The 57,671-nt window shown below is 68.4% G+C and carries 50 protein-coding genes (1 of these 50 only partly in view); 22 read left to right on the top strand and 28 right to left on the bottom strand.

What is annotated here, in order from left to right:
- From AB0I19_RS23575 to mtnC, 4 genes are all read left to right on the top strand, one after another.
- Positions 1–2,268, top strand: partial view of an arylsulfatase gene (locus tag AB0I19_RS23575; protein WP_357151192.1) — the 3' portion only. It extends 87 nt beyond the left edge of the window; 2,268 of the gene's 2,355 nt are visible here — the last part of the coding sequence; its start codon lies beyond the left edge, outside the window; it ends in the stop codon at positions 2,266–2,268.
- A gap of 135 nt (positions 2,269–2,403) precedes the next feature.
- The gene (mtnA, locus tag AB0I19_RS23570; protein ID WP_357151190.1) at positions 2,404–4,251 is read left to right on the top strand and encodes an S-methyl-5-thioribose-1-phosphate isomerase; all 1,848 of its coding nucleotides are present in this window, start codon (positions 2,404–2,406) and stop codon (positions 4,249–4,251) included.
- Positions 4,248–4,817 carry a cupin gene (locus AB0I19_RS23565; protein WP_067491561.1) on the top strand — a complete coding sequence of 190 codons (570 nt, stop codon included), beginning with the start codon at positions 4,248–4,250 and terminating at the stop codon, positions 4,815–4,817. Before mtnA ends, AB0I19_RS23565 begins: the two co-directional genes overlap by 4 nt.
- Complete coding sequence (mtnC, locus tag AB0I19_RS23560) at positions 4,814–5,512, top strand: acireductone synthase (protein WP_357151188.1); 699 nt, start codon at positions 4,814–4,816, stop codon at positions 5,510–5,512. Before AB0I19_RS23565 ends, mtnC begins: the two co-directional genes overlap by 4 nt.
- A 60-nt stretch (positions 5,513–5,572) precedes the next feature.
- Here mtnC and AB0I19_RS23555 read toward each other — a convergent pair whose 3' ends face one another.
- Positions 5,573–7,117, bottom strand: coding sequence for an alanine/glycine:cation symporter family protein (locus AB0I19_RS23555; protein WP_357151186.1), 1,545 nt, complete (start codon positions 7,115–7,117; stop codon positions 5,573–5,575).
- A gap of 427 nt (positions 7,118–7,544) precedes the next feature.
- On the opposite strand from AB0I19_RS23555, the gene AB0I19_RS23550 reads away from it, so the two are divergent.
- The 6 genes from AB0I19_RS23550 (at position 7,545) to AB0I19_RS23525 (ending at position 16,367) form a co-directional block, all read left to right on the top strand.
- Positions 7,545–11,255, top strand: a complete 3,711-nt coding sequence (locus AB0I19_RS23550) for a nitrate reductase subunit alpha (RefSeq protein ID WP_357151184.1) — start codon at positions 7,545–7,547, stop codon at positions 11,253–11,255.
- Positions 11,256–11,265: 10 nt separating this feature from the next.
- On the top strand, positions 11,266–12,966 hold the full coding sequence (gene narH / locus AB0I19_RS23545; RefSeq protein ID WP_357151292.1) for a nitrate reductase subunit beta: 1,701 nt from the start codon (positions 11,266–11,268) through the stop codon (positions 12,964–12,966).
- Positions 12,963–13,643 (top strand): nitrate reductase molybdenum cofactor assembly chaperone, encoded by a 681-nt coding sequence (gene narJ / locus AB0I19_RS23540; protein ID WP_357151182.1) that lies wholly within the window; start codon positions 12,963–12,965, stop codon positions 13,641–13,643. Before narH ends, narJ begins: the two co-directional genes overlap by 4 nt.
- Positions 13,640–14,395, top strand: a complete 756-nt coding sequence (gene narI, locus AB0I19_RS23535; protein ID WP_225278935.1) for a respiratory nitrate reductase subunit gamma — start codon at positions 13,640–13,642, stop codon at positions 14,393–14,395. Before narJ ends, narI begins: the two co-directional genes overlap by 4 nt.
- Before the next feature lie 69 nt (positions 14,396–14,464).
- Entirely contained in the window at positions 14,465–15,625 is a 1,161-nt protein-coding gene (locus AB0I19_RS23530; RefSeq protein WP_357151180.1) for an NADH:flavin oxidoreductase, read from the top strand.
- Positions 15,626–15,755: 130 nt separating this feature from the next.
- Complete coding sequence (locus AB0I19_RS23525) at positions 15,756–16,367, top strand: maleylpyruvate isomerase family mycothiol-dependent enzyme (protein ID WP_357151290.1); 612 nt, start codon at positions 15,756–15,758, stop codon at positions 16,365–16,367.
- A 114-nt stretch (positions 16,368–16,481) separates the two neighbouring features.
- Here the strand turns inward: AB0I19_RS23525 and AB0I19_RS23520 are convergent, their stop codons facing one another.
- The 4 genes from AB0I19_RS23520 to AB0I19_RS23505 all read right to left on the bottom strand — a co-directional run bounded on the left by AB0I19_RS23520 (position 16,482) and on the right by AB0I19_RS23505 (position 21,227).
- On the bottom strand, positions 16,482–16,820 hold the full coding sequence (locus tag AB0I19_RS23520; RefSeq protein ID WP_357151178.1) for a hypothetical protein: 339 nt from the start codon (positions 16,818–16,820) through the stop codon (positions 16,482–16,484).
- A 221-nt stretch (positions 16,821–17,041) separates the two neighbouring features.
- On the bottom strand, positions 17,042–18,694 hold the full coding sequence (locus AB0I19_RS23515) for a class I adenylate-forming enzyme family protein (protein WP_357151176.1): 1,653 nt from the start codon (positions 18,692–18,694) through the stop codon (positions 17,042–17,044).
- Positions 18,691–19,860 carry a serine hydrolase domain-containing protein gene (locus tag AB0I19_RS23510; protein WP_357151174.1) on the bottom strand — a complete coding sequence of 390 codons (1,170 nt, stop codon included), beginning with the start codon at positions 19,858–19,860 and terminating at the stop codon, positions 18,691–18,693. Before AB0I19_RS23510 ends, AB0I19_RS23515 begins: the two co-directional genes overlap by 4 nt.
- Entirely contained in the window at positions 19,857–21,227 is a 1,371-nt protein-coding gene (locus AB0I19_RS23505; RefSeq protein WP_357151172.1) for an NAD(P)-binding domain-containing protein, read from the bottom strand. Before AB0I19_RS23505 ends, AB0I19_RS23510 begins: the two co-directional genes overlap by 4 nt.
- 107 nt (positions 21,228–21,334) lie before the next feature.
- On the opposite strand from AB0I19_RS23505, the gene AB0I19_RS23500 reads away from it, so the two are divergent.
- On the top strand, positions 21,335–21,952 hold the full coding sequence (locus tag AB0I19_RS23500; protein ID WP_357151170.1) for a helix-turn-helix domain-containing protein: 618 nt from the start codon (positions 21,335–21,337) through the stop codon (positions 21,950–21,952).
- Between the two features lie 4 nt (positions 21,953–21,956).
- Here AB0I19_RS23500 and AB0I19_RS23495 read toward each other — a convergent pair whose 3' ends face one another.
- The 3 genes from AB0I19_RS23495 to AB0I19_RS23485 all read right to left on the bottom strand — a co-directional run bounded on the left by AB0I19_RS23495 (position 21,957) and on the right by AB0I19_RS23485 (position 25,287).
- Entirely contained in the window at positions 21,957–24,515 is a 2,559-nt protein-coding gene (locus tag AB0I19_RS23495) for a LuxR C-terminal-related transcriptional regulator (RefSeq protein ID WP_357151168.1), read from the bottom strand.
- 155 nt (positions 24,516–24,670) lie between these two features.
- Complete coding sequence (locus AB0I19_RS23490) at positions 24,671–24,886, bottom strand: hypothetical protein (RefSeq protein ID WP_067491732.1); 216 nt, start codon at positions 24,884–24,886, stop codon at positions 24,671–24,673.
- 68 nt (positions 24,887–24,954) lie between these two features.
- Positions 24,955–25,287, bottom strand: a complete 333-nt coding sequence (locus tag AB0I19_RS23485) for a TfoX/Sxy family protein (RefSeq protein ID WP_357151166.1) — start codon at positions 25,285–25,287, stop codon at positions 24,955–24,957.
- Positions 25,288–25,433: 146 nt separating this feature from the next.
- Between AB0I19_RS23485 and AB0I19_RS23480 the strand changes: the two genes are divergently transcribed.
- Complete coding sequence (locus AB0I19_RS23480; protein WP_357151164.1) at positions 25,434–25,862, top strand: Ig-like domain-containing protein; 429 nt, start codon at positions 25,434–25,436, stop codon at positions 25,860–25,862.
- 56 nt (positions 25,863–25,918) lie between these two features.
- Here AB0I19_RS23480 and AB0I19_RS23475 read toward each other — a convergent pair whose 3' ends face one another.
- A complete protein-coding gene (locus AB0I19_RS23475) occupies positions 25,919–26,884 on the bottom strand; it encodes an alpha/beta hydrolase family protein (protein ID WP_357151162.1) in 966 nt (321 codons plus the stop codon).
- 78 nt (positions 26,885–26,962) lie between these two features.
- The gene (locus AB0I19_RS23470) at positions 26,963–27,895 is read right to left on the bottom strand and encodes an NAD-dependent epimerase/dehydratase family protein (RefSeq protein WP_357151160.1); all 933 of its coding nucleotides are present in this window, start codon (positions 27,893–27,895) and stop codon (positions 26,963–26,965) included.
- Positions 27,896–27,992: 97 nt separating this feature from the next.
- Here AB0I19_RS23470 and AB0I19_RS23465 point away from each other — a divergent pair, with 97 nt between their 5' ends.
- Complete coding sequence (locus AB0I19_RS23465) at positions 27,993–28,940, top strand: helix-turn-helix domain-containing protein (RefSeq protein WP_357151158.1); 948 nt, start codon at positions 27,993–27,995, stop codon at positions 28,938–28,940.
- A 55-nt stretch (positions 28,941–28,995) separates the two neighbouring features.
- Here the strand turns inward: AB0I19_RS23465 and AB0I19_RS23460 are convergent, their stop codons facing one another.
- From AB0I19_RS23460 to AB0I19_RS23450, 3 genes are all read right to left on the bottom strand, one after another.
- Positions 28,996–29,577, bottom strand: a complete 582-nt coding sequence (locus AB0I19_RS23460; RefSeq protein ID WP_181699570.1) for a TetR/AcrR family transcriptional regulator — start codon at positions 29,575–29,577, stop codon at positions 28,996–28,998.
- Positions 29,578–29,602: 25 nt separating this feature from the next.
- Complete coding sequence (locus AB0I19_RS23455) at positions 29,603–30,496, bottom strand: hypothetical protein (protein ID WP_357151156.1); 894 nt, start codon at positions 30,494–30,496, stop codon at positions 29,603–29,605.
- Between the two features lie 96 nt (positions 30,497–30,592).
- Entirely contained in the window at positions 30,593–31,318 is a 726-nt protein-coding gene (locus AB0I19_RS23450) for an SDR family oxidoreductase (protein WP_357151154.1), read from the bottom strand.
- A gap of 87 nt (positions 31,319–31,405) precedes the next feature.
- Here AB0I19_RS23450 and AB0I19_RS23445 point away from each other — a divergent pair, with 87 nt between their 5' ends.
- Complete coding sequence (locus AB0I19_RS23445; protein ID WP_357151152.1) at positions 31,406–32,293, top strand: LysR family transcriptional regulator; 888 nt, start codon at positions 31,406–31,408, stop codon at positions 32,291–32,293.
- Positions 32,294–32,393: 100 nt separating this feature from the next.
- Here AB0I19_RS23445 and AB0I19_RS23440 read toward each other — a convergent pair whose 3' ends face one another.
- The 6 genes from AB0I19_RS23440 to AB0I19_RS23415 all read right to left on the bottom strand — a co-directional run bounded on the left by AB0I19_RS23440 (position 32,394) and on the right by AB0I19_RS23415 (position 40,244).
- Positions 32,394–33,140 carry a sirohydrochlorin chelatase gene (locus AB0I19_RS23440; RefSeq protein ID WP_357151150.1) on the bottom strand — a complete coding sequence of 249 codons (747 nt, stop codon included), beginning with the start codon at positions 33,138–33,140 and terminating at the stop codon, positions 32,394–32,396.
- Positions 33,134–34,372, bottom strand: a complete 1,239-nt coding sequence (locus tag AB0I19_RS23435; RefSeq protein WP_357151148.1) for a uroporphyrinogen-III synthase — start codon at positions 34,370–34,372, stop codon at positions 33,134–33,136. The genes AB0I19_RS23440 and AB0I19_RS23435 overlap by 7 nt, the downstream gene beginning before the upstream one ends.
- The gene (gene nirD / locus AB0I19_RS23430) at positions 34,369–34,746 is read right to left on the bottom strand and encodes a nitrite reductase small subunit NirD (RefSeq protein WP_357151146.1); all 378 of its coding nucleotides are present in this window, start codon (positions 34,744–34,746) and stop codon (positions 34,369–34,371) included. Before nirD ends, AB0I19_RS23435 begins: the two co-directional genes overlap by 4 nt.
- Before the next feature lie 63 nt (positions 34,747–34,809).
- Positions 34,810–37,356: a nitrite reductase large subunit NirB gene (gene nirB, locus AB0I19_RS23425; protein ID WP_357151144.1), complete on the bottom strand. Its 2,547-nt coding sequence runs from the start codon at positions 37,354–37,356 to the stop codon at positions 34,810–34,812.
- A gap of 30 nt (positions 37,357–37,386) precedes the next feature.
- Entirely contained in the window at positions 37,387–38,826 is a 1,440-nt protein-coding gene (locus tag AB0I19_RS23420) for a nitrate/nitrite transporter (protein ID WP_357151142.1), read from the bottom strand.
- Between the two features lie 266 nt (positions 38,827–39,092).
- Positions 39,093–40,244, bottom strand: coding sequence for an MFS transporter (locus tag AB0I19_RS23415; protein WP_357151288.1), 1,152 nt, complete (start codon positions 40,242–40,244; stop codon positions 39,093–39,095).
- Between the two features lie 339 nt (positions 40,245–40,583).
- Here AB0I19_RS23415 and AB0I19_RS23410 point away from each other — a divergent pair, with 339 nt between their 5' ends.
- The 6 genes from AB0I19_RS23410 to AB0I19_RS23385 all read left to right on the top strand — a co-directional run bounded on the left by AB0I19_RS23410 (position 40,584) and on the right by AB0I19_RS23385 (position 47,806).
- Entirely contained in the window at positions 40,584–41,255 is a 672-nt protein-coding gene (locus tag AB0I19_RS23410; protein WP_357151140.1) for a FadR/GntR family transcriptional regulator, read from the top strand.
- 150 nt (positions 41,256–41,405) lie between these two features.
- A complete protein-coding gene (locus AB0I19_RS23405; RefSeq protein WP_357151138.1) occupies positions 41,406–42,887 on the top strand; it encodes an MFS transporter in 1,482 nt (493 codons plus the stop codon).
- A 146-nt stretch (positions 42,888–43,033) separates the two neighbouring features.
- The gene (locus tag AB0I19_RS23400) at positions 43,034–44,878 is read left to right on the top strand and encodes an SCO2524 family protein (protein ID WP_357151136.1); all 1,845 of its coding nucleotides are present in this window, start codon (positions 43,034–43,036) and stop codon (positions 44,876–44,878) included.
- Positions 44,875–45,813, top strand: a complete 939-nt coding sequence (locus AB0I19_RS23395; protein ID WP_357151134.1) for an SCO2523 family variant P-loop protein — start codon at positions 44,875–44,877, stop codon at positions 45,811–45,813. Before AB0I19_RS23400 ends, AB0I19_RS23395 begins: the two co-directional genes overlap by 4 nt.
- A complete protein-coding gene (locus AB0I19_RS23390; protein WP_357151132.1) occupies positions 45,810–46,808 on the top strand; it encodes an SCO2522 family protein in 999 nt (332 codons plus the stop codon). The genes AB0I19_RS23395 and AB0I19_RS23390 overlap by 4 nt, the downstream gene beginning before the upstream one ends.
- 2 nt (positions 46,809–46,810) lie before the next feature.
- On the top strand, positions 46,811–47,806 hold the full coding sequence (locus tag AB0I19_RS23385; RefSeq protein ID WP_357151129.1) for an SCO2521 family protein: 996 nt from the start codon (positions 46,811–46,813) through the stop codon (positions 47,804–47,806).
- Between the two features lies 1 nt (position 47,807).
- Here AB0I19_RS23385 and AB0I19_RS23380 read toward each other — a convergent pair whose 3' ends face one another.
- The 5 genes from AB0I19_RS23380 to AB0I19_RS23360 form a co-directional block, all read right to left on the bottom strand.
- Positions 47,808–48,629, bottom strand: coding sequence for a hypothetical protein (locus AB0I19_RS23380; protein WP_357151127.1), 822 nt, complete (start codon positions 48,627–48,629; stop codon positions 47,808–47,810).
- Positions 48,630–48,658: 29 nt separating this feature from the next.
- The gene (locus tag AB0I19_RS23375) at positions 48,659–49,177 is read right to left on the bottom strand and encodes an N-acetyltransferase (protein WP_357151125.1); all 519 of its coding nucleotides are present in this window, start codon (positions 49,175–49,177) and stop codon (positions 48,659–48,661) included.
- 100 nt (positions 49,178–49,277) lie between these two features.
- Positions 49,278–50,129 carry a TIGR02569 family protein gene (locus AB0I19_RS23370; RefSeq protein ID WP_357151286.1) on the bottom strand — a complete coding sequence of 284 codons (852 nt, stop codon included), beginning with the start codon at positions 50,127–50,129 and terminating at the stop codon, positions 49,278–49,280.
- Between the two features lie 108 nt (positions 50,130–50,237).
- A complete protein-coding gene (gene moeZ, locus AB0I19_RS23365) occupies positions 50,238–51,419 on the bottom strand; it encodes an adenylyltransferase/sulfurtransferase MoeZ (RefSeq protein WP_067637377.1) in 1,182 nt (393 codons plus the stop codon).
- A 199-nt stretch (positions 51,420–51,618) separates the two neighbouring features.
- Positions 51,619–52,602 carry a DUF3152 domain-containing protein gene (locus AB0I19_RS23360; RefSeq protein WP_357151284.1) on the bottom strand — a complete coding sequence of 328 codons (984 nt, stop codon included), beginning with the start codon at positions 52,600–52,602 and terminating at the stop codon, positions 51,619–51,621.
- A 300-nt stretch (positions 52,603–52,902) separates the two neighbouring features.
- Between AB0I19_RS23360 and AB0I19_RS23355 the strand changes: the two genes are divergently transcribed.
- Complete coding sequence (locus AB0I19_RS23355) at positions 52,903–53,571, top strand: TetR/AcrR family transcriptional regulator (RefSeq protein ID WP_067491484.1); 669 nt, start codon at positions 52,903–52,905, stop codon at positions 53,569–53,571.
- 62 nt (positions 53,572–53,633) lie between these two features.
- Here the strand turns inward: AB0I19_RS23355 and AB0I19_RS23350 are convergent, their stop codons facing one another.
- Positions 53,634–53,861 (bottom strand): DUF3107 domain-containing protein, encoded by a 228-nt coding sequence (locus AB0I19_RS23350; protein WP_067491482.1) that lies wholly within the window; start codon positions 53,859–53,861, stop codon positions 53,634–53,636.
- Positions 53,862–53,959: 98 nt separating this feature from the next.
- A complete protein-coding gene (locus tag AB0I19_RS23345; RefSeq protein ID WP_357151123.1) occupies positions 53,960–54,493 on the bottom strand; it encodes a YceI family protein in 534 nt (177 codons plus the stop codon).
- Between the two features lie 100 nt (positions 54,494–54,593).
- Here AB0I19_RS23345 and AB0I19_RS23340 point away from each other — a divergent pair, with 100 nt between their 5' ends.
- On the top strand, positions 54,594–55,451 hold the full coding sequence (locus AB0I19_RS23340; protein ID WP_357151121.1) for a helix-turn-helix transcriptional regulator: 858 nt from the start codon (positions 54,594–54,596) through the stop codon (positions 55,449–55,451).
- A 234-nt stretch (positions 55,452–55,685) separates the two neighbouring features.
- Here AB0I19_RS23340 and AB0I19_RS23335 read toward each other — a convergent pair whose 3' ends face one another.
- Positions 55,686–56,375: a ferritin-like fold-containing protein gene (locus AB0I19_RS23335; protein ID WP_067491477.1), complete on the bottom strand. Its 690-nt coding sequence runs from the start codon at positions 56,373–56,375 to the stop codon at positions 55,686–55,688.
- 28 nt (positions 56,376–56,403) lie between these two features.
- Positions 56,404–57,456: an alpha/beta fold hydrolase gene (locus tag AB0I19_RS23330; RefSeq protein ID WP_357151119.1), complete on the bottom strand. Its 1,053-nt coding sequence runs from the start codon at positions 57,454–57,456 to the stop codon at positions 56,404–56,406.
- Positions 57,457–57,671 lie beyond the last annotated feature (215 nt).

Below are 57,671 nucleotides of genomic sequence, written 5' to 3'. Positions count from 1 at the left end.
GCGCCGGCCACGGCGCCCGCCGGTGCGCCGAATATCGTCGTCGTCCTCGTGGACGATATGGGTTACAGCGATATCGGTCCGTACGGCTCCGAGATCGCCACGCCCACACTGGATCGGCTCGCCGCGACGGGTGTGCGCTTGTCGAATTACCACACAACTCCCCTGTGCTCACCGTCGCGCGCCGCGTTGCTCACCGGTATCAATCCGCACCGCGCGGGATTCGGTTTCGTCGCCAATGCCGACCCCGGCTATCCCGGGCTGCGCCTGGAACTGTCCGACGATGTGCTCACCCTGCCGGAGATTCTGCGGGACAACGGATATGCCACCTACGCGGTGGGCAAATGGCATCTGGTGCGTGATGCCACGATGAATCCGGCGGCGCACCGGAGTTCGTGGCCGACGCAGCGCGGATTCGACCGGTACTACGGATCGCTGGAAGGCCTCAATTCCTTCTACTACCCGAATCAGCTGGTTTCCGACAGTTCGGTGGTGGATGTCGAGGAGTATCCGCCGGGTTACTACCTCACCGACGACCTCACCGACAAGGCACTGTCCTACATCAAGGACCTGCGCGCGCACGACGCGACGAAACCGTTCTTCCTGTACTTCGCGCACGTCGCCATGCACGGACCGTTGCAGGCGAAGGCGCAGGACCAGGCCAAGTACCGCGGACGATACGACGAGGGCTGGGACGAATTGCGCCGGCAGCGCTTCGCCGAGCAGGTGGCGCAGGGCCTGTTCCCGCCGGGCACCCAGCAGAAGCCGCGCAATACCGAGCCGGGTTACGAGGCGGCGGAATGGGATTCGCTGTCCGCGGCCGAGCAACGGCGGTACGCCCGGTACATGGAGGTGTACGCGGGCATGGTCGACAGCATCGACCAAAGCCTGGGCCGCATCGTCGAGCTGCTCGAGGAACTGGGCGAGCTCGACAACACGGTCATCGTGTTCACCTCCGACAACGGCGGTACCGCCGAGGGCGGGCCGGAGGGCACCCGCTCCTATTTCGCCGAATTCGCCCACATCGACGACCCCGACTGGGTGGGCGACGTGCCGCACGACGAGGAACTGATCGGTACCGCCAAGCTCGGGGTGCACTATCCGCGTGGCTGGGGGCAGGCGTCCAATACGCCGTTCCGTTTCTACAAGGGGCAGACCTTCGCCGGTGGGGTGCGGGTGCCGCTGATCGTGTCGTGGCCGAAAGGCTTGCCGCGCAAGGACAACGACACCGGCATCCGGCACGAGTACGCCTATGTCACCGACCTGGCGCCGACCCTGCTGGAATTCGCCGGGCTCGACCGGCCTTCGGTCCGTAACGGTCTACCTGCCAAGGACTTCGACGGCATCTCCGCCGCCGCCCTGCTCCGCGACGCCTCCGCACCGACCCTGCACACCGAGCAGTATTCGGAGATGACCGGTCATCGCGGCTTCTATCGCGACGGATGGAAACTGCTCTCGCTCCACGCAGCGGGCTCCGACCTGGACGCACCCGACTGGCAGCTCTTCGACGTGCGCGCCGACCCCACCGAGCTGCACGATCTGTCCGCACAGTACCCCGACAAGGCCGCCGAACTCGCGGCTGCCTGGGACGAATCGGCCTGGGCCAATACGGTTTTCCCGCTTCTCACCCGTGCCGACTTGTTCCGTAGGCGCCCGGAGGAGGCACGCCTGGCCGACCCGGTACGCCTGCTCCCCGGCACCCCGACCCTCGAGCGCTACCGTTCGCAACGGCTGATCGCCTACCGCGACTTCACCATCACCGCCGAACTCGGCGCGGCCACCTCCCCCTCGCGAGCCGGTGACCGATCCGTGCCCACCGGTTACCGGGACGGCGACGAAGGCGTACTCGTCGCCCACGGCGACCCGCTCGGTGGTTACCTGCTCTACATCGAGCACGGTGAGGTGGTGCTAGGCGTGAACAGTTACGGCCGCTACGCCTCGGTGGGCACACCGCTGCCGGTCGGCACCCGCTCGGTCGCCGTCCGCGCCACCGTGCGTCCCCACCTGCGCTGGGACTTCGTCGTCGAAGCCGACGGCACGCCCCTGGCCGAACTCACCGACCAGGTCCAGCTCGTCGGCATGGCGCCGTGGACCGGCATCTCCGTCGGCGTCGACGCCCGCGGTCCGGTGTCCTGGGACCTGCGCGAACGCCGCGGCCCCTTCCGCTACACCGGCGCCCTCCGCGCGATCACCTACACACCGGGTCCGATCCAGGTTCCGCGGGCCACCATCGACGCGGTCGAACGCGAGGCCGAGTTCGTTGCCGAGTAGCGGCAGGACCGAGCCGCGCACGCGCTGCGGGGAGCCGGTCACGCGTCTGTCCAGGTCGGGATCGGGTCCCGGCGGGTCGACCTGGTCGGATATCGTCTACCGGCGGAAAGACAGTCTCGCAGTGAGGACACCCCGATGGACGACAGTTCCCTGACCTGGGACGACGGTGCGCTCGTCACCATCGACCAGCGCGGGCTGCCGCACGAGGTGCGTGAGCTGCGGTTGACGACCGTCGATCAGGTGATCGACGCCATCACTACGCTCGCCATCCGTGGTGCGCCCGCCATCGGGATCGCGGGGGCGTTCGGGGTGGTCATCGCGACCCGTGCTCACACGAAGGCCGTCGACGCCGCCACCCAGGCCGTCGCCGAACGTCCCGAAACCGCGACGCGGGCGGACGCTGCGCATCCCGCAGCCGCGACGCAGGCGGACGACGAACATGGCCGCGGGGCCGCTGAGCAGGTAGGACAGCGCAGCGCGGCCGTCTCGCGCGAAGCGGTGCGGGCCGGCCTTTCGGGCGGCGGAGTGGTCGACGTGGCGGCGGTGGAAGCCGAGGCGGATCGGATCGCGGCGGCGCGACCCACCGCCGTCAACCTGGCGTGGGCGGTCGCGCGGGTGCGGACACGGATTCCCGAAGGTGCCGACGCCGTACTGGCCGAAACCCTCGACATGCTCGCCGAGGACGGCCGGGTCAACCTGGCCGCCGCCACCCACGCCGCCGACCTGGTGCAACAGCTCTGCGGTGACCGGCCGCTTCGCCTGCTCACGCACTGCAACACCGGACGCCTGGCCACCAGCGCGGTGGGAACGGCCATCGGCGCGCTGCGGGTACTGCACGAGCGCGGCGCCGTCACCGATGTGATCGTGGACGAGACCCGGCCGCTGCTACAGGGTGCGCGGCTCACCGCGTGGGAGCTGGCCGAGGCGGGCATCCCCCACCGGCTCACCATCGACTCGGCCGCCGCGTGGGCGATGGCAACGGGCCAGGTCGACGCCGTGCTCGTCGGCGCCGACCGGATCACCGCCAACGGCGATGTCGCCAACAAGATCGGCACCTTCGGCCTTGCGCTGGCCGCGCGTCATCACGGCATCCCGTTCATCGTCGTCGCCCCGGAGTCCACCCGCGATACCGCGATGGCGACCGGCGCGCAGATCGTCGTCGAACAGCGGGCTGCCACGGAGGTCACCGGGTTCGGTGGGATCGAGGCCGCACCGGCGGGCACCGCCGTGTTCAACCCGGCCTTCGACGTGACTCCGGCCGACCTGGTCACCGCGGTGGTCACGGAGAACGGTGTGGTCTACCGCAACGCGGACACCTTCGACGGGAACGGCCGCGCCGCGAGCTCGGAGAGCGACATGGCCGGACGCGCGCTCGCCGCCGTCGCTCGTCAGCTCTACGAGCGCGGCTGGATGCCCGGTACGGCAGGCAACATCTCCGTGCGATCCGGGAGCGACGATGCGCTGATCACCGCCAGCGGATTGTCGAAAGGCGAACTGACCGAGCACGATGCGGTGCGCGTGCGCGTCGCCGACACCACCGCGTACCCGGGTCAGGCCCGAAAACCCTCCGCCGAGACCAGCATTCACACCGCCGTGTACCGCACACGCGACGCCGGTGCCGTCGTGCACGTGCACTCACCGTTCGCCACCGCCCTGGCGACCACCGCCCGGCCGGGTGACACCGTGCGGGTCAGCGGGTACGAACTCATCAAGGGTTTCGGGCTCGACGATCCGTCGACCGTGGATGTTCCGGTGTTCGCGAACTGGCCCGACGTCGCGCGCATCGGCGCCGACATCGAGTACTACCTGCGCGAAAATCCCGGTGCCGCACCGATTCTGTTCATCACCGGGCACGGCATCACCGCCTGGGGTGACACTCTTGCCCAGGCGCGTGATCGCGCCGAATGTCTGGAAGCACTGTGCGAGTTGATCGCCCGCACCGGACGTACCGACGCCACTCCTTTCGAGATCGGACCGAGATGACCCTGCTGCAAGTGATGGCGGCCGACAATGCCGCCGATGTCCGGGTGCGGACCACCGACACCGCCGAGATCGGTGCGGAGCTGTCGAAGCACGGCATCGCCTTCTCCCGCTGGGAGGTGCTCCCCGACGCCGCGACCACCGACTCCGACACCCTGCTCGCCCATTACGCGCCGCGGATCGCCGAACTGAACGCGTCGGGTCGCTACGAGCACATCGATATCGCCCGCATCCACCCCGACGACGACAACCCCGACTGGCCCGCCACGGCGGCGGGTGCGCGCACCAAGTTCCTCGACGAGCACCGGCACGCCGAGGACGAGGTGCGTTTCTTCGCCGCCGGTCGCGGCTGCTTCTACCTGCACATCGACGACGCGGTGCTGGCCACGGTGTGCGAGGCGGGCGACCTGCTTTCGGTGCCCGCGGGCACCCTGCACTGGTTCGATATGGGCCCTCGCCCCGATTTCGTCGCCATCCGCTTCTTCGAGGAGGCCGACGGCTGGATCGGTGATTTCACCGGCGACAAGATCAGCGCCGGTTTCCCCACCCTGGACGAGCTGCTCGCGTGATCCGCGCGATCGTCCTCGATATCGAGGGCACCACCAGCCCCACCGATTCGGTGCGCACCGACCTCTACGGCTACACCGAGAAGCATCTGCCCGCCTGGCTGGCCGAGAATGCCACCGGTGCAGCCGAATCCGTGATCGCCGCGACCCGCGAACTGTCCGGCGAGGCAACCGCCGATACCGCGCGGATCGCCGAAATCCTCACCGGCTGGCTGCATTCCGATGTGAAGGCCGAGCCGCTGAAAGCTGCCCAGGGCGCCATCTGCGCGGAGGGTTTCCGCGCAGGCGACTTGCACGGCCGCTTCTTCGACGACGTCGCCCCCGCCCTGCGCGCCTGGCACGCCGCGGGTCACACCCTCTACATCTATTCCTCGGGTTCCGAACGCAACCAACGAGATTGGTTCACCTACGCCGACGCCGGCGACCTCGCACCCCTCGTCACCGATCACTTCGACCTGGTGAACGCCGGCCCCAAACGCGAACCCGCCTCCTACGAAACGATCACCGCCCGCATCGCGGTCGCGCCGCGCGAAACCCTGTTCCTTTCCGATCACCCGGACGAACTCGATGCGGCCGTCACCGCCGGTTGGCGCGTCGTCGGCGTCCACCGCCCCGGCGAGCCGAATCCCCCACGCCCACCGCACAAGTGGGTCGGATCGTTCGCGGAGATCGACCCTGCCGCGCTGACCGAACAGTAGGCCGCGGCGAGCACAAGAAAAGACGCGCCGAGGTCCTGGTGTGGACCTCGGCGCGCCGAATCACTTGGCTACAGTGACCTTTTCGCGTTCAGCTTCCGGTTCGTAGGTCTCCCAGAAGGTGGCGTTGCGGATACCGAGTGCCTTCGGATCGAAGACCGGGTCCTTGCCTTCCTTCTTCTGCTTCTCGTAGTCACGCAGGGCCTTGTAGGCGGGCTGCTGGATGATGATGATGCCGATGATGTTGAGCCAGGCCATCAGGCCGACGCCGATGTCGCCGAGGGTCCAGGCGTCGGTGGCCGTCGACAGCGCGCCGACGGCGACCGACACCAGGATGAGGGCCTGCAGGACCAGCGTGGTGTTGGCGCCGACGGTGCCACGGATGACGGGGACCGGCTTGGCCGCGGCCTTGCCGACCAGGAAGCGCAGGTTGGTGTCGGCCATGTAGTAGTAGGCGATGATCGTGGTCAGGCAGAAGAACGCCAGCGAGATCGCGACGAAGGTCGAGCCGAAACCGCCCCACAGGGTGTCGACCGCGTGCTGGGCGTAGGCGGGGCCGACCGCGGCGTCCGACGGCAGCACTCCACCGTCGGCCAGGACCTTGCCGTCGGCGGACTCACCCTCGAAGACCCGGTAGGCGCCGGTCGACAGGATCAGCAGGCCGGTGGCGGTGCAGACGAACAGGGTGTCGATGTACACGGCGAACGCCTGCACCAGGCCCTGCTTGGCGGGGTGGGACACCTCGGCGGCGGCCGCCGAGTGCGGGCCGGTGCCCTGACCTGCCTCGTTGGAGTACACACCGCGCTTGACGCCCCACATCACGGCCGCGCCGATGATCGCGCCGAACGCCGCGTCGGCGCCGAGGGCGCTGCGCACCACCAGGGACAGGATCTCCGGGATCTGGCCGGCGTTGGCGAACACGATGACCATGGAGATCAGGATGTAGCCCACCGCCATGAACGGCACGACGACCGCCGCGAAGGCGGCGATGCGCTTGACGCCACCGATGATGACGAACGCCAGCACGATCACGGTTCCGAGGGCCACCACCCACTCCGACACGCCCCAGGCCTGGTTCATCGCGGCCGCCATCGAGTTGGACTGCACGCTCGGCATGAGCAGACCGCAGGCCAGCACCGTCACGGCGGCGAAGATCACCGCGTAGACCTTGAACAGCGGGGCGGCCTTGGTGTGCGACATCGCCCGGTGGAAGTAGTAGGCGGGCCCGCCACGGTACTCACCGGTGAGCGGGTCGCGGGTCTTGTAGATCTGGCCGAGGGTGCACTCGACGAAGGACGTGGAGGCGCCGAGGAAGGCCACTGCCCACATCCAGAACAGCGCACCCGGCCCGCCGAAGGCGATGGCGGTGGCGACGCCCGCGATATTGCCGGTGCCGATGCGCCCCGACAGCGACATCGCCAGCGCCTGGAACGACGACACTCCGGAGGCGGACTTCTCGCCGCGCACCAACAGCCGCACCATTTCCGGGATCTGGCGGACCTGGACGAACCTGGAACGGATCGAGAAGTACACCCCCGCGGCCAAGCACAGATAGATCAACGAGTTGCTCCAGATATAACCGTTGATCGTGGTCAAGAACTCAGCCACTCGCTCGTACTCCCTGATAGCCATCGATGGACGTCAGACATGATCGCATGCCCGGTAACCGCTGGTTAGCTGAGTACATATTGTTCGCCCGCCCGCCCCGCTCGCGGGCGCGGATCGAAGCGACGCAGGTCACTGTGGGTGTGTAAACAAATGTAAACCGTCCGAGAACCCGTCGTTTCCGAAGCATCACCGCGTCGGTGCCGAACCGCCTCGCGAGCGTCGGGAAAGGCCGGTCGGGTGAGGGTTTCCCCTGGTCGTGGCGGGCGCGCTGGGTGAGCGGCGGGTTACCGGGGTGACCAGCACATTTCGCCCACCTCACAACGCACAAAGGCCTGATCCGGGGTGTGAGAAGTTCGTTTTGACCGGCGGGACCGCCTCCTTACAGTTGGCCTCAACAGCCCGATTTCACAAGCTCGAAGGGGGCGTCGTGGTTAATTCGCGCACTCATGGTCCGTCGCCCACCGATTTCGGTGACAGTCTGCTGACGCTCGGAAAATACTTTCAGCGCGGTGAGGTTTCCGCGGATCAACGGTCGGTGTTCAAGGTCGGTGGGCGCGATGCCGACGCGTTCTACCGCGACCGGTGGTCGCACGACAAGGTGGTGCGCTCCACCCACGGCGTGAACTGCACCGGTTCGTGCTCGTGGAAGATCTACGTCAAGGACGGCGTGATCACCTGGGAGTCCCAGCAGACCGACTATCCCTCGGTGGGCTCGGACAAGCCCGAGTACGAACCGCGCGGCTGCCCCCGCGGTGCCTCGTTCTCCTGGTACACCTACTCCCCCGCCCGCGTGCGCTACCCGTATGTGCGCGGCACCCTGCTCGACCTGTACCGCAAGGCCAAGGCCGAGTTGAAGGACCCGGTGCTGGCCTGGGAGTCGATCGTCGAGGATCCGGTCAAGGCCAAGGCGTACAAGAACGCGCGCGGCAAGGGCGGGTTCGTGCGCGCCGAGTGGTGGGAGGCGGCCGAAATCGCCGCTGCCGCACACGTTTACACGATCAAGCAGTACGGTCCCGACCGCGTCGCCGGGTTCTCGCCGATTCCGGCGATGTCGATGGTCAGCCACGCGACGGGCGCGCGTTTCGTGTCGCTGCTCGGCGGCTACATGCTCTCGTTCTACGACTGGTACGCCGACCTGCCGGTGGCCTCGCCGCAGGTGTTCGGTGACCAGACCGACGTGCCGGAGTCGGCCGACTGGTTCGACGCGGGGTACCTCATCATGTGGGGTTCCAACGTCCCGGTGACCCGAACCCCCGACGCGCACTACATGACCGAGGCGCGGTATCGCGGCCAGAAGGTCGTGGTGGTCTCCCCCGACTACGCCGACAACACCAAGTTCGCCGACGAGTGGGTGGCCGCCCGCCCCGGCACCGACGCGGCGCTGGCGATGGCGATGGGGCACGTGGTGCTCAAGGAGTTCTTCCTCGAGAAGCAGACTCCGATGTTTCTGGACTACATCAAGTCCTACACCGATTTGCCGTACCTGATCTGTCTCGACGAGGCGGCGGATCAGGGCGGCGCTCTTCCGGGCAAGTTCTTGACGGCGGCCGATCTGGGCCACACCGACGAGAACGCCGCACACAAGCCGGTCCTGCTCGATCAGGCCGGAAACCCGGTGGTGCCCAACGGTTCTCTTGGCCACCGCTTCAACGAGGCGGACGCGGGCAAGTGGAATCTCGATCTCGAAGGGGTCGACCCGCTGCTCACCCTGCTCGACCATTCCGACGAGACGCCGACCACCATCGCGCTGCCCCGCTTCGACACCGACACCGCCGCACCCATCATCCGTGGCGTGCCGGCGAAAACCGTTGCGGGCAAACGGGTCACCACCGTCTTCGACCTGCTGCTCGCCCAGTACGGCCTCGGTCGTGAGGGTCTGCCCGGCGACTGGGCCAAGGGTTACGACGACGCCGAGTCGCCCTACACCCCGGCCTGGCAGGAAACCATCACCGGCGTGCCCGCCGTGCAGGCCGCGCGTATCGGCCGCGAATTCGCCGACAACGCCGAACGTTCCGGTGGCCGTTCGATGATCCTGATGGGCGCGGGCACCAACCACTGGTTCCACTCCGATCAGATCTACCGCGCCTTCTTCACTCTCACGCTGCTCACCGGTTGTCAGGGCAAGAACGGCGGCGGCTGGGCCCACTACGTCGGCCAGGAGAAGTGCCGCCCGGTAACAGGTTGGGCGACACTGGCTTCGGCGAGCGACTGGCAGCGTCCGCCGCGTCAGATGCAGGGCACCGTGTTCTGGTACCTGACCAACGACCAGTGGCGCTACGACCCGTTCACCTCGGACTCGTTCGCGTCCCCGCTGGGCAAGGGCAAGTTCGCCGGTCGTACCGCTGCCGACAACATCGCCCTGGCGAGTCGTCTCGGCTGGATGCCGAGCTACCCGACGTTCAACCGCAACCCACTGGATATGGCCGACGAAGCCGCGGCGGCGGGCAAAACGCCCGGTGAGCACGTGGTCGACGGCCTCAAGTCCGGCGACCTGCGCTTCGCCTGCGAAGACCCCGACGCCCCCGAGAACTTCCCGCGCGTACTCACCGTGTGGCGGGCGAACCTGCTCGGCTCCTCGGGCAAGGGCAACGAGTACTTCCAGAAGCACCTGCTCGGCTGCGGCTCCAACCTGCAGACCACCGACGCCACCGGCGTGCGCCCACAGGAGCTGGAATGGCGTGAGGAAGGCGCCGAGGGCAAGCTGGACCTGCTGCTGGCCCTGGACTTCCGCATGACCAGCACCACCCTGTTCGCCGACATCGTGCTGCCCGCCGCCACCTGGTACGAGAAGCACGACCTGTCCTCTACCGACATGCACCCCTTCGTGCACGCCTTCTCCCCCGCCATCTCCCCACCGTGGGAGGCCAAGACTGACTTCGAGGCGTTCCACCGCATCGCGCGCGGGTTCTCCTGGCTCGCCGAAAAGCACCTCGGCACAAGGAAAGACATCGTCGCGGTGCCGTTGCAGCACGACTCGCCGGATGCGCTGGCGCAGGCGGGCGGCAAGGTGCTGGACTGGAAAACCGGTGAGTGCGAACCGATTCCGGGCAAGACCATGCCCAAGATCGTCGAGATCGAACGCGACTACACCAAGATCGCCGAGAAGCTCGCGGCGCTCGGCCCGCTGGTGGACACGCTCGGCGTGACCACCAAGGGCATCACGACCTACCCGGACAAAGAGGTGGCCTACCTCGCGGGCAAGAACGGCACCGTGGTGTCGGGGATCGCGGCCGGGCGGCCGTCGCTGGCCAAGGACACCTTCGCCGCCGAGACCATTCTCGCGCTGTCGGGCACCACCAACGGGCGACTCGCCGTCGAGGGTTTCCACCAGCTCGAGCGGCGTACCGGCACGAAACTTGCCGACCTCGCCGCCGAGGCCGAGGGCAAGCAGATCACCTTCGCCGACACCCAGGCCCGGCCCGTTCCGGTCATCACCTCGCCGGAGTGGTCGGGCAGTGAAAGCGGTGGGCGCCGGTACTCGCCGTTCACCATCAATGTGGAGCGGCTCAAGCCGTGGCACACCCTCACCGGGCGTCAGCACTTCTACCTCGACCACGACTGGATGATCGAACTCGGTGAGCAACTGCCGATCTTCCGTCCACCGCTGGACATGTCGGCGCTGTTCGCGGAGCCGAGCATCGGCAACGTGAGCGGCAACGGGCTCACCGTGCGCTACCTGACCCCGCACTCGAAGTGGTCCATCCACTCGGCCTACCAGGACAACCTGCACATGCTCACGCTCTCGCGGGGTGGTCAGACGATCTGGATGTCGGATGTGGACGCGAAGAAGATCGGTGTCGCCGACAACGACTGGATCGAGGCGATCAACCGCAACGGTGTCGTCGTGGCCCGCGCGATCGTCTCGCACCGCATGCCCGAGGGCACGGTGTTCATGTACCACGCCCAGGACCGCGCGGTCGACGTGCCGCGTATCGAAGGCGCCGAGGACACCACCAAAGAAGCCAAGGGCAAGCGCGGCGGTATACACAACGCACTCACCCGGGTGCTCATCAAGCCCTCGCACCTGATCGGCGGCTACGCCCAGCAGTCGTTCGCGCTGAACTACCACGGCCCCACCGGAAACCAGCGCGACGAGGTCACCACCATTCGCCGCCGCAACCAGAACGTGGAGTACTGACATGCGCGTTATGGCTCAGCTCGCCATGGTCATGAACCTGGACAAGTGCATCGGCTGCCACACCTGCTCGGTCACCTGCAAGCAGGCGTGGACCAATCGCGGTGGCACCGAGTACGTCTGGTTCAACAATGTGGAAACCCGCCCGGGACAAGGCTATCCGCGCCAGTACGAGGACCAGGAGAAGTGGAAGGGTGGCTGGACGCTCAACAAGCGCGGCAAGCTCACCCTGAAGTCGGGGTCGCGGTTCAAGCGGCTGATGAACATCTTCGCCAACCCCGATCTGCCGACGGTCGACGACTACTACGAGCCGTGGAGCTACGACTACGACAACCTGCTGTCGTCGCCACCCACCGACACCACCCCGGTCGCCCGGCCGAAGTCGCTGATCACCGGCGAGGACACCAAGGTCACCTGGGGTGCGAACTGGGACGACGACCTGGGTTCGGGCCCCGAGCAGGTCGGCAAGGACCCCTTGCTCGGCAAGCTCGAGGACAAGGTGAAACTGGAGTTCGAAGAGACCTTCATGTTCTACCTGCCGCGCATCTGCGAGCACTGCCTCAATCCCTCGTGTGCCGCGTCGTGCCCGTCGGGCGCGATCTACAAGCGCGAGGAAGACGGCATCGTGCTCGTCGACCAGGACAAATGCCGTGGCTGGCGCCAATGCATCACCGGCTGCCCGTACAAGAAGATCTACTTCAACCACAAGACGGGCAAGGCGGAGAAGTGCACCTTCTGCTACCCGCGCGTGGAGGTCGGCATCCCGACCGTGTGCTCGGAGACCTGTGTGGGCCGGCTGCGCTACATCGGCGTGATGCTCTACGACGCCGACGCGGTGCTCGAGGCAGCGCAGGTCACCGATCCGCAGGATCTGTACACCTCCCAGCTCGGTGTATTCCTCAACCCGCACGACCCGCGCGTGATCGCCGAGGCGGAGAAGGCCGGTATCTCGCCGGAATGGATTGCCGCCGCGCAGGATTCGCCGGTGTACAAGCTGATCGTCGACTACCAGCTCGCGCTGCCGCTGCATCCGGAATACCGCACCATGCCGATGGTCTGGTACGTGCCGCCGCTCTCGCCGGTGGTGGATGTGCTCACCGAGACCGGTCACGACGGCGAGGACGCGCGCAACCTGTTCGGCGCCATCGATGCCCTGCGCATTCCGATCGGCTACCTGGCGGAACTGTTCACGGCCGGTGAGATCGGTCCGGTGCGCGCGTCGTTGCAAAGGCTCGCCGGGATGCGGGCTTTCATGCGTTCGGTGAACCTCGGTGAGGAACCCGATACTGGTATCGCGCCCTCGATCGGGCTCGAGCCCGAGGAGATCGAGGCGATGTACCGGTTGCTCGCGATCGCCAAGTACGAGCACCGTTATGTGATCCCCAGCGGCGCGACTTCCCGTGCGCACGAACTGGATTCGCTGGCCACCGGATGCAGTCTCGACACCGACGGCGGGCCGGGCATGACGGCGTTCGACCAGGTGGTGGAGAAGTTCTCCCTCGCCGACACGAATCAGGCCGCACCGGAGGAGAAGTCGGGGCGGATCAACCTGCTCAACTGGGACGGTCGCTCCACCGCGGGCCTGCTGCCCGGCAGCGACAACGGCAACGGCAACGGGAATGGCAACGGCCACACCGGCAACGGCGCCGGATCCGGTGGTGGAGGCAACGGCGCCGCCACCACCGACCCGGCCGTCAGCGGGGTGCCGCAATGAGTCTGCTCTCGATCCGGCGGCGACCCGAGCCCGTCCTCGCTTTGGCCGAGCACGAGCGTCGCATGGTCTGGCGCCTGGCCGCGCTGCTGCTGGACTATCCCGGCGAACAGACCCTCGCCCTGCTCGATCAACTGTCCTCCGCCGCAGCCCAATTGCCCGACGAGGTGCGCACTCATTTCGAGCCGGTACTCGCCTACCTGCGCGACACCCCGGACATCGAGGTCGCCCAGAGCTATGTCGAGACCTTCGACATGCGCCGCCGCGCCAGCCTGCACCTGACGTTCTACGCCTACGGTGACACCCGCAAACGCGGCATGGCACTGCTGCGTTTCAAGCACGCCTACCGCCAGGCCGGTGCCGAACTCGGTGACGAGGAACTGCCCGACCACCTGCCGGTGCTGCTCGAGTTCGCCGCCACCGTCGACCCGATCGGCGGCGAACGCCTGCTCGGCGAACACGTGCCCGTACTGGAGCTGCTCCGGTTGTCACTGGGAGACAACAACTCCCCGTACTCGGGTGTCCTCGCAGCCGTCCTGGCGACCCTGCCACCGGTGACCACCGCCGACCGCCGCCGCATCGCCGAACTCGCCGCCCAGGGCCCGCCCGAGGAAGAGGTCGGCCTGGAACCCTTCGCCATGGACCCCGCCCTCTTCGACGCCACAGAAGGACGCCGATGAACGCCACTATTCCGCTCCCCGAAGGCCTGTGGCTGATCCTGCCCTACATCGCCGCGACTTCCTTTGTGCTGGGCCATGTCTGGCGCTACCGGTTCGACCAGTTCGGGTGGACCACGAGGTCCTCGCAGATCTACGAGTCCAAGCTGCTGCAGCTGGGCAGTCCACTGTTCCACTTCGGCATGCTCGGGGTGTTCGGCGGGCATGTGATGGGCCTGCTGATTCCGCAGTCGTGGACGGCGGCGCTCGGGATCTCCGAGCACACCTATCACCTGGTCGCGGTCGGCGCGGGTTCTGTCGCGGGCCTGATGGTGGTGGCCGGAGTCGCCATCCTGTGTTACCGCCGCATCGTCGTGCCCGCCGTGCGCAAGGCGACCAGCCGCAACGACATCATGATGTACACGCTGCTCACCTTGGCGCTGGTCACCGGGCTGCTCAACACCTGGGGCTCGAACCTGCTGTGGGGCACCTACAACTACCGCGACACCGTGTCGCCGTGGTTCCGCAGCCTGTTCACCATCAACCCGGAGCCGGGGCTGATGGTCGGCGTGCCGTGGACCTTCCAGCTGCACGGTCTGGTGGTGCTCGCCCTGGTCGCGGCCTGGCCGTACACCCGGCTCGTGCACATGTTCAGCGCGCCCATCGGGTACCTCACCCGCCCGTACATCGTGTACCGGCGCAAGGAAGTGGACACCAAGGACAAGACGCGCTTCGCCAAGGCCTGGGACGCCCCGGTGACTCCCGATCGCTGGTAGGTCAACTTTTCGCCCGGTGAGCGGGCGATACCGTTGCGGCCCGTAATTGAAACGTGTTTCACTTCGGGGATGAGCGATGTCCTCGCGCCCGCCCGTCTCGGTCCCCTCACCCTGCGCAACCGCGTGCTCAAGGCGGCCACCTTCGAGGGACGCACCCCGGAAGCGCTGGTCACCGACGACCTGGTGGAGTTCCATCGCGAGGTCGCCGCCGGTGGGGTCGGGATGACGACGGTCGCCTATTGCGCGGTCGCACCGGGTGGGCGGACGGATCGGCATCAGATCTGGATGCGGCCGGAGGCCGTGCCTGGGCTGCGGCGGCTCACCGATGCCGTACACGCCGAGGGCGCGGCGGTGAGCGCGCAGCTCGGGCACGCGGGACCGGTGGCGAACGCGCGGTCGAACCGGGCGCCCGCGCTGGCGCCGAGTCGGATGTTCAATCCGCTCGGGATGCGGTTCACCAAGGTGCCCGACCACCTCGCCATCGCCGAGGTGGTCGAAGCGCACGCGCTCGCGGCCCGGTTGGCACGGGAGTCCGGGTTCGACGCCGTCGAGGTGCACCTGGGCCACAACTACCTGGCCAGCGCCTTCCTGAGTCCGCTGCTGAACCGGCGCCGCGACGAATACGGCGGTTCGCTGGCGAACCGGGCGCGTGTGGCGCGGGAGCTGGTGCGCGCGGTGCGCGACGCGGTGGGCGACGACATGGCCGTCACTGCCAAGCTCACGATGGAAGACGGTGTGCGCGGCGGGTTTTCGATCGAGGAGTCGCTGCGGGTGGCGCGCTGGTTGCAGGACGACGGCGCGATCGATGCCATCGAACTCACCGCGGGCAGTTCGCTGCTCAATCCGATGGCCATCTTCCGTGGCGATGCACCGCGCCGGAACTTCGCCCGTACCCTGCCGATCCCGGTGCGCTGGGGTTTCCAGCTCGTCGGCGGCAAGTTTTTGCGCGAATATCCGTACCGGCCGGGCTATCTGCTCGACAAGGCGCGCCGCTTCCGCGCGGAGTTGTCGCTGCCGCTGATCCTGCTCGGCGGCATCACCGACCTGGCCGGCGCCGAACAGGCCCGCGCCGAGGGTTTCGAATTCGTCGCCATGGGCCGTGCGCTGCTGCGCGAACCCGACCTGGTCCGCCGCTGGCAGTCCGACCGGGCGACACCATCGCTGTGCACGCATTGCAACGAGTGTGTGCCGACCATCTACTCGACAACGCGCTGCGTGCTACGAACCTGAACGCGCACCGATCACTTCGCGGCGTTCGCGTCGTCACTACTGTGGGACGCCGGCGCGGCACCACGGCTCCCGGCGATCCCTGGTGCCCCGGAGGTTTCTCGTGCCCGATACCCGTGTCGCACTGTGGACGATGACGCATGCCGAACGTGCCGCCCTGGCGGACGACCTGGCCCACCTCGACGACGACCAGTGGCACCGGCCCTCGCTGTGCGGCGACTGGACCGTCGAAGACGTGGTCGCGCACCTCACCGCGGGCGCGAGCACCGGGCGGCTGCGCTGGCTGGGCAGCGTGCTCGCCGCACGCTTCGACTTCGACAAGCACAACGAGCGCCGCAAAGCCGACCACCTGGGCACGACCCCGGCCGAGACTCTCGAACGCTTCCGGGCGATCGTGGACTCCACCACCGCGCCGTCCGGCGACACCGCCGCCTGGCTCGGTGAAGTCGTGGTCCACGGCCAGGACATCCGCCGCCCCCTCGGGCTCACCACCACGCCGTCGATCGAAGCGACCACCGCTGTCGCCGAATTCTTCGCCGGGCGCGACTTCACCGTCCCCAGTCGCACCCTCATCGCCGGCCTGCGGTTGGAGGCAACCGATGGGCCGTTCACCCACGGCGACGGACCACTCGTCACCGGAACAACTCTCGCCTTGACCATGGCGATGGCGGGCCGACCCGCCTACTGCGACGACCTCTCCGGGCCGGGCGCCCCAACCCTGTGCAAACGCCTCACCGGCAACTGAGCGCTGCACCCCAACCCGTGCGGGCAGCCCTCTACCGTCCGGCCCCTCGCAAGCGCCGCACTGGTATGACCGCTGGGGCCGAGGCGACCCTGTCCGGCGCGTGCGCCTCCGCCGTCAGGAGCCGAGGGTTTTGCGGACGGTGTCGAACCAGGACTGGGTGGCGGTGAGGCCTGCTTCGATGTCCTTGCGGCCGCCGTGGAAGCCGAAGAGTTCGGCGGCGTAGCGGCTCAGGACCGTCCCTTCGGACTCCTCGAATTCGGCGAGGACGTCGGCGTCGCCGAGGAGGTAGGCGACGGCCGAGACCTGGCCCGCGGTCCACACCGTGCGGTGGGGCGACCAGCCGTCGGCGCGGACCGCGCGGGCCTTGGCCACCAGGTCGTCGCGCAGAGCGTCGCGGTCGGCATCGGTCGGCTTGCGGGGTTTGCCCCAGCTGATCCGTTTCGCGTCAGACATATCGGCCCTCTCGCTGCTGCAGGTGCGCGTCTACTCGACCACCTGATTCCGATCAGCGTCGCAGATCGACACAGTGCCGTAGCGCACCGGGCGGTCACGGACGCGAATCGACAGCCAGCCGGGGTGCGCCTACTCCCCGGCACGGAGGAAGGCGCCACCCGTTCGGTGCCGACGAGCGGATCGGGCTCGCCCGTACCGAAGACGTAGCGGCCTCCGTTCTTCTACACCGCGAGATCGCGCCGTGTGACCTTGCCGGTCGCGTTGCGCGGCAGCGGGTCGGACGTGATGCGCCAGTGCGCGGGAACTTTGAAGTAGGCCAGACGGGCGGCGAGGTAGTCGCGCAGTTCGTTCTCGTCGACGGCGCCGGGCTCTGCGACGACCACCGCGGCGACCTCTTGGCCCAGGTCGGGGTGCGGGACGCCGAAGACAGCGCAGTCGGTGACCGCCGGATGTTCGACGAGGACATTTTCGATTTCGGTCGGATACACGTTCTCCCCGCCGCGCAGGATCAGGTCGGTGCGCCTGCCCGACACGGTGAGCCTGCCGTCGGTCATCGTCCCGAAATCGCCTGAGCGCAACCACCTTCGGTCGTCGAGGACCTCCGCCGTCGCGGACTCGTTGTTCCAGTAGCCGAGCATCACGTACTGGCTGCGGATGAAGATCTCGCCTTCGGTCCCGTCGGGCAGCACCGCGCCGCCGGGGTCACGGATCTCCACCGACACCCCGATGATCGGCCTGCCGACCGACCCCGCGTCGGCCAGCAGATCCAGCGGTGTCGCCACGGTGGCGGCGGTGCCGCTCTCGGTGAGCCCGTAACTGGTGGTCAGCGACAGCGGAACTCCCGCGAGGTGTTCGCGCAGCCGCTCGAGCAGGGCGGGCGCCGAGGGCGCGGAGTTCAGCGACAGTGCCGCCAGCGTCGACAGGTCGTAGCCCGACACGTCGTGGTCGAGCAGCCGGGTCGCCATGGTCGGTACCGCCGCCCAGTTGGTGACCCGTTCCCGCTGGACCAGGGTCAGCACCCGGTCCACGTCGAAGGCGCCGTGCGGGAACACCGCCGCCGCACCGGTGGCCAGGCGTGGGATCACCAGATTGTGCAGGCTGGCGATGTGGAACAGCGGCGCGGTGACCAGGTACCGGCGGTCGCTCGGACCGTCACCGACCGGCTGACCGGTGAACGCCGCCTGCATGGCATCGGTGAAGCGGTGATATTCGGTGATCGCCAACAGGTTTCGCTGGGTATGCACCACGCCTTTGGCGCGCCCGCTCGTTCCGCTGGTGTACAGGATGACGGCCGGGTCGTCCTCTGCCACCGCGGTTTCCGGCATCGCGGCACCCCGGTACTCCGCGATGAGGGCGGGCAGGTCCTCCTCGAAGGTCAACACCGGTACGTCACTGTCCGTTTCGGCCAGCCGCGCAGACCTTTTCGCGTCGGCGACCACCACCTTCGGGGTGGTGTGGCCGAGCGCGAAGGCGATTTCCGGTGGCGCCCACCAGGCGTTGTAGCCCACCGGGATGGCGCCCAGACATTGGGCCGCCCAGAAGGTGACCACCCAGTCGGGACCGTTGGCGGCCAGGATCGCGACGCGGTCGCCCTTGCCGACGCCGTGGCGTTCGGCCAGCGCGGTAGCCAGCGCGCCGACCGCCGCCGCGTGCTCGCTGAAGCTGACCCGACGGTTCTCGGTGACGAGATAGTCGCGATCACCCCAGGTCAGGGAGTGCTCGAGCAGCTCACGCAGGCTGCGCCGCCGACGCGCGAACACCGGCATCGGCGCACCGAGCACCTCCTCGACCGTCATCTCGAAGGGCGCGCCGGGCGCGGTGAGTCCGGCCGCCACCTGTGCGACGAATACCTGGGGGTCAACGGCTTCGGTCATGAGGTCCTCCCTCGAGAGCGGTCGGTTCCGGCGACCGCGTCGAAGACCGCCTTCAGATAGTTGTCGCAGCGATCCGACCCGATGATGCCCGGCGCCATCCGATTCATGGTGTAGGCGAAGGTGATTCGACGATCCAGGTCGTTGACCACCATGGCGCCGCCGTAGCCCGCCCACCAGCAGACCCGGCCGTCGGGAATGTGTGGGTAGGTCTCGGGGCGCGGCAGGCCGTACCCGATGCCGAACCGCAGCGGGGTGAGCAGCGCCAGGTCGAGGCCGTCGGCCTGCTCGCGGAAGATCGACTCGATCGTGGCGGGTGAGAGGAACCGCCTGCCGCCGAGCTCACCACCGCACGAAACCAGGGACTGCACGCGAGCGACCGAACGCGCGTTGCCGTGCCCGTTCACCGCCCCCAGCTCGGCGGAACGCCAAGCGGGAGTGGCTGTTTCGGCGATGTCGAGCAGCGGGCTTGTGAGCGTTTTGACGAGAATGCTGTCGGGGTCGAGCGCGGACATGTCGAATTCGCGTTGCGGCGGTGCGACGAGCGTGGCGATCCGGTCGGCGTGCTCGGGTCCGGTGCCGATGTGGAAATCCGCACCGAGTGGTCCCGCCAGCTCGGCGGCGAAGAACTCGCCGAGGGTGCGACCGGTGGTGCGCCGCACCAATTCCCCGACCAGATGCCCATAGTCGAGGGCGTGATAGCCCGAGGCCGTGCCGGGCTCCCACCACGGTGGCTGCGCGGCGAGCCGGGCGGCGGCGGCTTCGGTGTCGTAGATGTCGGCGAGCGCGATGGGCCGTTCCCAACCCGAGACGCCCGAGGTGTGCGACAGCACGTGCCGCACCTCGACGCGGTCCTTGCCTTCGGCGGCGAATTCGGGCCAGTACCTGGCCACGGGTGCGTCGAGGTCGAGGTCGCCGCGATCCACGAGCAGCAGGGCGCACAGGGCGGTCATCGTCTTGGTCACCGAGAAGACGTTCACCAGGGTGTCGGCCTGCCAGGCCACGGTGCGGTCGGGGTCGGCGTGACCACCCCACAGGTCGAGGACCGGCTCGCCGTCGACCGTCACGCACAGCGACGCGCCGAGCTCGGCACCCGTGGCGAGCTGCTCGTCGAATACCGCTCGCACCTGCGCGAAGTCGTCCCGGCAGAAGCCCGCTGCGCGCGTCATCGGCTGGCCTCGGCCTGGGCGCGGGCGGGTACCGGCAACGTATTGCCCGCGGCCGCTGCACGTTTGGTCCCGCGCTCGAGCTCCTTGGTCAGCCCGCGGACGTACGGCTCGAATTCGACCTGGATGGTGTGGCGCGGCGAATCGTAGTACCGCCCGGCACGGGCATCGAGCCGGGCGTCGATCTCGGCGTCCATCTCGGCCCGCGAGGGCAGGTGATAGCGGCCGGTGAGGTAGGCGGCGACCAGCTTGGTCTGCTGTTCGGCGAAGTTGACCAGCGTCGGAGTCGGTTGTGCCAGACCGAGATAGAACAGATTGTCCACCGAGGGCCGCATCATCATCTGGAACAGCGGGAACCGGTTGTCACTGTCCGGCACCAGCGCCGGATCGGTGAAGAACGGGAAGCTGATGTGATAGCCGGTGGCGCACAGCACCACGTCGACCTGTTCGCTCGAGCCGTCGGCGAAATGGACGGTGTCACCGTCGAGCCGGGTGATGGCCGGCTTGCATTCCACATCCCCGCAGCCCGCGCGGTGCAGGAATTCCTCACTCGCCGACGGGTGCGCCTCGAACGGTTCGTGATCCGGTGCGGGCAGACCGTAGTTCTGCATCAGACCACGATTCTTGCGCACGAAGCGCTGCTTGAGTTTCAGCGCGACCTTCGGCGGCATCCATTTGGGCATCGACCGGCGGTCACCCACCTGGCCGCGCACGTATTTCGGGAGCACCCACACACCGCGCCGAGCCGACACGAACAGCCGTTCGGCCAGGAACCGCTGGGACAGTTCCGAGGCGATATCGAGCCCGGAATTACCCATGCCGACCACCACGATGCGCTTGCCACGCATGTCGATGGGATCGAAGGGGTCGTTGTAGGCGTGGCTGTGCATGAGCACACCGTCGAAATCACCGGGGTAGTCCGGCATCCGGGGGTCCCAGTGGTGGCCGTTGCAGACGATCAGCGCGTCGAAGATCTCGGTGTCACCGGCGGCCGTCACCAGCCAGCGGCCGTCGTCGGTCCGCTCGGCTGCCGTGACCAGCGCATCGAACCTGATCCGGTCGCGCAGGCCGAAATGGTCGACGTAGTCCTTGAAGTACTGGTGCAGTTGCGAATGGTGCGGAAAGTCCGGCCAGTCCGCGGGAGCGGGGAAGTCCTCGAACTGCAGGCGGTACTTGGACGTATCGATGTGCAGGCTCTGATAGCAGGCCGACATGCCGTTGGGATTGCGGTAATACCAATTGCCGCCGACCTCGTCGGACGCCTCGTAACAGACGAACGGAATGCCGTACTCGGCAAGGCGTTTGGCCGCCGTGATACCCGACGGGCCCGCCCCGATGACGCAAACCCTCGGCAGCTCCGGTGTATTCATGCACGACTCCTCATCGGCTCACGCTCGCCGACGTGACCCGCACCACACGATAGCGGTTCGCTGGACACAGCGTCCAGTGAATGAGCATGCCGTCTACGATGGGGCCCATGTCGCCGGAACCCACCGCCCAGCGGGGCTCGCTGCGCGAGGAACACAAGCGCCTGACCACGGCACGCATCGTCGACACCGCGCGCACACTGTTCGAGACCCGCGGCTACTCCTCGGTCCGGGTCGACGACATCGCCGCCGCCGCGGGCTGCAGCCGGGCCACGTTCTACCTGCACTTCACCGGTAAACCCGAGGTGCTGCGCGCCATCGCCAACCAGGGCACGCTCACCAGCGTCCGGATGGTCTACGCCGACCTCGACCGCGTGCTCACCACCGGATCACGTGCGGCGTTCGCGGACTGGATGGCCCGCGCCATCGACTGGTTCTTCGTGAACAAGGACATGCTGCCCGCCTGGGACGAAGCCACCGCGGTGGAACCGGAATTCCGCAGGCTGGCCCGCGAGGGCATCATGACGCTGGCCGACAGCATGCCGGACTATCTCGCCCGCTGGCCCGAGGACCGGCGCGAGGAAGCCCGGTTACGGATCGAACTGCTCGTCGCCCAGCTCGAGCGGTTCTTCACCCGCTGGGCTATGCAGGGCACCATCGACGTGACCGCCGAACAGGCCGCCGAAGTCCTCACCGACGTCTGGTTCCCCGCGCTGCGCGCCCCGTGAAAACTCAGAGCAGGCCGACGCACCGCGCCTGCGCGATGGCCGCACCGCGCGCGTTCACCCCGAGCTTCTGATAGATGCCGCGCAGGTGCGTCTTCACCGTGTTCACCGAGACCCCGAGGTCGGCGGCGATGCTGGTGGCGGTCAGCCCCGACGGAAGACGGCGCAGCACAACGAGTTCGGTGTCGGTGAGCCGTGGTGCGTCGGCCATGGCGCCACGGTGGGCGCGCACGTGGTCGACGAAGGCGTCGTAGCGACCGAAATGCGAACCCAGCCGGTCGAGCAGTTCGGCGGCACCCGGCACGTCGAGGAACGGGCGGATCAGGTGTTCGCCACTCGCGTGGGCAAGGGCCTGCTCGAAGGCGTCCTCGACCTTGCGCGGACGATCGAGCTGGTCGGCGGCGACCGCGATGAGCAGCCACGCGGCCACGGCCTGACCGTCGGTGACCTCGCCGACCAGCGGTGTCAGCAGCGGCAGGACGGCGGCCGGGCGCTGGGTGTGCAGGGCAAGGGCCGCTTCGGCCAGCTGGGTGTCGACGGTCTTGCCGAGTACCCGGGTCGCGTGGTCGACGAGGGCGCGCGCCTCGACCTTGGCATGCACCCGCAGCAGTAGCCACAGCACCTCGGTGACCAGGTTTCCGGCGCCGAGCAGCGCCGGGGCGTCGTCGAGCAGGTGGTGCAGGCGCCTGCTCAGCGCGGTGGCCGCGGCGGCACGGTCGATGGTGTCGTCGAAGGTGAGGACGCCGATGACGATGCGGGCCTGACGCAACAGGGCGGGGGTGGTCGTGTCGTCGGCCGACAGGTCGGGCAGCGGCTTGCCGTAAGCACAACCCTGCCGGTGCGCGCCGTAGGCGGCGGTCACGCGAGCCATCGCGGCCTCCGACGACCCGGTGAGCCCGTAGCGATCAGCACACTCGAGGGCCTGGGCGGCCAGCACCCGCAGCTCACCGACCCGGCCCGTGATGCCCGATGCCGCCGCGACCGCCGTGCGTGCCCGTACCGCGACGCGTCCGAGTCCCGCCTCCTCGGCGTAGACGACCGCATGCCGCAAAGCCGCTGTGCCGCTGACTATCCGGCCGCCGAACACTTCGGCCGCACCGCAATGCAGTGCCACGTAGCAGTCGAGATCTGTTTGCCCGGTGACCGGCGGCAACGGCCACCGCATGGAGGCCGAATCACCGGCCAACACGGCCACCCCCGCGCTCACCGCGTGATCGAGTGCGGCGATCCATTCGGCCGGGACCAGTGCCGACCCCGGCCACGAGCCCACATGGGCCGCCTCCAAATACACTTCCGCCGCGGCGATCTCACCGTCTTCGACCGCCACGGCGGCGCGCAACAATCCGACGAATGTGTCGTCCGACAGGCCGGGTACCTGATCGAGGGCGTGCAACAGCAGGTGACCCTTGCCGTCGAGCACCATCCGTACGCCCCACTCCCACAGGAACGACGCCAGCCCCGGCGCACCCGGTTCGGCGAGCACATGGTCCAGGGCACACCCGGGCAGCGCGGCGCCGGTGAACCACTCGGCGAGGTGCCGGTGCAACCCGGGCAGGCGTTCGGCCCTGGTGTGCGCGGCCTCGGCCAGCAGGTAGGCGCGCAGCAGCGGGTGATAGGTGTACCAGAGCTGTCCGTCGGTGGCGACCGTGTGCAGCGGGAAGCTGGCACGCAGTAGTTCGTCGAGAATGCGCGACGCGTCGAGGCCGAGCAGTTCCTCGGCCATCGGCAGGCAGAACCGGGTGGGAACGGCTGTCGTGAGCAGGAATTCGACGGTGCGTGGGGGCAGCGTCTCGATGAGTTCGGCGACGAGGAAGTCGGCGACCGCGTGGGTCGGTGCGGCCAGCGCGGTGAGGGCGGTGGTCCGGTCCTCGGTGCCGAGCGAGATGGCGGCGATCCGGACCAGGGCGGCCCAGCCGCGGGTGAGCTCGTGCAGGGCGGCGAGGTCGGTGTCGTCGAGGTGGCAGTCGTGCTGGGCGAGCAGCTGGGCGACGCGATCCGGCGGCATGGCGAGCTCGGTCGCGCCGAGGCGGGTGAGCCTGCCCGCCAGGTCGAGCACGTGCCAGCGCAGCGGCGGTTCGAAACGACCACCGAGCAGCACGGTGATCTTCGGCGGCAAGCGGGTGAGCAGGTACTCCAGTCCCGCGAGTTGCAGCGGGTCGGTGAGCAGGTGGACATCGTCGATGACGAGGACGGTCTCCTCGGTGTCGGCGAGCGCGGCGACGAGGTCGGCGGCGCGGTCGGCAGGCGTGCGCAGGACACCGTCGGGAACGGACGCGGCCGTCGGATCGAGCGCCCGGGCCACGGCGGCGAGCAGGTCTGCGCCCGGGCTGGTGCACACCGTCAGCCAGGCCAGCCGTGGCGCCGGCCGGGCGGTGTTCACCCAGTCGACCATGGCCACGGTCTTGCCGCTGCCTGCCGGTCCGCATACCAGGACGACGTGCCCCGGCGCGGTGCGGGCACTGTCGAAAGCCGCGGTCGCCGCGTCGCAGCGGACGGGGGCGAAGGACAGTTCGGGAACGCGGTCCTCGGTCCCACGGCCGGCCACAGCTATCGCGGAGCGTGCCATCACGAGCCTCCTGAACTCGAGTTCTCACCTGCCCCCGACATCGTGTGCGAGTTCGACGGTAGGCCACGCGGGCGCCACGAGTTTGCTGGTGACGACATCTCGACGTGCTCGTTACCAGATCGACGCAGGCTCTTTGCGCGGCCCGCTCCGCGACCTCAGTCGGGCAGGCGTGACATCTCGAGCAGCGTGAGGCCGAGGGTGTCGATGCGCGCGAGAATCCCGCGCACAGCGGTGCTGTCGGCGACCGTGCCGAACAGCGTCGTTGTCCCGGCCGCGGCATGATCGCTGGGAATGAGCTCGGGAAACGCAGCGAGCACACGATCGGACAGTTCGCCCTCGAGGACGAATTGATAGCGCAGCGGCCCGGACATGGTGCCAGTCTCGCAATTCGCGCCCGGGTCGCACCTCACCCGAGGCGGGTGAAATCGGCGGTGGCCGACTATTTGCTGGGCAGGGTTTCAGCGAAGGCGACGCCGCGGGTCACCCAGTCCCGCAGCGACGCATCGTCATCGACCGCCTCGGCGGTGACGCGTAACCAACCGCTGAGCTCGCGGCCACCCATCACCATCGGCGACACCGCGGACCCGTCGAGCAGCGCGTCGCCCTCGGCCGGATCCACGCGCACCAACAACCCGCCCTGTCCGCTGGCGGCGACGGCCATGTTGCCGCCGATCAGGAACGCGAGCCCACCGAACATCTTCTTCTCGGCGAGATCGGCTCGAGGGTAGACGATCTCCCGGATCCGCTCGGCGAGTTCCTCGTCGTATGCCATGGGCCGAGTATGCGCCGGGGCACCGACAGATCCACGCTGCTTCCCCGGCCACCAAAATTTTAAACACCTCTTTTTCTGTTTCCGGGACTGCGGCCGAACCGACTGGCTAATCTCGCGCTCACCACAGCTCGACACAGGAGAACACCATGCAGATCCACCAGGCACGGCGCACCGGCTTCGGCCTCACAGCTTTCACCGCGATCGCGGCGGCCGCCGTGCTGACGGCACCGCAGGCCTCGGCGCTCGTCCAGAGCATCGCGGTGAGCGGCACCACCCACTACGTGGGCACCCCCTACACCGTGACGGCCGACGTCACCGCCACCTCGTTCCTGTTCAAGGTGACCTTCACCGACAACGGCACGCAGATCGGCGAGCCGGTGGCGGTCAAGGACGGCAAGGCGACGATCACCTGGACACCGTCCACACCCGGCGCCCACGAGATCAAGGCGGTGCAGGAACTCATCAGCTCCAAGACCGTCACCGTGCAGGTCTCCGAGAAGCCGACCACCCCGCCCGACGGTGGCAGCACCGGCTCCGCCGACCTGGGTGGACTGCTCACCGGTTCGGCGAGCTAGCTGCGCACATGACGACGGCCGCCACGTGCTGCGTGGCGGCCGTCGTCGTGTGTGTTTCAGACGCCGAGGGCGGCGGCGAACATCGGCCAGGAGTCGTGCACGTCGTCCTGCCAGTACGGCCAGGCGTGCGTGCCCGCGGCCCGGAAGCGGACGTCGGCGGGGATACCGAGCTGACCGAGGCGTCCGACGAGCGGTCCCGAGCAGCTGCCGACGACGGCTTCCATGGTGCCGCCGACCAGGACCCGGTCGAGCAGCACGCCGACATTGCCCGCGATGCTCGGATCGTTGAGCGCCTCGTGCGGGCCCGGGGCACCGTTGCCCGAGGACAGGTACACCGAGGTGCCACGCAACCGATCCGCGTGCAGCACCGGGTCGTTGGCCACCCACGCCGGGTCGCCGGGTCCGCCCCACATGTTGTCGGCATTGGCGCCGAAGGTGGCGAGCTGGGAACGGACCAGGGTCTGGGCCAGCGGATTCGCGGTCTGCGTGCACCCACTGAAGGCGCCGACCGCACGGTAGCGACCCGGGGCGGCGATGGCCAGGTTCAGCGCCGAGGTGGCCGACATCGACAGTCCCGCGACGCCGTTGGCGCCGGTCATGCCGAACCGGTCGTCGAGCAGCGGGGGAAGTTCGCTGGTGAGGAAGGTGGTCCACTTGTTGCGGCCGAGGACCGGATCGTCACGTTGCCAGTCGGTGTACATGCTGGCCCGGCCGCCGATCGGGACGATCACGTTCACCGGCTTGTCGGCGAAGAAGTCGACCACATCGGTGCGCCGCATCCATGGCCCGCCGCTCTCTCCGCCGTCGACGGCGTTGAGCAGATACAGCGCGGGCGCGCCCGGACCGGGATGCGACATCCACAGCGTGATCGGCCGGTTCATCGCCGCCGAATGGACGACGACCTCGAATTGCCTGCCGCCGAGCGGCCGGACCTCGAGGATCGATGAATTCGCCGATGCCGCAGGTGAGACGACCACACCGCAGCCGAGCAGGACGAGCAGACAGCACAACAGCCGACGCATGCGCACGAGTGTGCCGCATCGATCCATAGATACCCTGCATTGACCGCGATTGTGTCCGTGTCGTCCGATATGGGTGGGCTACGGCGTTTCGGCCGGTACCCGGGCGGCGCGGACGACGCCGGCGAGGACGTCATCGATGCCGGTGGCGGTGAGGCCGAAGGTGGTGCGCACAGCTGTGTCGTCGACCAGGAAGTCGCGGCGCGACATGTGCGCGGTCTCCAGCAGTTCGGGCCAGAACGGGTCGTCGCGGCCGAGTTCGAGGATCTCGTCGTCGGTCATCTCGGTGAGCACGGGGGCCGGTGCGTCCGCGAGCTCCGCGAGACGGGTCGCGAGGGTACGGATGGTCGTCGTGACGACCGGGGCGTGCCAGGCGCGACCCCACGCACGATCGTCACCGGCCACGGTGACCAGTGCCCGTGCGGCGTCGTCGACGACGGTGAACGCGTGTGCGAGATCGAGGCCCTGCGGCACACTCGCGGGTTCGCCCGCCAGGACCGCGGGCTGCACGAGCAGGGAGAACAGGGAGACGGCGCCGACACCGACGAACTGACCCGCGCGCACCTCGGTGACGCGGACCCGGCCCGCCCGATGGGCGTCGAGCGCGTCGGTCCACACCTGGGCGCGAACACGACCCTTGGCACCGGTGGCCGCGAGCGGGGCGGTTTCGTCCACCACGCCCTCCACGGGTCCGTAGGCGTAATGGTTGCCGAGCAGCACCAGGTCGGCGCCGGCCGCTTCGGTCGCGGCCCTGATCGAATCGAACAGGGGCGGAAGGGTTTCCGGCCAGGTGTGGTAGGCGGGCATGGCGCAGTTGAAGACGGTGCGGGCACCCCGGGCGAGGTCGGTCAGGGCGGCGGTGTCGGTGGCGTCGAGCGCGATCAGCTCCACGTTCGGGTGGGTGGGGCCGAGCCCGCCTCGGCTCACCATGCGCACCCGCTCCCCCGCTTCGGCGAGCAGCAGTGCGGTGGCTGTCGCGACCCCGCCACGACCGACGATCACATTCAAGGACACGGTATTTCCTTTCCCAGCAGGATGTTTCGTCCAACGATGCCGGGCTGGGCCGGGCTACACTAGTGGCCGGAATGCCAGCTATCCCAAGGATCGGGCCATGAAGACGATCGCGGTGGTCGCCGTCGCGCCGGTGAAGGCGTTCGACCTGTCCATGCCCGAGACCCTGATGGGTTCGGTGCTCGTCGACGGCGAACCCGGGTATCGGGTGGTGGTGTGTACGGCGGAACCAGGTGTATTGCCCTCCACGCCAAGCGGATTCGACGTGGTCGTCCGGCACGGGCTGGCGGTGCTCGACGAGGCCGACACCGTGATCGTGCCGAGCACCGGCAGTCGCACCGGTGCCGACCCGGTCACCCTCGCCGCGCTGCGAGCGGCCGTCGCGCGTGGTGTGCACGTCACCTCGATCTGCAGCGGCGCCTTCGTTCTCGCGCAGGCGGGGTTGCTCGACGGGCGCACCGCGACGACGCACTGGGGGCTGGCCGACGAACTGGCCACGGCTCATCCACTGGTGACGGTGCGGGCGGACGCGCTGTTCATCGAGGACGGGCCGGTCACCACGGCGGCGGGGGCCGCGGCCGGGATCGACCTGTGCCTGCACCTGATCCGCACCGACTACGGCGCCACCGTCGCCAACGCGGCCGCCCGGGCCGCCGTGGTGACGCCGGTACGGCCGGGTGGGCAAGCCCAGTTCGTCGACACCGCACTACCGCCCGACGAGGATCTCTCGCTCTCGGCCACCCGTGCCTGGGCCATGCAGCGCCTCGACACTCCCCTGTCGCTGCGCGATCTCGCCGCGCATGCCCGGACCAGTGTGCGCACGCTGACCCGGCGGTTCCACGAGGAAACCGGGCTCAGTCCACAGAAGTGGTTGCTGCATCAGCGCATTCATCGCGCGCGCGAACTGCTCGAATCCACGACTTTGCCGATCGAACTGGTCGCCCGGCACAGCGGGATGGGGACGGCGGAGTCGTTGCGCCAGCACATGATCCGTCAGCTCGGTGTGCCGCCGAGTGTCTATCGCGCCAACTTCGCCACGGTTCGGTGAATCGTCGACGAACCTACTTCCGAGCTACAGCGGTGTCGCACGAACGCAGGCGGCCTCAGCTGAGGAGCGTGGTGACGATGCGGTTGGCGTCGCGCAGGCGGGCGGCGGCGTTCGGTGTGCGTTCGAGGACCCAGACACCCTGGAGGAAGACGAGCAAGAACCGGGCGAGGGCGCGGGGGTCGCTGTCGGGAGCGAGTTCGGCCTGGGCGCGGGCGCGGGTTAGAGCGCCGGTCAGCGCGGTTTCGGTACGCGCCCAACTGGATTCGACCGCCCTGGCGACCTCCTGATCACGGGCGGCCAGCTCCACCGCCGATGTGGTGACCAGGCAGCCGAGGAAACGGTCCTCGGCGCACGACTCGCGCACGAACTCGTCGATCAGCGCGCGCACGGCGGGCAGCGCCGGGCCGGGCACGGACAGCTGCGCGGTGACCCGTTCGTCGACGACCTCCAGGTGCCGCTGCAGTGCCCGCATGAACAGGTCGTGCTTGTTGCCGAAGGTGGCGTAGATGGAACCCCTTGCTATGCCGAGATGCTCGGTGAGATCGGCCATCGAGGTCGACTCGTACCCGCGCTCCCAGAACAGATCGAGTGCGCGGCCCAGTACCACATCGGGGTCGAATTCCTTGGTGCGCGCCACTGTTCGAGCCTAACAGCGCCGCTGGTCAGCGGGGTCCCGCGAGCGGGTACTGCGGGTAGGCCGGGCGGGCAGGTGCGAAGAAGGGCGCCGACTTCGGGTTCCAGAGCAGCACGACGGCTCCGAGCCCGATGGCGAAACCGGCGAGGGTGAACGCCAGCGCGCCCGGGGTGACGCCCAGGTCCGCCACCACCCCGAGTACCGCGTAGAGCGTCGAGAGCACGTTGAACCCGAAGAACACCGTCGAGGTGATCCGCGCCCAGTTCTTCCCGGCCCGGCACGCGAACGCCATCCAGATCCACAGCCCCACGGTGATCAGCGCCCCGACCACCGTCGCACCGACCGTCGCGTACACGAGGACATCGAGACTCGAGCCGCGGAACATGCCATCGGAGGAGTCGAGAAGGGTCGTGCGAACGGTGTCGATATCGGTGAGCGAATACGCCCCGCCGAGAAACGCCACCGCCGCCCCGACCAGCATCACGATGAACGCCATCCGGATGTTCTCCGGAACCACCCGCGGCTCGGTCTCCGCCGGTTCGGGCACATACGCGGGATACGGTGCAGGCGAATACCCCGGCCCGACCGGCTGCTGCCCAGCCACATAGGGCTGCCCCGTAGCGGCGCCGGGCGGGAACTGCGCGCCGATCGCCTGCCCGGGCGGATAGGTCTGGCCGCCCGGCTGCCGGCCGGGAACATAAGGCTGTCCCGGAGCTGAGCCGGGCGCGAACTGCTGCCCGGGCGCAGGCTGACCTACGGCGGGCACCGGTCCCTGCGGCTGACCCGGCGCATACAGGTGCTGACCCGGCGCGAACGCAGCGGTTGCTGGGGCAGGCGGCTGCGGGACGGCCACTTCGTCGGCGGGGTACGACGTCAGTTCGTTCGGCTCCTGCGCGTACTGCTTGTCGTCCGAACCGGACATGACCGGGTACCCCCTTCGATGGAAACCACACCACCCTATCGCGACCGGCACCCCACTGCCGCCTCCGAAGCGGTGCCCCGTCGCACCTGCGCACAGCTACCAGGCGACGGTTCCCTGGTCGTCGAAGAAGCCGCCTCGGGGGCCGTCGTCGGGGAGGGTGGCGAGGCGCAGGGCGATCGCGGCGCCCTGCTCGGGCGTGCGTTCACCGGCGAATCCGGTGAAGTCGGTGGCGACGTAGCCGGGGCAGGCCAGGTTCACGATGATGTTCGTGTCGGCGAACCGGCGAGCGTACTGGGCCGTGACGCTGTTGAGCATCGACTTGGAAGGTGCGTAGGCGGCCATGACCGGCCCGGTCTGCAGAGTCAGCGAGCCCATATTGCTCGACATGTTGACGATCCGGGGCGCGGTGGCACGACGGAGCAGCGGGAGCATCGCGTTCGTCACCCGGATCACCCCGAGCACGTTCGTTTCCAGGACCGTGCGCGCGACATCGAGGTCGAGGGTTGTGGGGTCCTGCGCGCCGTCCTCGAACCGGCCTGCGATGCCGGCGTTGTTGACGAGCACGTCGAGTCGCCCGGCTTGTTTCTCGATGCTCGCGGCCGCGGCGGTGACACTCTCGTCGGAGGTGACATCGAGGGCGACGCCGAACGCGTCTATGCCCTCGGCACGCAACCGCGCCACGGCCTCCCCACGTCGGGTCTCGTCGCGCGCTCCCACCGCGACCGCGAAGCCGAGAGATCCGAGACCTTCGGCGATGGCGAAGCCGATGCCCTTGTTCGCGCCGGTGACCAGCGCTGTCCTGGCGTTGTTCACGCACTCCATGCTCGGCGCGCGATATCCGTTGCGTCCAATATTGATCGGGTACCTCGAGATACCCGGCGGGTATCACCGGGTGGATACAGTGGGCGCGTGGACGACCTGGAGACCCGTGAGCTGCGGTACTTCGTGGCGGTGGCCGAGGAGCTGCACTTCGGGCGTGCTGCCCAGCGGCTCGGGATCGCGCAGCCGCCGCTCTCGCGGGCGATCCGGCAGCTGGAACGTCGGCTCGGCGTCCAGCTTCTCGACCGGGACCGGCGGGGCGTGGCGCTGACCGGTGCGGGCGATGTGCTGCTGCACGAAGCCCGCCTGGCCCTCGACGCCGTCGCGGCTGCTGCCCGACGGACCCGGCGGGCGGCGGATCGGCAGCGACCCCTGGTGCTGGTGACGAAAGCCGGTGCGTCGCACGAGCTGCTGCAACGGCTTCTCGCCGCGTCGGCGGCCCGCACCGATACGGCACCGGTAGAAGTTCTGCTGTGCGAGGTCGGTGAGCAGGCACGATTCCTGCGCAACGGGCGCGCGGACGTGGCCTTGATGCACCGGCCGGTCGATGACCTCGCCGGGTTCGACACCGAAGACATCTGCACAGAGGGCCAGGTCGCCCTCCTCCCGGCGGGACATCCGCTCGCCGCGCGTCCACAGCTCACCCTCGCGGACGTGGCCGACGTGCCCGGTCTCCCCATCGCGCGATGGCCCCGGCTCGACGGCTCCTACCCCGACGGACCCGGGCCCGAAGTGCGCACCCAGTCACAACTCGCGCAGCTCGTGGCGCTCGGCAAGACCCTGCTCGTCATCCCGGCCTCGAGCCGCGCCTGGCAGTGGCCTGACCATGTCGCGGTGCCCGTCGTGGACGCCCCGGAGATCACCACCGTGCTCGCCTGGCCTGCCGACGACCGCTCACCGGCCATCGCCGCACTGGCCCGAGCCGCGGCCGAGGTTCGCACCATGCCACCAGCTGCCGCCCATACAGCGGCACGGTAACGGACGACCGCCGGTACGGAACCGCCGGCAGACGACGGCGGGCATAGCACAGTAACGGACGATCGCGCGTGTTTTCGCGGCGTGCCCGAAAGCACAACTCCTAGTGGACGTTCGCGCGGACGAGTTCGTGAGCGGCGGTGCGGTAGCGGTCGGCGATGAGGCGGACTACCGCGGGGTGGACGCCGATCGGTTCGGCGACGCCATCGGCGCCCGCCTCGTGCAGGCGCTGATGGAAGAGACCGTGGGCCAGCAGATACGACGCGATGAACACTCGCTGCGAGCCCGATTCGCGCAGGGCAGCAACAACTTCCGGAACACGCGGGGCGCCGGTGGCCACATAGGCGATCCGAACCGGGGCGGCGAGCTGCTCGGCGAGCATCCCGGCCGCGCGCCGAACATCCTGGCGCGCACGGGAATCCGACGAACCGGCGGCCGCGAAGACCACCGCGTCACCGGGCTGCCAGCCGGCCGCGCGCAGGCGCATCGCCATGATCCTGGTCAGTGCGGGATCAGGACCCATGGCGGGGGTCACCGCGACGGCAGTATGTCCGCTCTCGGCCACCTCGCGCGGAACATCCTGGTATACGTGGTATCCCGAGGCCAGGAACGCCGGTACCACCACGGCCGGGCCGTCGAGGTCGCGCAGCACCTCCGACGGCGACGGGCCGAGCACATCGACGAAGGCGGTGCGCAGCAACGGGTTCGGGCCGGTGGTGTCCATGCCGCAATCCAGTTCGGCGCCGACCGCGTCGGCGAGGGCGGCGATCATCTCCACCCCGCGCGCGCTGCGGGTGCCGTGCGCGACGAGCACGAGGGCCGGCTCACCCGGCCGCGCCGCGCTCACCACACCCCGATCGTCTGGCTCCGCGCCGACCGCGCGGGAGTGCCGATACCCGCGGGGTGCGGCGGCTGCACCGGCGGACGCGACGGCGCGTCGGAGCAGTCGGCCGCGTCGAGAGCGAGTCGGTAACCGCGCTTCACCACGGTCTGGATGGCTTTCGGCGTGCCGAGTCCCGCGCGCAGGCGGGCGATCGCGGTTTCCACCGCGTGGGTGTCGTCGCCACCGCCGGGCAGCGCCGACAGCAGGTCCTCGCGCGACACCACTCGCCCGGGCTGACGCGCCAGCGACCGCATCAACGCCATCGGCGCGGGCGCGAGCTGACGCACCTCACCGTCGACGACAACGCAGCCACCGCGCACGCTGATGTGGTGCCCGGCCGCGTAGATCCGGTTGGCCCGGCGCGGCAGTTCCTCGGCCACGTGGCGGGCGAGCGCACCGAGCCGTGCCCGGCCGGGCATGGTCGTCGGCACACCGAGTTCTTCCAGCGGTGCGGCGGTGATCGGGCCGACACAGGCGGCGAGCACCCGTCCACGCAGGGCGTGCAGCACCGACTCGAGCAGCCCGGTTTCCTTGGCGCGCATGAGAAGTGAGGCCACGGCGGGGGCGCTGGTGAAGGTGACGCAGTCGAGGCTGCCGGAGATGATCGCGTCGATCATCGAATCCATCGGGCCGCGATCGGCGGGCGGTTCCCACCGGTACACGGGCACCGGAACCACGTCGGCGCCCGCGCAGCGCAGCACCTCGCAGAAGTCGGGCACCGGTTCCCACTCGGTGGTCGCGCCGTGCAACTGCACGGCGATGCGCACGCCCTCGACACCCTCGGCGAGCAGGTGGTCGAGCACCTCGGCCGACGACTCGGACGCGGGCGACCACTCTTCGCGCAGCTCGGCGGCCCGGATGGCGCCCTTGGCCTTGGGCCCACGGGCGAGCATGCGGGTGGCGGCCAGGGTGTCACGCAGCGTCTCGGCCAACCCCCAGCCTTCGGCGGCTTCCATCCAGCCACGGAAACCGATGCCGGTGGTCGCCACGGTGATGGCGGGCGGGTCGGCGATGAGCTGTTCGGTGACCCGCTCGAGTTCGGTGTCGTCGGCGAGCGGGATGATGCGGATGGCGGGCGCGCTCACCACGGTGGCGCCCCGGCGGGTGAGCAGGGTGCCGAATTCCTCGGCGCGACGAGCAGCGGTGATACCGATGGTGAAACCGGCGAGACAGGGTCCCGCTTCGGGCACAGAATTCATGAAGTCACCGGTTCGTTCGACACCGAGACGATGCCTGCGTCGAGTCGCACGGCATACACCGGCAGCGACTGGGTTTCATCGTCGAGGCAGCGGCCGTCGATGAGGGAGAAAGCCTGCTTGAGCAGCGGCGAGGCCACCACCGGGACCCCGCCCCGATCGCCGACGATGCCGCGCGACATGACCGCGGCCCGGCCGAACGGATCGACATTGCCCACGGCGGCCAGCGTGCCGTCGGTGAGTAGGAACAGGGCGGCCTGCTTGCCGCCGTCGAGCAGGACAGCGACGCCGCGTCCCGGAATAAGGAAATCGAGTCGGCACGCCTGGGTCCAGGTCGTGGTCTCGGTGGTGATGGTGGGTGTGTCGATAACGGTCATCGGTTCCTCCTCCGAACGCCTTACCTATTGGTACAGGCGCCCTGTTTCCACAGGGTTAAGCGCTTATTTCCCGGCTGCTGCTGTGTCCGAGCCAACACCGGCGGGCATCCCCGGCAAGCCGAGAAGCACTGGCACCTTGCGTTCGCCGCTCTCGTCGAAGGCGATCGTCGGATCGGCCTCGTCAGGGGCATTGACGAAGGAGACGAAGCGCGACAGCTTGTTCTCGTCCTCGAGCACCGCGGCCCACTCGTCCTTGTATCCGTCGACGTGCTTGGCCATGGCGGCCTCGAGGTCGGCGGCGATGCCGAGGCTGTCGTCGCACACGACGGCCTTCAGGTAGTCCATGCCGCCTTCGAGGGCCTCCTGCCAGGGCGCGGTGCGCTGCAGGCGGTCGGCGGTGCGGATGTAGAACATCAGGTAGCGGTCGATGTAGCGGATCAGCGTCTCGTCGTCGAGGTCGCCCGCCAGCAGCACGGCGTGCTTGGGGGTGAGACCACCGTTGCCGCCGACGTAGAGGTTCCAGCCGTTCTCGGTGGCGATCACGCCGACATCCTTGCCACGGGCTTCGGCGCATTCGCGCGCGCAGCCCGACACGGCCAGCTTCAGCTTGTGCGGCGAACGCAGGCCCCGGTAGCGCTTCTCGAGCAGCACGGCCATGCCGACCGAGTCCTGCTGGCCGTAGCGGCACCAGGTGGAACCGACGCAGCTCTTCACGGTGCGCAGCGACTTGCCGTACGCGTGCCCGGATTCCATGCCCGCGTCGACCAGGCGCTTCCAGATCAGCGGCAGCTGCTCGACGCGGGCGCCGAACAGGTCGATGCGCTGACCGCCGGTGACCTTCACGTACAGGTCGAATTCCTTGGCGACCTCGCCGATCACGATCAGCTGCTCGGCGGTGACCTCACCACCGGGCATGCGCGGAACGACCGAGTAGGTGCCGTTCTTCTGCAGGTTGGCCAGGAAGTGGTCGTTGGTGTCCTGCAGCGCGGCCTGCTCGCCCTCGAGGATGTGGTCGCTCGAGGTGGAGGCGAGGATCGAGGCGACGGTCGGCTTGCAGATATCGCAGCCCGAGCCCTTGCCGTGCTTGGCGATCAGCTCCGAGAAGGTGCGGATACCGGTGACATTCACGATGTCGAACAGTTCGGCACGCGACTGCTCGAAGTGCTCACACAGCGCCTTCGACAGCGCGACACCGGACTGTTCCAGCAGCTTCTTGATCATCGGCACACAGCCACCGCAGGAGGTGCCCGCGTTGGTGCAGCCCTTCACGGCCGGGATATCACAGGCGCCCTCGGCGATGGCGCCGCAGATGGCGCCCTTGCTGACGTTGTTGCAGGAGCAGATCTGCGCGTCGTCGGGCAGCGCGTCGGCACCCAGTTCGGCGCCGGCCGGGGAGATCAGCGAGGCCGGGTCGGCGGGCAGCGGACGCCCGACCAGCGGACGCAGCGCCGCGTAGGCCGACGCATCGCCGACCAGGATGCCGCCCAGCAGGATCTCGGCGTTGTCGGACACGACGAGCTTGGCGTAGGTGCCCTTGGCGGCGTCGTGCAGCACCACCGACAGCGCGCCCTCGGTGGTGGCGTGCGCGTCACCGAAGGAGGCCACGTCGACGCCCATCAGCTTCAGCTTGGTCGACATGTCGGCACCGGGGAACTCACCCGCGCCGCCCAGCAGGCGGTCGGCGACGATCTCGGCGGTGGTGTAGCCGGGCGCCACCAGGCCGTAGCAGACGCCCTCGACGGCGGCACATTCTCCGATGGCGTAGATGTCGGGGTCCGAGGACTGCAGGCTCAGGTCGGTGAGAATGCCTCCGCGCGGGCCGATTTCGAGTCCGGCCTCCTTGGCGACGGAGTCGTGCGGACGAATGCCGGCGGAGAACACCACCAGCGAGGCGTGGATCTCGGACTCGTCGGACAGGTGCAGCTTGACGCCGCCGGTCTCCTCCTCGATCGACTCGATCTTGGCGGTGCCCACCCCGGTGTGCACGTTCAGGCCGATGTCGGAGACCAGCTTCTCCAGGATGGCGCCACCACCGGCGTCGACCTGGGCGGGCATCAGGCGGTCGTTGTACTCGATGACGTGCGGGGTCATGCCCATCAGGCGCAGCGCGTTGGCCGCTTCGAGGCCGAGCAGGCCACCGCCGATGACCACGCCGTGCGCGCCGGGTCCGGCCTTCTCGGCCGCAGCGCGGATGCCGTCGAGGTCGTCGATGGTGCGGTAGACGAAGCATTCGGGCAGGTCGTGGCCGGGCACCGGCGGCACGAAGGCGTAGGAACCGGTGGCCATCACCAGCGCGTCGTAGGCGATGACGTCACCGCTGGAGGTGGTGACGGTCTTGGCCGCGCGGTCGATGGACTCGCCGCGCTGGCCCAGGCGCAGCTCCACCAGGTCGTCGCCGTCGTACATGTTGCCCGGCAGCGCCAGGTCGTCGGCGTTCCAGTTGCCGACGTAGTAGGACAGGCCGACGCGGTCGTAGGCGGGCAGCTTCTCCTCGGAGAGCACGACCACGCGCCACTGTCCGGCGTCGTCGCGCGAGCGAAGGGCCTCGACGAAGCGGTGTCCGACCATGCCGTGGCCGACCACGACCACTGTCTTGCGAGTGCTGTTCATGAGAGTGACCTCCTGGATTGTGGTCGGTTGTCAGCGAGCCGACGAAGTGCTGGATTCGGCCTCGAGGACCAGGGATTCGGCCTCGGCCACGACATCGGAGTCGACGGCGACCCGGGGGCGGCGCAGGAACACCGTCCAGGTGACCGCGGCGCAGACCACATAGAAGGCGAGGAACACCCAGAACGCGGTGGTCGCCGAGGCCGTACTGGCGTAGGAGCTACGCAGCACCATGTTGATGCCGACGCCGCCGAGCGCACCGATGGCGCCGACGAAACCGATCAGGGCGCCGGAGGTGTTCTGTGACCACGCGGCCTGTTCGGCGCGCGGCAGCGGCAGGCTCTTGGACTTGGCCTCGAACACCGACGGGATGATCTTGGTGACGGCGCCGTTGCCGAAACCCGACAGGATGAAAAGCGCGATGAATCCGGCGACCAGGATCGTCATGGTCGATCCGGTGGCGATGCCGTTGTTGCGGTCGGCCAGCGTCGACGCGAAGATCACGACCAGCGCGGCGGCCATCATGGCGCCGAAGGTGGCGATGGTGACCTTGCTGCCACCGATGCGGTCGGCCATCTTGCCGCCGTAGGGGCGGGCCAGCGAACCGAGCAGCGGACCGATGAACGCGATCGAGGCGGCGTGGATGGCGGCCTGGGTGGCGGTGTCGCCACCGGCCTTGAAGCTGATCTGCAGGATCTGACCGAAGGCGAAGCTGTAACCGATGAACGAACCGAAGGTGCCGATGTAGAGGAAGGCGATGGCCCAGGACTGCGGCACGCGCAGGGCCTTGAGCATGTAGGACATGTCGGCCTTCTGGTTGGTCAGGTTGTCCATGTACAGCGCGGCGCCGACCGCGGTGATACCGACCAGGACCAGGTAGACCGCGCAGATCACGTAGGCGTAGTCGCCACCGAGGGTGACCAGCACGAGCAGGCCGAGCAGCTGGATCACCGGCACGCCGATATTGCCGCCACCGGCGTTCATGCCGAGCGCCCAGCCCTTGAGCCGCTGCGGGTAGAAGGCGTTGATGTTGGTCATCGAGGAGGCGAAGTTGCCGCCACCGAAGCCGGCGAACGCGGCGACGATCAGGAACGTGGTGTAGGAGGTGCCCGGCTGGTTGACGAAGTACAGCGTCAGCAGCAGCGGCACGAGCAGCAGGAACGCGCTGAAGATGGTCCAGTTGCGACCACCGAAGCGTGCCGTTGCCACGGTGTAGGGAATGCGCAGGAACGCGCCGACGAGCGTGGGCATCGCGACGAGGAAGAACTTGCCCGCCGGATCGATGCCGAACTTGTCGGCGGGCATGAACAGCACCATCACCGACCAGATGGACCACACCGAGAAACCGATGTGCTCGGCGATCACCGACCAGATCAGGTTGCGCTTGGCAACGTCCTTGCCGCCGGCCTCCCAGGCCGCGACATCTTCGGCATCCCAGTGCTCGATGTCGTGGTTACGCTTCAGCGTGCTCAAGTTGGGCCTCCCAAAAGTGCGATGGCCCAACGGTAGGAAATGGGTATTGCCGAAATGCTGCGGGAAATTGCGCTTGAATCAACGGTTTCTCACGCCGCCCCGGTCACAGGGGTGAGATCAGCCCTTTTGTTTCGGGCATGTGACACAACGATTTCCGCACGTAAGAAGGCGGCAAGAAATCATTCGAAACGCCCGTGAGGGTGTGATGTAGGTAGCATCGACCCGAACGCACCATTACGCAACTCGAACGGTGAGTTTTCTTCCGCTCAATTCCAGGTGTCTTCGAGCATGCGCGGTTTGCAGGCCTGCCAGGCGCCGGTGAGCAACACACCGAGCGCGACGAGCAGCAGACCGAACGGGGCGAGCCAGCCACCGGTGGCGGTGTGCAGGATGCCGAACAGCAGGGGCCCCACGCAGGCGACAACGTAACCGACACCCTGGGTGAATCCGGACAGCGCCGCCGAGCCCTGCGGTGTGCGGGTGCGCAGGTTGATGAGGGTGAGCGCCATCGGGAAGGTGCTCGGGCCGAGGCCGAGCAGCACCACCCACAGCAGCGGCGCGCTCATCGGCGCGATCAGCAGACCCGCGAAAGCGATGACGAACAGCACCATGCACGCGACGACGACCGGGAACGGGTTGCGCATGCGCGAGACGACGGTCGGCGCACCGAGCGCGGGGATCAGGCCGATCAGCGCGAACAGCGCCACCATGTTGCCGCCGAAGGCGGCGCTGGCGCCGGCATCGGCCAGGATGGTCGGCAGCCAGGTGAACATGGCGTAGGTGGTGAGCGAGGTCATGCCGAACATGCCCGCCATGCCCCAGGCCACCGGGGAACGCCACACTTTGCCTGTGGCCGTCGGTGTTTCGGGCGGCAGCGCGGTGGTGTCGGCCTTGTCGCGGCCACGCCGGTCGCGCAGCACGACCAGCCACGGCACCGCCGCGGCGAAGCCGACGAGCGCCCACACGCCCATCGAGACGCGCCAGCCGTGCGCTTCGGCCAGCGGCACCGCGACGAACGCGGGGATGACCGTGCTCAGCTGCACCATCACGATGTAGAGCGAGGAGATCGACGCCAGCCGATCGGCGAAATACCGCTTGACCAGCGGCGGAATCACCACATTGCCGATACCCATGCCGAGCAGCGCGACCCCGGACAGGGCGAGCAGCTCCCCGGTCCCGGCGGAGAACACGCGCGCCAACGAACCGAACCCGGCCAGCAGCATCGCCAGCAACACCGTGCGCTCGAGCCCGAACCGACGCACCGCGAAGGGTGTGACCAGCCCGGCGACGCCGAACATCGCGGTCGGCAGCATGCCGAACACGCCGACGATGGCGGTGCCGTACCCGATGTCGTCACCGATCTGCTCGGCCAGCGGGCTGAACGCGGTGACGGCGGCACGCAGGGTGAGCGCCGACATGATGATGGCCGCGAGAACCAGCAGCCGTCCCTCGATCAGCGATCGCCGGGTGAGCTGCTCGGACTCCGCCTGATCGACCTCGGCGGGCGGATTCGGGAGCGCACTCCCACCATCGACCGCATCCCATCGACCATCGACCTGCCCATCCATTGGGGTGAGCCGGGTCAAGGTTTCGGAGGAGGGCGGAGGAGTCACAGGAGAAATCATAGGATGACCCGATGACAATGGCCACCGAATGTGAGCGATCTCCTCGTCCGGCCGCCGCCACAAGCCGCCCCGCGCCGGAGCCCGGCCCGAGTTCCCGGGGAGGCAGCACAGCGGCCAAGTAACCTTGCTGGCGTGCAACCCGTCCGGCGCTCCAGCCTCATCGCCCAGGTGACCGAACAACTGCGCGCCGAAATCCGGTCGGGCCGTTGGCCGGTCGGCGGCCGTATCCCCACCGAACCCGAGCTCACCGAACTCACCGGCACCGGCCGCAATACCGTGCGTGAAGCCGTGCAGGCCCTGGTCCACGCGGGCATGCTCGAGCGCCGCCAGGGCTCGGGCACCTATGTGATCGCCACCTCCGAGGTAGGCGGCACGCTCGGCAAGTACTTCGCCGACGCCCAGGAACGCGACATCCTCGAATTGCGCCAGGCGCTCGACACCACCGCCGCGGGCCTGGCCGCGCGTCGCCGCGACGACACCGACATCGCGAATCTGCGTCGCCTGCTCGCCGAGCGCAACGACCGCGACTGGACCAAACCCGACCCGGTGGCCATCGCCGCCGATGTGGAATTGCACCGCGCGATCGTCGTCGCCAGTCACAACGCCGTGTATCTGGAGTTCTACGACTCGCTGCTGCCGGTGATCGAGCAGGTGATCCACGCGCGCACCGCCAAATCCGACGACGCCTACGACAGTGAGCACATCGAACTGGTGCAGGCGGTCATCGACGGCGACGCCGACCGCGCGATGCAGGCCGCGCGCTGCTTCCTCGGCTCGCTCATCGCCGAGTACCCCGACCGCTGAGTTTCGCCGGGTAACCGAGCTGTCACGCCGACGGGAATCGCTCGGTGAGCCCGAGTTGGCTCGAATGTCACCTGAGGCCATTGCCACGCAACAACCGGCTTCTACCGTTTCTCTCGACACCGCATCACGCGCCCGATCGAGAGGAAGCCGATGACCGCAATCGCCGCCACCGGCCAGACGACAGACACCGCGTCGTTCGAGTATGAGAAGAAGGGCCGCTGGCTCACCCAGTGGGAACCCGACAATCCGACATTCTGGGAATCGGGCGGTGAGAAGACCGCCAAGAAGAACCTGTGGTTCTCGGTGTTCGCCGAGAACCTCGGCTTCAGCGTCTGGGTTCTGTTCGGTTCCATCGTCACCGCCATGGGCGCCGCGGGCTTCACCTTCCTGGAGGGCCTCGGCAAGGGCAACCCGACCGCCGTCGCCAACGCGCTGCTGCTCACCTCGGTGCCCACCCTGGTCGGCGCCACCCTGCGCATCCCCTACACCTTCGCCGTCCCCAAGTTCGGCGGTCGGGCCTTCACCGCCTTCAGCGCGGGCATGCTGCTGTTCCCGACGCTCGGCCTGGCGTACTTCATCAACCAGCCGGGCACCCCGATGTGGGTGTTCCTGCTGCTGGCCGCGCTCGCCGGTGTCGGCGGCGGCAACTTCTCGTCGTCGATGGCCAACATCTCGTTCTTCTTCCCCGAGGGCAAGAAGGGCGCCGCGCTCGGCATCAACGCCGCGGGCGGCAATCTCGGTGTGGCACAGACACAATTGGCCGCACCGCTGCTGATCACCCTCGGCACGCACCTGCTGGCCAAGGACGCCGCGGGCTACCGGTTCGGCCTCACCCTCGCCATCCTGGTCTGGGTGCCGTTCATCCTGGTCGCCGCGTTCGGCGCGCTGCGCTACATGGACTCGATCACCTCGGCCAAGGCCGACGGCAAGTCCTACAAGCTGGCGCTGACCAACCCGCACACCTGGATCATGTCGTTCCTCTACATCGGCACCTTCGGTTCGTTCATCGGCTTCTCGTTCGCCTTCCCGACCCTGATCAAGGCCAACTTCCCGCACCTGACCCAGATCGGCTGGATCAGCATGGTCGGTAACCTCGCCTTCCTCGGTGCCCTCGTCGGGTCGTTCAGCCGCCCGGTCGGCGGGTGGATCTCCGACAAGGTCGGCGGCGCGCGCATCACAGTGACCGTCTTCACCGGAATGGCCGTCGCGGTCGCGTTGATCATGACCGCGCTGTCGATGAAGAGCTTCCCGCTCTACCTCGCCGCGTTCCTGCTGCTGTTCGTGCTCACCGGTGTCGGCAACGGCTCGACCTACCGGATGATCCCGTCGATCTTCGGTGCCACCGCCAAGAAGTACGCCGCCGAACACGGCATGCAGCTCACCGAGGCACAGGCATCGGCACGTCGTCAGGCCGGCGCCGCGATCGGCGTGATCGGTGCCGTCGGAGCCTTCGGCGGATTCATCCTGCAGCAGGCACTTCGCCTGTCCAACATCAACTTCGGCTCCATGGCTCCCGCCTTCTGGGCCTACGCCGTCGCCTTCGTCGTCATGGCGGGCGTCACCTGGTGGTGCTACCTGCGCACCTCCTTCGCCACCGACAAGGTCCCGTCCCTGGCCTACGCCAACGTCTGACCCCACCCGACCACGAAGGCCACGCCCGGGATCCCCACCCCCGGCGTGGCCTTCGGCCGTGGGCGAAACCTATTACGGCACAACCGATGACAACCCCGTGATCGAGTCGGCATACTGGCGATGCCTGGCTGCACTGGGGGACACCGATGAGAATACGACCGCGCCGACAACTTCTGGATCTGTGGCGGGCACACCTGCGTACCTCGTTCCGCGAGGGCGCCTGGGTCTGGGGCGGGCGCGACGGCCGCAACTCGGTGAGCGACGCCGAACAGCTGATGTGCCTGCTGTATCCGTCGAGCGAGCTGGCGAACTTCGCCCTCGATCCGGACAGCATCGCCGCCGCCGCCGATGTCGCCACGGTGATGGCGGTGCTCGGCGAAGACATCCACGTCTGCGCCGCGCTGGTGACCAAGCTCGAGGAATTCTTCGCCGCCTACACCGACGCCGAGGATGAACCGATCTTCCCCGGCGGCAGCTACTTTCGCGACGCGGGCTTCGGCCAACCGACGGCCGCGCAATGCGAACTCGAGGTCGTCGACTCGTATTCGATGTCGCTGAGCCTGTGCATCGCCTCGCTGCGTTTCCTGCGCGGCATCGAGCGCTACCTCGAGCACGAGGTGCGCCGCGAGGCCCGCAGGCTCAACGAACGCGTCAAAGCGCTGATCCCGCAGGTGAGCACCCGGTTGACCGCCGCGATGGTCGGCCTGATCCGCAGTTTCGTGATGGACACCCCGCTGTTCTCCTCCCCGCCGGGGCAGGAGATCCTGAATCTGGTGAACCAGACCGGTGCCCCGGTCAGGGAGGTCATCGCCGACTTCTCCGCCGCCCTCGGCCCCATCCGTGTGCAGGCCGAGACCGACGTGCGATCCGGTCACCCCGAGGGCCTCGACCTGCGCGACGACAATCGCGCCTTCGAATGCGGCTGGACCTGGGGTGTGGGCCGGGGCGTCGGCCCGCGCGCCGAGGTCACCGCCCGCATCGCCACCCAGCCCGGATACGCGGTCACCAAGCCCTACCTCTACTTCACCCTCGTCGCCCTCGACGGCATCAAAGACCTGTATTCCCAACGCACTTCGGAACCCGACCTGTTCGAGCCGCATCAGGTCGTGCTGGTCGAGTCGCTCAAGCGCCGCGCGGAGCTGGCGCAGAAGTACTGGTCGACGATCTCACGTTTCGGCACCGGCCGCTGGCCGCTCGAGGACCTGCCGTGGCGCACCTCCGACGGCAAGCAGTCCGACTACTACAGCCTGGCCGTGACCGCGTTCCTCATCCAGGACCTGCTGGAAAAGGAGTCGACAACAGATCTCGACCGCACCGCCGCGGTGCTGCGTCAGCTGGCCGAACGCGGCCGGATCACCAGCCGACCGATCCCCGAGGACCCGGCCGACCTGCTGCACCATCCCGGACTTCTGTTGACACTCAAGGGATCCGAGGACGTCGACGGCGGTCCGGTCCTCGGCTACCACGTGAGCGACTACACCACCCTGCTGCTCAAGCGCAGCCTGCAGGCGGCACGCCTCGCACGCGAGGTGCCCACCCGCGTCGAGCTGCTCGATCTGGCGGAATCGGCCCTCGCGCACATGGAGGCCAGGGCGATCACGAGTGGTTGCTCGGCGGGTCTGTGGGACGACCTCGGCGGCAACGGCGACACCGCCGACCCCGCGCCCTCGTGGTTCCTGACCGAACGCATGATGGAATGCCTGGTCGTCGCGCACAACACCTTCGACCGGCCACCGCTGGCCGCACCGAGCATGCGCACAGCCGCGCTCATCAAGATCAGCGAGGCCGACCACCTGTTCGTCCAGGAAACCCTGCAGGTCAGCGACGCCGTCGACTCCCCGAGATACAAGGAGCTCGCCGCGATCGAGGAGTCGCTGGCCCGCGCCAACGCGCTCATGAGCAAACGCCCGAACACCGCCGAGGCCCTGGCCTACGACGCCCTGCGCCGACTCGACGCCCTCGCCTATGCCAGGGAGGACGCCACCCGATGAGCGCCAACGACCCCGCATCGATCCTGGTCTTCGCGACCTCCGACAAGGGTGGAACGGGGCGCTCGGTCACCAGCTGCAATATCGCCTACCGGCTGTGGCTGCGCGGCCTCGACGTGGCCTACGTCGACTTCGATTTCGGCTCCCCGACCGCGGGCGCGCTGTTCGAGATCGGTGGCGCCGAGCGCGGCGTCACCGAGGGTCACGGTCTGCATTCCTATCTGCTCGGCCAGACCCGCGAACCGACGCGGATCAATGTGGGCCGCGACACCGATCGTCCGCAGTTGCGCCGCAACCCACCTCGGGCAGGCAGCCTGACGTTGCTGCCCGGCGATGTCGGCGGCGGCGAATTCGGTTGCGACGACGCGAGTGTCGAGCTCGGCGCCCTCCTGCTCGCCAATCTGATGAGCGAATTCGCGGTGGTGATCGTCGATCTCAGCGCCGGCCGCTCGGTCGCCCTCGAGATCGCGTTGCGCGCCACCGCGTCGACGGTGTTGCGCAACCACACCCACCGCTGGCTGGTGTTCCACCGCTGGACCCGCCAGCACGTGCTCGCCGCGGGCGGACTCGTGCACGGCGCGCACGGGCTGCTCGAAACCGCGACGGTGTGGGGCCACACCAAAGAAGACCTGCTGGCCTCGATGCGCTGCGTGCGCACTGCGGTCGCCGATTCGGATTCCACCCGCGCGGTCGACCCGGCCCAGGCCACCTGGCTGAAAGAGCAGGCCAACTCCCTGCGCGAACTGGCGACGAGCAACGGCATCGGTGCGGCGATGATGCTCGGCCAGACGCCGATCGAGCCCATGCTGCAGTGGCGCGAACAACTCATCCTCGACGCCGACGTCGGCGCCCGCCTGGCCAACCCCGCCACGGTCGAGGCGTACACGAATCTGGCTCGGCGACTGACGGATTCGACGACGTGGGACACGGGCCGATGAGTTCACCGATCTATCGGGAGGCTTCGGAAGAAGCCGATATCACGCCGCTGCCGATGGCGCACCTCTCGATCGAGGTCTGCCATTTCCGGCACGAGGAGATCGTCTACGACACCGACCTGGTCCGCGCGCAATTCCGGCGGGCGGTGCCGCTGGTCGCGGCGTTCATCGAGTCGGCGCGGGTGGAGTTCGGGCCGCAGACGCGGGTGAGCACCTGCTATCTCACCGACGACTACTTCCAGCCGCGCTTCACCCCGGCAAAGGTGCTCGACCGGCTGTTGGGTGCCGCCGACGACGCAGGCCTGACCATCGACTACCTGGCCAGGGAATCGGCCTGTCATCGCGCGCCGGTGTTCGCGGGCGGGGTGGCCGTCGGTGAGCCGGTGCCGGTGGCGGAGATGGTCGCGGCGCGGCTCGTCGCCCAGCCGGAGGACGAGGAGGTCGCCACCGGCGGCAGGCCGCCGACCACCGAATTCGGCTGGCTGTGCAACGGCCGCCGGGAGCAGACCGGTTCCTCGCGCGCGGCCATGCATCCGCAGCCGTATCGGCCGCCGCAGGAGTACGGCCGCGGCGAGCATTCGATCTTCCTCGACGTCGAGTTGTGGCACGACCGCGACGAGGCGGGCAGGCGCTGGTCGTGCCCCTTCCTCGCCGCGGTGTGGCAACTGGTGCGCCTCGGCATGCTGCGGTATCACGGTGCGCCCGTGGTTGATCCGCAGCTGTGGACGCCCGAGCGGGACTGGCCCGAGCGCTGGCAGGATCTGCCGCCGGTGGTGCGGCTGAACGCGGAGGCGGCGCCGTTCACGGCCTATCGGACGTTGTCGATGTTGCCCAAGCGCTATCTGCTCATCGAGTCGGCGGTGCGCGTGATCCTCGACCATCTCGCCCCCGACGACGATGTCGCCGCCCGGGTGGCGGCCCAGGGCCGCGCCGACGGGGTGCCCGTGCCGGCCAAAGTCGTCGAGCGGGTGGGGCATCTGCTGCTGGACGGATCCTGACCGTGTCCGCGCCACCGCGCCGCACCACGCCGCGACCTGCCGCGCCGGTCGTGGTGCTCGGCGAGATCCGCACCTGTCTGCTGCCCCATTCGCTGACCCTCGACCCGCTCGGCACCGTCGAGTTGCTGGCCACCGTCCCCGGCGCGACCGTCGTGCGCCGCGAACGCCCCTGCCCCCTTGCCTTTTCGCCGCGGCACGCCACCGGTGTCGACTGTCATCTCGGCTGGGGAGCGAGCGCGAGCACGACCGCGCGGGTGGTCGGCACCGTGGCCTCGACCGCGATCCTGACGGGCGGGCGTATCGCGCAGCTGTCCTCGCACACCACGGTGGCGCGGGCTCAGCAGAAGAAGCGCATGCCGTGGGCGCACTACATCGCCCGGGTCGGGGTCACCGAGCTCATCGGCGAACTGCCCGACAGCGAGGCGGCGAACAAGGAACTCGCGGCAGGGCATTTCGCCCCGAGAGGCGCCACCACCCTCGATATCGGCTCGATCTGCGCCCGGCAGCTGGACCACCTGCGCGCCGCACCGCAACTGGATCGGCACCCACCGCTGCGGGCGCCGACGACGCGGCTGCGGTGGAGTGCGGTCGTCGGCGGCATCACCGGTCCGGCGGTGTCGCTGCGGGTCGAGGACGAGGAGTTCAGGACCCTGCGGGTGACGGTGAAAGAAGCCTCGGATCTTCCTGCGGCCCTGCGATTCTGCGAGGACGTGGCGGTTCACGACTGGCTGCTCACGGTGATCGACGCCCGGGTGCGGGCGGCGGAGACATTCGACGACGGCCGCCAGGTCGCCGTCCTCGCGCCGGTGCTCGAACACCTGGCCCACCTGTGGATGCCGGGCGCCCAGGTGCCGACCGCGATGCGGGCACCGTGGCGGGATCTGCAGACCGTGGCGGGCCTGTCGAAGCAGTGGACCGCCCGCGTCGAACAGATCCAGCGCCGCATCGATGTGGCGACCTACTACGCCGTGCGGGGCGCCAACACGCCGGGACGCTGACTCACAGCCGGAACCACCGCCGGACCAACAGCGCGAAGAACACCGACATCGACACCGCACCGAGGCACGCCTCGGCCGCGAACAGGAGTTTGGCCTGCGGTTCCATCCCCGCCACATTGCCCGGATCCAGCGGATTCAGGAAGGTCAGGACCGCCAGGTAGACGACATCGGCCGGCGATTTGGTGCCTGCCAGCAGCAGGGCGATGCCGGTGCAGACCGCGATCTGCACCGCCACCCACGCGAGCAGCCGAAACGGCCGATACCCGTAGCCGCACAGCAGGTCCGCGGCGGCGCTGACACCACGGTCCCACCCCGGTGCCAGCGTGGCCCGGCGCGCCCGTGCCAGGGCGAACCCGCACCGATCCTCGGCGTCGGAGTTGTGTGCCCGGCGATGGAGCTCCATCGCGTTGGTCCACGCGCGCACCGCGTGCGCGGGCAGACCACTGCGGGTGAGCGCCGCACCGAGCTTCTCGAATTGTGCTGCGAGAAGGGAGTTCTGGGTGGGACTCAACCTCAGGGGACCGCGGAACTCGACCTCGGCCGCGATCAGCCCGGCGATCGAGGGCTTGCGCGCCCGCCAGGCCTCGTCGTCGTGTCCGGGGTCGGCGTCCCGGTCGTAGAGCGTGCCGAAGCGCAGCTTGCCGGTGGGTTGAACGATCAGCAGCTCGGGAACGTCGAGGAAACCGGCGACGATCCGGTCGAAGTCGTCCAGGCTGTCGGCTTCCGGTACCGAGTCGAGTTTGATGGCGTAGTCGTGGGCACGGTCCTCGATGAGCTCACCGACCGGATCGTGCCGCGGTGACGACCCCGCACCCGTGGCCATCTCGCGCTCCCCCGTTGTACCGCCCTGAATCAGGTTCCAGCGTAACCGTTTTCGCCCGAAGCGGGCAGTGCTACCCCGCGCAGCTTGTGGACCAGCACATCGCGTGGCTGCCCCTCACCGAAATACTGTTCGTCGCGCACGCGCAGCACGAATCCGAACTCCTTGAACAGGTTGTAGGCGGTGACGTTCTTCGGGTCGACGGTCAACCAGATCTCGTCCGCGTCGCCTTTCTCCTGACACAGGGCGATGGTGCGCGCCAACAGCCCGCGCCCGTAACCGCAACCGCGGCGATCGGGTGAGACCGCCAGGCTCAGCAACCAGGCACGGGATCCCTCGCCCATGATGGTCAGCGCGTAACCGACCACTTCGTCGTCGTTGCCGGGTTCGACGGCGACGACGCTGCGGGAGCTGTCTGCCTGCAGCAGCTGGCGGAGGACGAAGAAGGGGTAACGGTCGGCCGGAAAGGCCGCGCCGTCGATGAGCTGAATGTCAGGCAGGTCGTTCGGCGTCGGCTCCCGATACCGAACGGTTTCCTCGATGGTGGTCATCTGCTCCCTTGCGTTCGCGCACAAGAACACCCTGATATCAAGCCTAGACGCCCGCCCCCGCTCGCTCACATCGAAACGAGGGGAAGTGTACTCAGCCGCCTCAGAGCACCAAACGGACCATGTCGGCGGTGCGGGCCAGGCCGGGGAAGGCCTCGGGGGTGGAGCGGGGGTGCAGGGCGTGGACGGCTAATCGGAAGATCAGGGCACGCAACAGCATCTGGGGCCATTCGGGCAGCGTCGACCAGCGTTCCAGGAGGCCGTCGTCACCGCCGCCCCAGGCCAGGGCATCGACGACGACCACACCCGCCGCCCAGGAGGCGGGGCGCCAGTACGGGGTGATGTCGGTGAGGCCGGGGGCGTGGGTGCCGGAGAACAGGACCGTGCCGAACAGGTCGCCGTGGACGAGTTGATCGGGGCTGCGGACCGGTTTGCGCAAAGTGGCCAGCTGGCCGATCAATTCGAGGCTGCGCTGACCGTCGGGGGTCGCGGTGAGCGGTACGCCGCCCGCGCGCAGAGTGCGCAGCGGCACCGATTCCCAGGCGGCGCGGTCGGCGGCGACGAACACATCCACATCCACCCATGGCGCGACGGGCGGCTGCACCAGGAAACGCGGGCGTTCCAATTGTGCTGTCGCCTTGTGTAATCGCAGCGACACCGACACCACCTCGTCGTGGCGGGGTTCGGGGGCCCCGTCGATGAAGGTGTCGGCACGCCAGCCCGACACCACGTAGCGACCGTCGGTGGCACGCACCGGACGCGCGACGCGCACACCGTCGACGGCGAGGGTTTCGCGTACCTTGGCCGACCACGCCGCGCGGGCGTGATCGGCCACCGGGCTCAGCACCACATCGCCGAGCCGCCAGCCACCGTCCCAGTCACCGAGGGAGACCGGCGTCACTTCGCGAAGACCGAATGTGGCCCGCACATGCTCGGGTGGTTCGACTGAAGTCACTGACGTCACGGCCGTACCGTAACCCTGAGGACGCGTCAACAGCCCGAAGGCACGCTGGCACGCGACCCCATTGCGACCTCCCCGCAATCAACGGCGGACCGGTACGGATCAGTACACGGGCAGCGACGGATCGACCTGCTTGGCCCACGCGACCACGCCACCCTGCAGATGCGTGGCGTCGGCGAAACCGGCGCGCTTGAGCGCGGCCAGCGCCTCGGCCGAGCGGATCCCGGTCTTGCAGTGCAACACGATCGGCTTGTTCTGCGGCAGCTCCGAGAGCGCCTCACCGGAGAGGATGCGGTCCTTGGGGATCAGCGTCGCACCGTCGATGTGCACGATGTCCCACTCCACCGGTTCGCGCACGTCGATGAGTTCGACCTTGTCGGCGTCGAGCAGGTCCTTCAGCTCGGCGGCGGTGACGGTCGACCCGGCAGCGGCGGCCTGGCCCTCCTCCGACACCACACCGCAGAAGGCCTCGTAGTCGATCAGTTCGGTGATCGGCTGACGTTCCGGATCGCGGCGCAGCTTGATGGTGCGGTAGTTCATGTCCAGTGCGTCGTAGACCATCAGACGGCCGAGCAGCGTCTCACCGATGCCGGTGATGAGCTTGATCGCCTCGGTCACCATCACCGAACCGATCGACGCGCACAGCACGCCGAGCACGCCGCCTTCGGCGCAGGACGGGACCATGCCCGGCGGCGGGGCCTCCGGGTACAGGTCGCGGTAGTTGATGCCACGCCCGTCGGGTGCGTCCTCCCAGAACACCGACACCTGGCCCTCGAAGCGGTAGATCGAGCCCCACACGTAGGGCTTGCCCGCGAGGACGGCGGCGTCGTTGACGAGGTAGCGGGTGGCGAAGTTGTCGGTGCCGTCGACGATCAGGTCGTACTCGCGGAACAGCTCGACGGCGTTGTCGGGTTCGAGGCGGATCTTGTGCAGCCGCACGTCGATTCCCGAATTGATCTCGAGGATCGAATCGCGGGCGCTGTCGGCCTTGGACCGGCCGATGTCGGACTCGCCGTGGATGACCTGGCGCTGCAGGTTCGACATGTCGACCTCGTCGAACTCGACGATGCCGAGTGTGCCGACGCCCGCGGCCGCCAGATACAGCAGGGCGGGAGAACCGAGACCGCCCGCGCCGATCACGAGCACCTTGGCGTTCTTCAACCGTTTCTGACCGTCGACACCGAGATCGGGGATGATCAGGTGGCGGCTGTACCGCGCGACCTCATCTTTGGTCAGTTCCGCCGCAGGCTCGACGAGCGGCGGTAGGGACCCGTTGAAAGACACCTTCGGAACTCCGTTTCATTAGCGGCTGGCGCCGCGGGTTTGCGGCCTGTTCCCTTGATCTTCCCTCCCGCCGGGCACTCCTTCGTCGCACCCTCTGGTCAGTCCAGATCAAGGCGGCCGCAAACCGATGGCCGTGTGTATCTACAACACTGCCCGCCGTACTGTTCTTCCCGCCCATGGTCTCGCACAGGCGGAGCTGTCAGCCGCGCGGGTAGGGCCAGGGATTGAAGCGGCAGGTCTTGCCGTCGGGCGGGACCACACCGTGCGGGTCGAGCAGGGCGATGTCGTTGTTCTTGGTGCCGAAGGTCTGCTGCATCATGATCGGCGCCAGGCCGCCCTCGGTCTCGCACGGCTGGTGGCCGTGGTAGCCGATGGCGTGGCCGACCTCGTGGTTGACGAGGTATTGCCGGTAGGAACCGATGTCGCCGTCGAAGGCGAGCGCGCCGCGCACCCAGCGGGCCTCCGACAGCACCACCCGGTCGATGCTCGCGTTGTAACACGACGAGTCGATGGGGATCTCGAATCCACAAGCGGCGCGGGTGCTTTCGCGGGAGGTGAGCGAGAGCCGGAAGTCGGGTTCGCCGACGTCGATGCGCTGGAACCCGAACTTGGGGTCCTTGGTCCAGCTCTTGGGGTTGGCCAGGGTGGTCTCCACCATCTTGGCCACGGCCACGTCACCACCGTAGGCCGAGGTATCGATGCCGTCCTCCACCTCGACGGTGTAGCGGAACACCCGCTCGGTGCCCGCCCCGACCTGTGGGCCCGCGCCCGGCACCACATGCCAGGTGCCCGCGCCGCGCTCGACGAACGCGCCACCCTCGGGGAGCGCGCCGAGCGGCAGATCGGCGGGAAACTTCCCGTCGCCGGGCGGTGCGCCGATGATGCCGGACTGGGCGACGTTCGGGCTCAACGCCCCGAACCCCGGGTCGACCGGAGCCGGCTGCTTGGCCACGCGCAGCGCGTCGAAGACCACGAAAGCCGTCACCGCCAGCAACACCGGCAGCGCGTAGGCCCGCCACCCGTAGGTGGACACGAAACGGCCGAGGGCGCTCTGCTTCTTGGCGTCGCGCTGTGGGCTGCGCGGCCTGCCGGTGTCGGCTTCGGTGGGATCCCAGCGTGCGCGAAGGGGCTGACGCGATCGGTCGGCCGGTTGATACAGCCCGAGGGGGTCGTAGACCTGCAGTTCCCGCCCTTCTGACTCCGAAGTCACTGAACCGGACTCGGTGGTTTGCGTGGGGCGAGCGACATCGCGCCCGCCGCCGGATGGTCGTTCCGGGCGGTCGGTCACCACACCAGATTCTCACAGTGGCCAAATCGGTGACGCGGGTGGCCGGGGAAGATCCGCCGGTTACGGCCCGGCGAACGTTCCCGCCTGGTACTACATTTCCGTAGGCGATACTCCGGGGGAACACTGTGCGAGTATCGTTCGTGGGACATCGGGCGCACATTCGCCTGCCTGGTGTAGTCGACAAAGAGAGCCGAGATGACTGACCTCGTGGACCGCATGACCTCGCGCCGATCGGTGCCGGAGACGGTCCCGGCAAAGCGCGGCACCCGCCTGCCTCGTGACGAGCGGCGTCAGCAACTGCTCCTCGCGGCGAGCGAGGTATTCGTCCAGCGTGGTTACCACGCCGCGGGCATGGACGAGATCTCGCAGGTGGCCGGTGTCAGCAAGCCGGTGCTCTACCAGCACTTCGCGAGCAAGCTGGAACTGTATCTGGCGGTTCTGCAGAACTATGTGGACATCCTGGTGTCGAGCGTGCGTCAGGCGCTGCGCTCCACCACCGACAACAAGCAGCGTGTGCGCGCCGCCGTCGCCGCCTACTTCGACTTCGTCGACAACGAGATGCAGGGTTTCCGCCTCGTCTTCGAGTCCGACCTCACCAGCGAACCGCAGGTGCAGCGCCGGGTGGAACAGGCCACCGAGGCCTGCGTCGACGCGGTGTTCGACCTGGTCGCCCACGACTCCGGTCTCGACCCGTACCGGGCGCGCATCCTGGCCGTCGGCCTGGTCGGCGCGAGCCAGTTCTCGGCGCGCTACTGGCTCGAGGCCGATCGCCCGGTCCCCAAGGACGAGGCCGTCGACACCACCGTGGCCCTGGCCTGGGGCGGCCTGAAGCACGTGCCGTTCCGCCTGTCGGGCGACCGCTAGCGCACAGACGAAAAACGACCCGCCATCCCGGTGATGGCGGGTCGTTTTTCGTTTGCTGTGTCTTACACCGTGGCGAAGCCGACGCGGCCGACGGCCGGGGAACCGATCTCCACGTAGGCGACCTTCGCGGCCTGGATCAGGAACTTGCGGTTCTTGTCGTCGGTGAGCTTGACGACGCCACCGGAGCCGCTGAGGGCATCGGTCACCAGCGCCTCGATCTCGTCAGGGCTCTGCGAGCTGTTGATGACGAGCTCCCGAGGGCTATCCGAAATACCGATCTTGACCTCCACGGCCAACCTCCGAACGTAAGAGTCCTGTGTTGTCGTCTCCCAGGTTAGTGCAGCCGCTCGACCCCGGTGACACACCTGCCTGCGCTGTGAGCGAACGGTCAGGGTTCGACGAGTTCGATCTCGAGTTCGATCTTGACCGTGTCCGACAGCATGCCCGGCATGGGGCCGCCGACACCGAAATCGGTGCGCTTGACGGCGCCGGTCGCGGAGAAGCCCGCGTGCCGCGAGCCGTCGGGGAAGTCGCCGACGCCGCCCCACTCCACCTCGAGGGTGAGCGGCTTGGTGACGGTGCCGAGGGTGGCCTCGCCGGTGACGGTGAAGGTCTCGGCGATCCGGACCGGTTCGGTGGCGCGGAAGCTCAGGGTCGGCCGGTTGGCGACGTCGAGGAAGTCGGCGTTGCGCACGTGGGCGTCACGGTCGGCGTTGCCGGTGTCGAAGGAGTCGAGGTCGATGGTCGCGCCGATGGTGGCGGCACCGGATTCGTCGACAACGAACTCGGTCTCGAACCGGGTGAAGCCGCCGCGAACCTTGGCGATGCCGAGGTGGCGAACGGTGAACGAAACCGAGGAATGGCTGCGGTCCAGCGCCCAGGATCCGGCCTTCAGCTGCTGTGTCTGTGTCGAAGAAGTCATGCGCCCAGCCTGACCGGACCGTGGTCCGTTAACCAGACCGCCGTTATCCTGGACCTGTCAGGGCCAGGCTGTCGGAGCCAGGACCAGGGAGGATGGAGCAATGCCCGACCAGCTTGGAGCCCGCTCGACCTTCGCCGAACTGCTCATCGCCCGCCGCGCGGAGCTGCGCCCCGAAGACGTCGGCCTGCCCGGCGGCGGTCGCCGGCGCACGCCGGGACTGCGCCGCGAGGAGGTCGCGGTGCTGGCGGGCGTGAGCGCGGACTACCTGGCCCGGCTGGAACAGGGCCGCGACAGCAACCCCTCCCCGGCCGTGGTCGACGCGCTGGCCACCGCCTTGCGCTTCAACGACACCGAACGCGCCCATTTCGGCTGGCTGGCTCTGACCACCAGCAAGGAAGCGCGCTGCCCCAGTACGGCTTTCGACCCGAAGCTCGATCAGGTGCCGCCCGCGCTGACCGCCGTGCTCGACGCCCTCACCCCAACCCCGGCCTTCGCTCTAGGCCCGCGCGCGAATGTGCTCGCTTGGAACGACTCCTGGGAAGACCTCGTCACCCCGCTCGGCCTGCTCGACGATCCCGAGCAGGTGAACCTGGCCGTCTGGGCGTTCCGGCATCCACTGGCGCGCACCACCATCACCGACTGGCCGCAATACGCCGACCTGCTCGCCGATCAGCTGGCCCGCACGAGACTGCGTCGCCCCGAGGACGAGAGCATCGCCTCGACCATCGAATTCCTCAGCACCGAAACGGAATTCGCCCGCCGCTGGCAACCACACCGCCTCGCCGAGAACCTGCCGACCCTGCTCGGCCTCGAACACCCGAGCCGGGGCACCCTCACCTTCACCGTGCAGACGCTGTCCGCGGACAACGATCAGCAGATCGTCATCTGGCTCCCCCGCGAAACCGCCGCTCGCACACCGGAACTACGCCTGATCCACCCCCAAGCAGCCAACGGCTGACAGATCCCGCAAGAACATGGGTAACTCGCCGGGGCACGAGCTAACCCAGCCACTTCCCACAAGCTCGCCGCGTCCCCAGGTCGCCCCGCGCCCGAGTCTGGCCAAGGTCGCGGAGAGGCAGGTGAGCACATGGGTAACTCACCGGGCACGGGCTAACCCAGCCACCTCCCAAAAGCTTGCCGCGTTCCCAAGCCCCCACGCGCCTGAGTCTGGCCAAAAGACCCGGGGAGGCGGCTACAGCCCTAGTTGGGCCATGCGGGCGGCGTGGCGCTCCTGCATGCGGTCGAACAGGGAGACGATGCCGTTGAGGTCGCCCGTGGCGGCCAGCACCAGTTCGGCGAGTTCGTCGCGCTGAGCCATCACGTACTGCGCCTGGGTGATCGCCTCACCGAGCAGCCTGCGACCCCAGAGGGTGAGCCGGTCGCGCTCGGACCGGCTTGCGGTGACCGCGTTGCGGACCTCCTCGACCACGAACTGCGAGTGCCCGGTCTCGGCGAGCACGTCGCGCACCACATCGGCGACCTCGGCGGGGAGCGCGCCGGCGATCTCGGTGTAGAAGTCGGCGGCCAGGCCGTCACCCACGTAGAACTTCACCATCGACTCGAGCCACGTCGACGGGTCGGTGGAGGCGTGGTAGGAGTCCAGCGCGCCCTGGTACTGGTCCATCGCCCGCTCGGCGTCGACCCCGCGCGCGCTCAGCGCCGCCTCGAGGGCCTCGAAGTGCGCCAGCTCCGCGGCCGCCATCTTGGCCACCGCGACCCGCCCGCGCACCGACGGCGCGAGCTTGGCTTCCTCGGCGAGCCGATAGAACGCGGACAGCTCGCCGTAGGCGAGGACCGCGAACAGCTCGGTCACCCCCGGGTGATCGGCGGACAGCGGTGCGGTCGAGAAAATTTCCGGCGCGGCTGAGGTCTGGGCTCCCATGACCGCCAATCGTAGTCGCGATCGCGGATCAGTCGCGATCGGCCAGGAATTTGTCCAGGTGCGTCCAGGTGGTGTCGCGGGCCTGTGGTCCGGCGAGAATGCCGAGGTGGCTGCCCGGAACGACCTCGTAGGTCACCGAGGGCGCCCCGGTGAGCGTGCGCAAACCCGCCTCGACAGCGGCCTTCGGCGTGATGACGTCGGCGGTGCCGCCGAACAGCAGCACCGGCACCCGCACCTCGGCGAGGTCGATGGTGAGGTCGCGCAGGTGCACCGTGCCCTTACCGATGTCGTTGGCCAGGATGAATCGGCCCCACAGCTGCCCGTAGAAGCGGCCGGGGTAGCCGGGCATGGCGGCCTGGAAGCGGTCGATGGATTCCATTCTGGCCAGCGTCTCGGTGCGCGCGATATTGCCCGCGATGAACATCGGGCGCGCCAGTTCCCGGTCGAACGCCGCCACCCGGTAGGCGAATTTGGTCAGCGGCGCGGGGATGCCGCCGACGGCCCGCACCACGTTGGTGACCGCTTTGCCGCCGGTGATCCGGGCGACCGCGCGCACCTGCGGCATGCCGAGCATCTTGTCGTAATCGAGCGGCGGGCCGACGCCGGTGACCGAACGGATCGGCAGATCGGCGTTGGCGGCGGCGGTGAGCAGGGCGAAGATGCCACCGATGGACCAGCCGACGAGGTCGACGGGCGCGCCACCGCAATCGGCGCTGACCCGGCGGATCGCCTCGGGCAGGATGTCGGTGACCCAGTCCTCGAAACCCATCCGGCGATCCGCGAAACCGATCTCGCCGTAGTCGACGAGGTAGGTGGGGCGGCCGGTGGACACCAGGTGGCGAACCAGGCTCTGGTCGGGGCGCAGGTCGAAGCAGGTGGCGGGCGCCGCGAGCGGCGGAATCAGCAGCACCGCGGAATCGGTTGTGGCCGAGCCGTTTTCGGTGTCGTAGCGACGCAACAAGCGGTGCGGTTCGTCCCACAGCACGGTCGAGGGCGCGGGGTCGGGTGCCTCGATGCCCGCGCCGAAGCTCAGCGCCCAGGCGTTGCGCGCGGCGGTGGTGACGGTATCGGTGATGCTCACGACAAGAAATGTCTCACATCCCGGTACCGCCGGTTACAGTGACCTCTATTACATCCGCGACACGCGCGAAAACCGGAAACGGTGAATTGCGCTGCGTCGCATCGTGTATGCGGGCGTGACCGGCGACGATTTCGATTTTCCCGCGACGCCTCGACGGCGTGAAATTCGGATTGCGCAGAATATCACGCTACAATCACTGTGGACAACGCTAGTTT

This window comes from Nocardia sp. NPDC050413 (genome assembly GCF_040655475.1).
GTDB classification, from domain to species: Bacteria; Actinomycetota; Actinomycetes; order Mycobacteriales; family Mycobacteriaceae; genus Nocardia; species Nocardia coubleae.
The sequence above is the reverse complement of the archived record's forward strand: the minus strand, read 5'-3'. Positions and strand labels throughout refer to the sequence as shown.

Coding starts and splice junctions, on each gene's coding strand:
- mtnA (WP_357151190.1), top strand. CDS start 2,404: ATGGACGACAGTTCCCTGACCTGGGACGACGGTGCGCTCGTCACCATC.
- AB0I19_RS23565 (WP_067491561.1), top strand. CDS start 4,248: ATGACCCTGCTGCAAGTGATGGCGGCCGACAATGCCGCCGATGTCCGG.
- narH (WP_357151292.1), top strand. CDS start 11,266: ATGGCTCAGCTCGCCATGGTCATGAACCTGGACAAGTGCATCGGCTGC.
- narJ (WP_357151182.1), top strand. CDS start 12,963: ATGAGTCTGCTCTCGATCCGGCGGCGACCCGAGCCCGTCCTCGCTTTG.
- narI (WP_225278935.1), top strand. CDS start 13,640: ATGAACGCCACTATTCCGCTCCCCGAAGGCCTGTGGCTGATCCTGCCC.
- AB0I19_RS23530 (WP_357151180.1), top strand. CDS start 14,465: ATGAGCGATGTCCTCGCGCCCGCCCGTCTCGGTCCCCTCACCCTGCGC.
- AB0I19_RS23525 (WP_357151290.1), top strand. CDS start 15,756: ATGACGCATGCCGAACGTGCCGCCCTGGCGGACGACCTGGCCCACCTC.
- AB0I19_RS23520 (WP_357151178.1), bottom strand. CDS start 16,820: ATGTCTGACGCGAAACGGATCAGCTGGGGCAAACCCCGCAAGCCGACC.
- AB0I19_RS23515 (WP_357151176.1), bottom strand. CDS start 18,694: ATGACCGAAGCCGTTGACCCCCAGGTATTCGTCGCACAGGTGGCGGCC.
- AB0I19_RS23510 (WP_357151174.1), bottom strand. CDS start 19,860: ATGACGCGCGCAGCGGGCTTCTGCCGGGACGACTTCGCGCAGGTGCGA.
- AB0I19_RS23505 (WP_357151172.1), bottom strand. CDS start 21,227: ATGAATACACCGGAGCTGCCGAGGGTTTGCGTCATCGGGGCGGGCCCG.
- AB0I19_RS23500 (WP_357151170.1), top strand. CDS start 21,335: ATGTCGCCGGAACCCACCGCCCAGCGGGGCTCGCTGCGCGAGGAACAC.
- AB0I19_RS23495 (WP_357151168.1), bottom strand. CDS start 24,515: ATGGCACGCTCCGCGATAGCTGTGGCCGGCCGTGGGACCGAGGACCGC.
- AB0I19_RS23490 (WP_067491732.1), bottom strand. CDS start 24,886: ATGTCCGGGCCGCTGCGCTATCAATTCGTCCTCGAGGGCGAACTGTCC.
- AB0I19_RS23485 (WP_357151166.1), bottom strand. CDS start 25,287: ATGGCATACGACGAGGAACTCGCCGAGCGGATCCGGGAGATCGTCTAC.
- AB0I19_RS23480 (WP_357151164.1), top strand. CDS start 25,434: ATGCAGATCCACCAGGCACGGCGCACCGGCTTCGGCCTCACAGCTTTC.
- AB0I19_RS23475 (WP_357151162.1), bottom strand. CDS start 26,884: ATGCGTCGGCTGTTGTGCTGTCTGCTCGTCCTGCTCGGCTGCGGTGTG.
- AB0I19_RS23465 (WP_357151158.1), top strand. CDS start 27,993: ATGAAGACGATCGCGGTGGTCGCCGTCGCGCCGGTGAAGGCGTTCGAC.
- AB0I19_RS23455 (WP_357151156.1), bottom strand. CDS start 30,496: ATGTCCGGTTCGGACGACAAGCAGTACGCGCAGGAGCCGAACGAACTG.
- AB0I19_RS23450 (WP_357151154.1), bottom strand. CDS start 31,318: ATGGAGTGCGTGAACAACGCCAGGACAGCGCTGGTCACCGGCGCGAAC.
- AB0I19_RS23435 (WP_357151148.1), bottom strand. CDS start 34,372: ATGAATTCTGTGCCCGAAGCGGGACCCTGTCTCGCCGGTTTCACCATC.
- nirD (WP_357151146.1), bottom strand. CDS start 34,746: ATGACCGTTATCGACACACCCACCATCACCACCGAGACCACGACCTGG.
- nirB (WP_357151144.1), bottom strand. CDS start 37,356: ATGAACAGCACTCGCAAGACAGTGGTCGTGGTCGGCCACGGCATGGTC.
- AB0I19_RS23415 (WP_357151288.1), bottom strand. CDS start 40,244: ATGTCGGCGCTCACCCTGCGTGCCGCCGTCACCGCGTTCAGCCCGCTG.
- AB0I19_RS23405 (WP_357151138.1), top strand. CDS start 41,406: ATGACCGCAATCGCCGCCACCGGCCAGACGACAGACACCGCGTCGTTC.
- AB0I19_RS23400 (WP_357151136.1), top strand. CDS start 43,034: ATGAGAATACGACCGCGCCGACAACTTCTGGATCTGTGGCGGGCACAC.
- AB0I19_RS23395 (WP_357151134.1), top strand. CDS start 44,875: ATGAGCGCCAACGACCCCGCATCGATCCTGGTCTTCGCGACCTCCGAC.
- AB0I19_RS23390 (WP_357151132.1), top strand. CDS start 45,810: ATGAGTTCACCGATCTATCGGGAGGCTTCGGAAGAAGCCGATATCACG.
- AB0I19_RS23380 (WP_357151127.1), bottom strand. CDS start 48,629: ATGGCCACGGGTGCGGGGTCGTCACCGCGGCACGATCCGGTCGGTGAG.
- AB0I19_RS23375 (WP_357151125.1), bottom strand. CDS start 49,177: ATGACCACCATCGAGGAAACCGTTCGGTATCGGGAGCCGACGCCGAAC.
- AB0I19_RS23355 (WP_067491484.1), top strand. CDS start 52,903: ATGACTGACCTCGTGGACCGCATGACCTCGCGCCGATCGGTGCCGGAG.
- AB0I19_RS23345 (WP_357151123.1), bottom strand. CDS start 54,493: ATGACTTCTTCGACACAGACACAGCAGCTGAAGGCCGGATCCTGGGCG.
- AB0I19_RS23340 (WP_357151121.1), top strand. CDS start 54,594: ATGCCCGACCAGCTTGGAGCCCGCTCGACCTTCGCCGAACTGCTCATC.
- AB0I19_RS23335 (WP_067491477.1), bottom strand. CDS start 56,375: ATGGGAGCCCAGACCTCAGCCGCGCCGGAAATTTTCTCGACCGCACCG.